47 protein-coding genes, 1 rRNA gene and 2 pseudogenes (1 of these 50 only partly in view) are annotated in these 56,685 nt (G+C 73.1%); 19 read left to right on the top strand and 31 right to left on the bottom strand.

Annotated elements, in window-relative coordinates:
* The 3 genes and pseudogenes from FH609_RS29045 to FH609_RS29040 all read right to left on the bottom strand — a co-directional run.
* A protein-coding gene (locus tag FH609_RS29045) for a hypothetical protein (protein WP_139675132.1) crosses the window boundary here: on the bottom strand, positions 1-591 show its 5' portion. Its footprint begins 300 nt before the window's first position; the window shows 591 of its 891 coding nt (coding positions 1-591); it begins with the start codon at positions 589-591; its stop codon lies beyond the left edge, outside the window.
* A 145-nt stretch (positions 592-736) separates the two neighbouring features.
* A pseudogene (locus FH609_RS32510) lies at positions 737-1,186 on the bottom strand (GGDEF domain-containing protein); the annotation flags it as partial.
* Between the two features lie 98 nt (positions 1,187-1,284).
* Positions 1,285-2,362: pseudogene (locus tag FH609_RS29040) on the bottom strand (PAS domain S-box protein); the annotation flags it as partial.
* A gap of 310 nt (positions 2,363-2,672) precedes the next feature.
* On the opposite strand from FH609_RS29040, the gene FH609_RS29035 reads away from it, so the two are divergent.
* Positions 2,673-3,146 carry a flavin reductase family protein gene (locus tag FH609_RS29035; RefSeq protein WP_139675190.1) on the top strand — a complete coding sequence of 158 codons (474 nt, stop codon included), beginning with the start codon at positions 2,673-2,675 and terminating at the stop codon, positions 3,144-3,146.
* A 66-nt stretch (positions 3,147-3,212) separates the two neighbouring features.
* On the opposite strand, the gene arfB is transcribed toward FH609_RS29035, so the two are convergent.
* Positions 3,213-3,656, bottom strand: coding sequence for an alternative ribosome rescue aminoacyl-tRNA hydrolase ArfB (gene arfB / locus FH609_RS29030; protein WP_139675126.1), 444 nt, complete (start codon positions 3,654-3,656; stop codon positions 3,213-3,215).
* A 204-nt stretch (positions 3,657-3,860) separates the two neighbouring features.
* Here arfB and FH609_RS29025 point away from each other — a divergent pair, with 204 nt between their 5' ends.
* Positions 3,861-4,436 carry a TerD family protein gene (locus FH609_RS29025; RefSeq protein WP_139675123.1) on the top strand — a complete coding sequence of 192 codons (576 nt, stop codon included), beginning with the start codon at positions 3,861-3,863 and terminating at the stop codon, positions 4,434-4,436.
* A gap of 121 nt (positions 4,437-4,557) precedes the next feature.
* Here the strand turns inward: FH609_RS29025 and FH609_RS29020 are convergent, their stop codons facing one another.
* Positions 4,558-7,092, bottom strand: coding sequence for a beta-glucosidase (locus FH609_RS29020; protein ID WP_139675120.1), 2,535 nt, complete (start codon positions 7,090-7,092; stop codon positions 4,558-4,560).
* Between the two features lie 446 nt (positions 7,093-7,538).
* On the opposite strand from FH609_RS29020, the gene FH609_RS29015 reads away from it, so the two are divergent.
* Positions 7,539-8,732 carry a hypothetical protein gene (locus tag FH609_RS29015; protein WP_139675117.1) on the top strand — a complete coding sequence of 398 codons (1,194 nt, stop codon included), beginning with the start codon at positions 7,539-7,541 and terminating at the stop codon, positions 8,730-8,732.
* A 322-nt stretch (positions 8,733-9,054) separates the two neighbouring features.
* Positions 9,055-11,742 carry an alanine--tRNA ligase gene (gene alaS / locus FH609_RS29010; RefSeq protein ID WP_139675115.1) on the top strand — a complete coding sequence of 896 codons (2,688 nt, stop codon included), beginning with the start codon at positions 9,055-9,057 and terminating at the stop codon, positions 11,740-11,742.
* A gap of 19 nt (positions 11,743-11,761) precedes the next feature.
* Here the strand turns inward: alaS and FH609_RS29005 are convergent, their stop codons facing one another.
* On the bottom strand, positions 11,762-12,496 hold the full coding sequence (locus FH609_RS29005; protein WP_139675112.1) for a dienelactone hydrolase family protein: 735 nt from the start codon (positions 12,494-12,496) through the stop codon (positions 11,762-11,764).
* Between the two features lie 340 nt (positions 12,497-12,836).
* On the opposite strand from FH609_RS29005, the gene FH609_RS28995 reads away from it, so the two are divergent.
* Positions 12,837-13,361: a UTRA domain-containing protein gene (locus FH609_RS28995; RefSeq protein ID WP_264372793.1), complete on the top strand. Its 525-nt coding sequence runs from the start codon at positions 12,837-12,839 to the stop codon at positions 13,359-13,361.
* Here FH609_RS28995 and FH609_RS28990 read toward each other — a convergent pair.
* The 9 genes from FH609_RS28990 to FH609_RS28950 all read right to left on the bottom strand — a co-directional run bounded on the left by FH609_RS28990 (position 13,331) and on the right by FH609_RS28950 (position 25,558).
* Positions 13,331-14,437, bottom strand: a complete 1,107-nt coding sequence (locus FH609_RS28990; RefSeq protein WP_139675107.1) for a glycosyltransferase — start codon at positions 14,435-14,437, stop codon at positions 13,331-13,333. The genes FH609_RS28995 and FH609_RS28990 overlap by 31 nt on opposite strands.
* 39 nt (positions 14,438-14,476) lie before the next feature.
* A complete protein-coding gene (locus FH609_RS28985; protein WP_226962027.1) occupies positions 14,477-16,357 on the bottom strand; it encodes a threonine--tRNA ligase in 1,881 nt (626 codons plus the stop codon).
* A 240-nt stretch (positions 16,358-16,597) separates the two neighbouring features.
* Entirely contained in the window at positions 16,598-17,977 is a 1,380-nt protein-coding gene (locus tag FH609_RS28980) for a B12-binding domain-containing radical SAM protein (RefSeq protein WP_139675102.1), read from the bottom strand.
* Between the two features lie 60 nt (positions 17,978-18,037).
* Positions 18,038-19,426, bottom strand: a complete 1,389-nt coding sequence (locus tag FH609_RS28975) for a coproporphyrinogen-III oxidase family protein (RefSeq protein ID WP_139675099.1) — start codon at positions 19,424-19,426, stop codon at positions 18,038-18,040.
* 78 nt (positions 19,427-19,504) lie between these two features.
* On the bottom strand, positions 19,505-20,284 hold the full coding sequence (locus FH609_RS28970) for a TauD/TfdA family dioxygenase (protein WP_139675096.1): 780 nt from the start codon (positions 20,282-20,284) through the stop codon (positions 19,505-19,507).
* Positions 20,268-21,800 (bottom strand): His/Gly/Thr/Pro-type tRNA ligase C-terminal domain-containing protein, encoded by a 1,533-nt coding sequence (locus FH609_RS28965; RefSeq protein WP_139675092.1) that lies wholly within the window; start codon positions 21,798-21,800, stop codon positions 20,268-20,270. Before FH609_RS28965 ends, FH609_RS28970 begins: the two co-directional genes overlap by 17 nt.
* A complete protein-coding gene (locus FH609_RS28960) occupies positions 21,797-23,161 on the bottom strand; it encodes a 2-hydroxyacid dehydrogenase (RefSeq protein WP_139675090.1) in 1,365 nt (454 codons plus the stop codon). The genes FH609_RS28965 and FH609_RS28960 overlap by 4 nt, the downstream gene beginning before the upstream one ends.
* Before the next feature lie 97 nt (positions 23,162-23,258).
* Positions 23,259-24,065 (bottom strand): SDR family NAD(P)-dependent oxidoreductase, encoded by an 807-nt coding sequence (locus FH609_RS28955; RefSeq protein ID WP_139675086.1) that lies wholly within the window; start codon positions 24,063-24,065, stop codon positions 23,259-23,261.
* Positions 24,062-25,558 (bottom strand): B12-binding domain-containing radical SAM protein, encoded by a 1,497-nt coding sequence (locus FH609_RS28950; protein WP_139675083.1) that lies wholly within the window; start codon positions 25,556-25,558, stop codon positions 24,062-24,064. The genes FH609_RS28955 and FH609_RS28950 overlap by 4 nt, the downstream gene beginning before the upstream one ends.
* 532 nt (positions 25,559-26,090) lie before the next feature.
* On the opposite strand from FH609_RS28950, the gene FH609_RS28945 reads away from it, so the two are divergent.
* From FH609_RS28945 to FH609_RS28930, 4 genes are all read left to right on the top strand, one after another.
* Complete coding sequence (locus tag FH609_RS28945; RefSeq protein ID WP_139675080.1) at positions 26,091-27,116, top strand: ATP-binding cassette domain-containing protein; 1,026 nt, start codon at positions 26,091-26,093, stop codon at positions 27,114-27,116.
* Between the two features lie 13 nt (positions 27,117-27,129).
* Positions 27,130-27,930 (top strand): ABC transporter permease, encoded by an 801-nt coding sequence (locus FH609_RS28940; protein ID WP_226962026.1) that lies wholly within the window; start codon positions 27,130-27,132, stop codon positions 27,928-27,930.
* 2 nt (positions 27,931-27,932) lie between these two features.
* A complete protein-coding gene (locus tag FH609_RS28935; RefSeq protein ID WP_226962034.1) occupies positions 27,933-28,724 on the top strand; it encodes an ABC transporter permease in 792 nt (263 codons plus the stop codon).
* Positions 28,725-28,820: 96 nt separating this feature from the next.
* Positions 28,821-29,309 carry a hypothetical protein gene (locus FH609_RS28930; RefSeq protein WP_139675077.1) on the top strand — a complete coding sequence of 163 codons (489 nt, stop codon included), beginning with the start codon at positions 28,821-28,823 and terminating at the stop codon, positions 29,307-29,309.
* A gap of 27 nt (positions 29,310-29,336) precedes the next feature.
* Here the strand turns inward: FH609_RS28930 and mqnC are convergent, their stop codons facing one another.
* The 3 genes from mqnC to FH609_RS28915 form a co-directional block, all read right to left on the bottom strand.
* The gene (mqnC, locus tag FH609_RS28925) at positions 29,337-30,527 is read right to left on the bottom strand and encodes a cyclic dehypoxanthinyl futalosine synthase (protein ID WP_139675074.1); all 1,191 of its coding nucleotides are present in this window, start codon (positions 30,525-30,527) and stop codon (positions 29,337-29,339) included.
* A gap of 84 nt (positions 30,528-30,611) precedes the next feature.
* The gene (locus tag FH609_RS28920; protein WP_193318161.1) at positions 30,612-32,543 is read right to left on the bottom strand and encodes a serine/threonine-protein kinase; all 1,932 of its coding nucleotides are present in this window, start codon (positions 32,541-32,543) and stop codon (positions 30,612-30,614) included.
* Entirely contained in the window at positions 32,543-33,403 is an 861-nt protein-coding gene (locus FH609_RS28915) for a menaquinone biosynthetic enzyme MqnA/MqnD family protein (protein WP_193318141.1), read from the bottom strand. Before FH609_RS28915 ends, FH609_RS28920 begins: the two co-directional genes overlap by 1 nt.
* Positions 33,404-33,635: 232 nt before the next feature.
* Here FH609_RS28915 and FH609_RS28910 point away from each other — a divergent pair, with 232 nt between their 5' ends.
* Positions 33,636-33,839, top strand: coding sequence for a cold-shock protein (locus FH609_RS28910; protein WP_097233593.1), 204 nt, complete (start codon positions 33,636-33,638; stop codon positions 33,837-33,839).
* 75 nt (positions 33,840-33,914) lie between these two features.
* Here the strand turns inward: FH609_RS28910 and FH609_RS28905 are convergent, their stop codons facing one another.
* From FH609_RS28905 to FH609_RS28870, 8 genes are all read right to left on the bottom strand, one after another.
* On the bottom strand, positions 33,915-35,909 hold the full coding sequence (locus FH609_RS28905) for an AMP-dependent synthetase/ligase (RefSeq protein WP_139675699.1): 1,995 nt from the start codon (positions 35,907-35,909) through the stop codon (positions 33,915-33,917).
* A 328-nt stretch (positions 35,910-36,237) separates the two neighbouring features.
* Complete coding sequence (locus FH609_RS28900; protein ID WP_139675697.1) at positions 36,238-36,810, bottom strand: ATP-binding protein; 573 nt, start codon at positions 36,808-36,810, stop codon at positions 36,238-36,240.
* Positions 36,811-37,146: 336 nt separating this feature from the next.
* Complete coding sequence (locus tag FH609_RS28895; RefSeq protein WP_139675695.1) at positions 37,147-38,529, bottom strand: dicarboxylate/amino acid:cation symporter; 1,383 nt, start codon at positions 38,527-38,529, stop codon at positions 37,147-37,149.
* A gap of 405 nt (positions 38,530-38,934) precedes the next feature.
* Positions 38,935-39,438, bottom strand: a complete 504-nt coding sequence (locus FH609_RS32340) for a DUF4229 domain-containing protein (protein ID WP_319789629.1) — start codon at positions 39,436-39,438, stop codon at positions 38,935-38,937.
* 16 nt (positions 39,439-39,454) lie between these two features.
* Complete coding sequence (locus FH609_RS28885; RefSeq protein WP_139675692.1) at positions 39,455-40,039, bottom strand: GNAT family N-acetyltransferase; 585 nt, start codon at positions 40,037-40,039, stop codon at positions 39,455-39,457.
* 4 nt (positions 40,040-40,043) lie between these two features.
* Positions 40,044-41,210: an aminofutalosine synthase MqnE gene (gene mqnE / locus FH609_RS28880; RefSeq protein WP_139675690.1), complete on the bottom strand. Its 1,167-nt coding sequence runs from the start codon at positions 41,208-41,210 to the stop codon at positions 40,044-40,046.
* Positions 41,211-41,258: 48 nt separating this feature from the next.
* Positions 41,259-41,720, bottom strand: a complete 462-nt coding sequence (locus tag FH609_RS28875) for an Lrp/AsnC family transcriptional regulator (RefSeq protein ID WP_139675703.1) — start codon at positions 41,718-41,720, stop codon at positions 41,259-41,261.
* Between the two features lie 107 nt (positions 41,721-41,827).
* Positions 41,828-42,541: a UbiX family flavin prenyltransferase gene (locus tag FH609_RS28870; RefSeq protein ID WP_139675688.1), complete on the bottom strand. Its 714-nt coding sequence runs from the start codon at positions 42,539-42,541 to the stop codon at positions 41,828-41,830.
* Between the two features lie 150 nt (positions 42,542-42,691).
* Here FH609_RS28870 and FH609_RS28865 point away from each other — a divergent pair, with 150 nt between their 5' ends.
* From FH609_RS28865 to FH609_RS28855, 3 genes are all read left to right on the top strand, one after another.
* Positions 42,692-43,990, top strand: a complete 1,299-nt coding sequence (locus FH609_RS28865; protein WP_139675687.1) for a hypothetical protein — start codon at positions 42,692-42,694, stop codon at positions 43,988-43,990.
* A gap of 35 nt (positions 43,991-44,025) precedes the next feature.
* Complete coding sequence (locus tag FH609_RS28860) at positions 44,026-44,679, top strand: O-methyltransferase (RefSeq protein ID WP_139675685.1); 654 nt, start codon at positions 44,026-44,028, stop codon at positions 44,677-44,679.
* Positions 44,680-44,828: 149 nt separating this feature from the next.
* On the top strand, positions 44,829-45,692 hold the full coding sequence (locus FH609_RS28855; RefSeq protein WP_139675683.1) for an Fpg/Nei family DNA glycosylase: 864 nt from the start codon (positions 44,829-44,831) through the stop codon (positions 45,690-45,692).
* A gap of 19 nt (positions 45,693-45,711) precedes the next feature.
* Here FH609_RS28855 and FH609_RS28850 read toward each other — a convergent pair whose 3' ends face one another.
* Positions 45,712-47,238: a protein kinase domain-containing protein gene (locus tag FH609_RS28850; RefSeq protein ID WP_139675681.1), complete on the bottom strand. Its 1,527-nt coding sequence runs from the start codon at positions 47,236-47,238 to the stop codon at positions 45,712-45,714.
* A gap of 315 nt (positions 47,239-47,553) precedes the next feature.
* On the opposite strand from FH609_RS28850, the gene FH609_RS28845 reads away from it, so the two are divergent.
* A complete protein-coding gene (locus FH609_RS28845) occupies positions 47,554-48,582 on the top strand; it encodes a sigma-70 family RNA polymerase sigma factor (RefSeq protein WP_139675679.1) in 1,029 nt (342 codons plus the stop codon).
* On the opposite strand, the gene FH609_RS28840 is transcribed toward FH609_RS28845, so the two are convergent.
* Together FH609_RS28840 and FH609_RS28835 are read right to left on the bottom strand one after the other, a co-directional pair.
* Positions 48,469-48,810 (bottom strand): STAS domain-containing protein, encoded by a 342-nt coding sequence (locus FH609_RS28840; RefSeq protein ID WP_193318140.1) that lies wholly within the window; start codon positions 48,808-48,810, stop codon positions 48,469-48,471. The genes FH609_RS28845 and FH609_RS28840 overlap by 114 nt on opposite strands.
* A 67-nt stretch (positions 48,811-48,877) precedes the next feature.
* Positions 48,878-49,303, bottom strand: coding sequence for a GNAT family N-acetyltransferase (locus tag FH609_RS28835; RefSeq protein WP_139675675.1), 426 nt, complete (start codon positions 49,301-49,303; stop codon positions 48,878-48,880).
* A gap of 250 nt (positions 49,304-49,553) precedes the next feature.
* Here FH609_RS28835 and FH609_RS28830 point away from each other — a divergent pair, with 250 nt between their 5' ends.
* From FH609_RS28830 to FH609_RS32235, 5 genes are all read left to right on the top strand, one after another.
* Positions 49,554-50,378: a hypothetical protein gene (locus tag FH609_RS28830; protein ID WP_139675673.1), complete on the top strand. Its 825-nt coding sequence runs from the start codon at positions 49,554-49,556 to the stop codon at positions 50,376-50,378.
* Positions 50,368-51,645 (top strand): hypothetical protein, encoded by a 1,278-nt coding sequence (locus FH609_RS28825; RefSeq protein ID WP_226962024.1) that lies wholly within the window; start codon positions 50,368-50,370, stop codon positions 51,643-51,645. The genes FH609_RS28830 and FH609_RS28825 overlap by 11 nt, the downstream gene beginning before the upstream one ends.
* On the top strand, positions 51,642-53,210 hold the full coding sequence (locus FH609_RS28820) for an SCO6880 family protein (RefSeq protein WP_139675670.1): 1,569 nt from the start codon (positions 51,642-51,644) through the stop codon (positions 53,208-53,210). Before FH609_RS28825 ends, FH609_RS28820 begins: the two co-directional genes overlap by 4 nt.
* 156 nt (positions 53,211-53,366) lie before the next feature.
* Complete coding sequence (locus FH609_RS28815) at positions 53,367-54,776, top strand: ATP-binding protein (RefSeq protein WP_139675668.1); 1,410 nt, start codon at positions 53,367-53,369, stop codon at positions 54,774-54,776.
* 8 nt (positions 54,777-54,784) lie between these two features.
* The gene (locus FH609_RS32235) at positions 54,785-56,005 is read left to right on the top strand and encodes a hypothetical protein (protein WP_139675666.1); all 1,221 of its coding nucleotides are present in this window, start codon (positions 54,785-54,787) and stop codon (positions 56,003-56,005) included.
* On the opposite strand, the gene FH609_RS28805 is transcribed toward FH609_RS32235, so the two are convergent.
* Both FH609_RS28805 and rrf read right to left on the bottom strand, forming a co-directional pair.
* Entirely contained in the window at positions 55,990-56,472 is a 483-nt protein-coding gene (locus FH609_RS28805; RefSeq protein WP_139675664.1) for a GNAT family N-acetyltransferase, read from the bottom strand. The genes FH609_RS32235 and FH609_RS28805 overlap by 16 nt on opposite strands.
* Before the next feature lie 95 nt (positions 56,473-56,567).
* Positions 56,568-56,684: ribosomal RNA gene (rrf, locus tag FH609_RS28800) — 5S ribosomal RNA — on the bottom strand.
* Between the last annotated feature and the right edge of the window lies 1 nt (position 56,685).

Here is a 56,685-nt window from a genome sequence, read left to right as displayed (position 1 = left end):
CTGCCGGTTGAGCAGCGCGATATAGGAGCCGGCCTCGGACCTGGACCCCTGGAAGGTGGCCTCAAGGGCCGCCCCGCCGGTCAACGGGAGCTGGGTGATGTCGGCGGCCGGCAGCTCGTCGGGCTCGGGCTCCTCGGACGGCTCCTCGTCGCCCGACGCGCCCTCGTCCTCGCCCTCGCCGTCGTCCGTCGGCTCGGCGGTCTCCTCGCCGCTCGCCTCGTCGCCCTCCCCGTCGCCGCTGAAGAGGATCGCCGCGCCCACGCCGATCACCACGGCCAGCACCACGGCGATGGCGCCGATCAGCAGCCCGTTGCGCCGGTTGTCCTGGTCGCCGCGGCGCCGGTCGGAGGGCGGGCCGCCGTAGCCGCCGGGCTGGGTCTCGGGCGCCGCGTACCTGGCGTCGGGCGAGTGCTGCTGCCGGTACCCCTGCTGGCCCCCGAAGGTGCGCTCCCCCACCGGGCGCACCTGGTTGTACGAGGGCTGCCGGGGCGCCGCCGGAGGTGGGGCCTGCCCGGCCTCGGGTCGATAGAGGTAAGCGAACGGGTCGTCGCCCCCGTCAGGCGTGCCCTGGCCGCTGTTCCCCGCGCTCATCGACTGCCGCTCCTTCGTTGCGGTACCACATGTCCCACCCCACCTGTCTGGGCGCGAGCCTACCCCGTTCGAGCGAACGCCCGAGCCAGCCGGCGCACCGCCTCCGGCGGCCGTCGAAGCGGGGCAGGTCAGACCGCGTGGGCGGTCAGCCGGCGCGGCGGCGGCCCTGGGCGCGGGACCGCTTCTCGATGTACATCCGCTGGTCCGCCGACTCCAGGATCTCCTCGGTGGTCATCCCGCAGGACGCCCAGCCGATGCCGAAGCTGGCGCCGACCCGCACCGAGCGCCCCTCCACCCGGATCGGCGGGATGATCGCGCTGCGCAGCCGGACGGCCAGGTCGTTGGCGTCCTTGGGGCCGAGCCCCTCGGCCAGCACCACGAACTCGTCGCCGCCGAGCCGGGCCACGGTGTCGTTGTCCCGCACCCCCTGCTCCAGCCGGCGGGCCACCTCCACCAGGACGGCGTCGCCGCAGACGTGGCCGAAGCGGTCGTTGATCGACTTGAAGCCGTCCAGGTCGCAGAAGAGCACCGCGAGCCCCTTGCCGTCGCCGCCGGCGGCGTCGGGCTGCCACACGTGTTCGTGGTGGTCGAAGGAGTGCGGGCGGCCCAGGCCGTAGCCGTCGAACGCGGCGACACCCACCACCTCGGGCGCTGGCGCCGGGTAGGGGCGGGACTCGGGCGGGTTGGCGCAGATCCGGCCGCCGAGCCGGGCGCGCAGCTCGGCGCTGTTGGGCAGGCCGGTGAGCGAGTCGTGGCTGGCGCGGTGCGCCAGGGCCAGCTCGTGGCGCTTGCGCTCCTCGATGTCCTCGACGTGGGTCAGCTGCACCTGGGGCCCGGCGGCCGGGTCGGCGACCACCGAGTTGCGCAGGCTGACCCAGACGTAGGAGCCGTCCTTGCGGGCCAGCCGCAGCTCGGCCCGGCCGCCGTCGTTGGCGGTGCGCAGCAGCGTTCCCATGTCCTCGGGGTGCACGAGGTCGGCGAAGCTGTAGCGGCGCAGCACGGCGACGGTGCGGCCGAGCAGCCGGCAGAGCGCGTCGTTGACCCGCAGCAGCCGGCCGTCGCTGTCGCCGCCGACCTCGGCGATGGCCATCCCGCTGGGCGCGTACTCGAACGCCTGCCGGAAGCTCTCCTCGCTGGCGCGCAGCGCCTCCTGCTCGCGCTCCAGGCGCACCAGCGCGCGCTGCATGTTGCCGCGCAGCCGGGCGTTGCTGATGGCGATGGCGGCCTGGGAGGCGTAGAGCTGGAGCGCCTCGCAGCCCCAGGGGCCCGGGCGGCGACCGTTGCGCGGCTTGTCGACCTCCAGCACGGCGAGCAGCTCGCCGTCCGAGGCGTACATGGGCGCGAAGAGCCGGTCCATCGGGTGCCACTCGTCCGGATAGCGCGGCGCCGGGCCCGTGGTGTGCCACTGGGGAACGTCGTCGTGGTCCAGCACCCAGCCGTCGGTGTAGGGGATGAAGCGCAGTTCCCCCCAGCGCTCCCCCATGCTCAGCCGGCGCTCCCAGGAGGCGCGCGAGCCGGTGCGGCCGGCGATGGCGGCCTCGGCCTTGTCCACCTCGACCCGGTCGGCGCCGGCCACGGCCGCGACCAGCAGGTCTCCGTCGGGCCTGACCACGTTGACCGCGGCCAGCTCGAAGCCGAGCGCGGTCACGGTGCCGTCGGCGACGGTCTGAAGGGTGTCCGCCATGCTGCGAGCGGTGTTCAGCTGCGCGACGACCTGGTGCAACTCCCGCAGCGAAGCGAGGCGCACATAGGGCTCCGTCTCCGTTTCCATCACTCCCCCGGGTGAAATGCACGTGCAGATACAGAGGCCACTGAATCACAGGGAGCTGCCCACTAGGTACACAGGGTCAGCGATAAGTAGCCTACTGTGACTCATGTCACACTGCGAGCAGGCTCGGTCGCGGGACGTAGGACGAGTCGGGACAAAGCCCTGGTTCCGGGGTCCGATGCGATTCCCCCGACCGGGGCGTTAGCGTGCCGGAGTGTCCCTTCCAGCTCGACAGCCCACGGCGCCCCACGATGTCGCCGCCCCCTCGCTGCCTCATCCTGAGGGGGTGAGCGAGGAGGAGTTCCGGAGCGCGATGGCGCGGCTGGCCGGCGGGGTGGTGCTGGTCACCGCGCACGACGAGGACGACGGCCCGGCCGGCGCGCCCGCCGGGATGACGGCGACGGCGTTCCTCTCCGTCTCGCTCAGCCCGCCGCTGGTGCTGGTCAGCGTGCGCTCAGGCTCCCGGATGGACGACGTGCTGGAACGCGCCCCCCGGTGGGCGGCCTCGCTGCTGAGCCAGGAACAGCGGGTGCTCGCCGGCCGGTTCGCGATGAGCGGGCGGCTCAGCGACCGGCTCCTCTTCCGTGAGGTTCCGCACACCCTGGGGGAACGTTCCGGCGCGCCGCTGGTCAAGGGCGCGCTGGCGACCCTGGAGTGCGAGACCGAGAGCCGGGTGGCCGCCGGCGACCACACGCTGGTGATCGGGCGGGTGTTGGACACCACGCTCGACGGCGAGGCCGGGGAGCCGCTGCTCTACTACCGGGGCGCCTACCGGCGCATGGGCTGACCACCGGCTGACCACCGGCGCACGGGCCGGGGCGGGCGCCCCGCCGCGCTTCAACCCGCCCGGGGCTCAGTCCCAACCGCCCCGGCCCGAGCGGCCCTTCTTCACCTCGGAGCGGTGCCGCTTCTCCCGCAGCCGGCGCTCCTTGAGCGCGCGCGGCGGCTTCTTCGGGCGCCGGGGCCTGGGCGGCGGCGCGGTCGCCTCGGCCAGCAGCTCGGCCAGCCGGCGGGCCGCCGTCTCCCGGTTCCGCCACTGCGAACGGTGCTCGCTGGCGCGGACCACCAGCACGCCCTCGTCGGTCAGCCGGCCGGCGAGCCGGGTCAGCGCGCGCTCCTTCCACACCTCGGGCAGCGCGGTGCTGGCGGCCAGGTCGAAGCGCAACTCGGCCTGGCTGTCGGAGGTGTTGACATGCTGGCCGCCCGGCCCGGAGGAACGCGAGAACCGCCAGCGCAGCTCCGACTCGGGCAGGCTGACCGCACCACGGATGGGCAGGGGACCGGACATGTGTGCCATGGTCCCGCCTCCGCCGGCCGCGCGCACCACCGTTTCGGCGCGAGCGTCTCGCAAGGCGTCCGCCGGGTGCGGGGTTCCCGGACTTTCCCCGGAGTTTTCCGCGAGCCCGCCGTGGAACCGGTGCTCGGCTGACATCGTTGGGGACAGTGAGAGTAACGTCTTCGCAAAGAAGACCAGAACGATCCGGACTAAGGGGATTTCTCCATGGGTGTGAGCCTGTCCAAGGGCGGCAACGTCTCGCTGAGCAAGGAGGCTCCAGGACTGACCGCGGTCACCGTCGGCCTGGGCTGGGACGTCCGCACCACCACCGGTACCGACTTCGACCTGGACGCCAGCGCCCTCGCGGTCAACAGCGGCGGCAAGATCGTCTCGGACCAGCACTTCATCTTCTACAACAACCTCGCCACCCCCGACGGCACCATCCAGCACACCGGTGACAACCTCACCGGTGAGGGCGAGGGCGACGACGAGCAGATCAAGGTCGGCCTGTCGGGCCTGCCGCCGGAGGTCGACAAGATCGTCTTCCCGGTCTCGATCCACGACGCGGACAACCGCGGGCAGAACTTCGGCCAGGTGCGGAACGCCTTCATCCGCGTCATCAACCAGGCCGACGGGAACGAGCTGGCCCGCTACGACCTGACCGAGGACGCCTCCACCGAGACCGCCATGGTCTTCGGCGAGCTGTACCGGAACGGCGCCGAGTGGAAGTTCCGCGCGGTCGGCCAGGGTTACGCCTCCGGCCTGGCCGGCATCGCCCAGGACTTCGGCGTCAACATCTGAGGTTCGAAGACGCTCGTCCCTCGGTGGGCGGGCCGGCCCGGCACTCCGTCATCGCCGGGTCGTCGCCCGCCCGCGCCGACGCGCGCCCCCGGGCGGCTCCGGCCGTCCGGGGGCGGCCGCCTCAGCCGATCCCGACCACGGCCCGCAGGGCGGCGTCGCGGCTGTGCGCGCCGACCACCAGGCCGTAACGGCCCGGCGGCGTCGCCCAGTCGCCGGCCGCCACATCCCAGACGGCGAACGCCCGGGCCGGCACGGTCAGCGTGATCTCGCCAGCCTCGCCCGGGTCCAGCTCCGTGCCCTCGAACGCGGCCAACCACCGCGCCGGGCGCTCCGGTTGGGCGCCGGCGGGCGGCTCCAGATATGCCTGCGCCAGGCATCTGCCGCGCCGCTGCCCGGTGTTGCGCACGGCGACGGTCACCGTGACCGGCTCGCCTGGCGTCGCGCGCTCGGGCGCGGTCAGCTTGTCGAAGGCCCAGGAGGTCCAGCCCAGGCCGAAGCCGAACGGCCGGGCCGGCTCGACGCCCGCCGCGTCCCAGGCGCGGTGGCCGACGAACACCCCCTCGGCGTAGTTCAGCACGCCGTCCACCGGGGTCAACGGCCGCTTGGGGACGTCCCGTTCGGCCGCCGGCAGCGTCCACGGCAGCCGGCCCGCCGGCTCGGTCACCCCCAGCAGCACGTCCGCCAGCGCGGCCCCGCACTCCTGGCCGGGGAACCACGCCCACAGCACGGCGTCCACGGCGCCCGTTCCGTTGCCCGTTCCGCTCCCGTTCCCGTTCCTCGCGTCGTCCGGCTCGTCTAGCCAGGGCAGCAGCACCGGGGCGCCGGCGTTGACCACCACCACGGTGGGCGTGCCGGTCGCCGCCACCGCGCGCACCAGCCGGTCCTGGGCGCCGGGCAGCGCGAGCGACGTCCGGTCGAAACCCTCGCTCTCCACCTCGTCGTTGGTGCCCACGACCACCACCGCCACGTCCGCGCCGGCCGCCGCCTCGGCCGCCGCCGCGATCCGCCGCTCCAGCGAGGGGCGCGGCGGCTGGTGGCGGAGGACGACCACGCCCCAGTGGCCGAAACCGCCCAGGTCCGGGATCTCCAGCTCCACCCGCACCTCGACCACCCGCCGGCCGACCACCCCGACCTCGGTCCTGCCGCCGAGCGGGTTGTTGTTGACCGAGGCCAGCACGTCGTCCGCGGTCGCGTGGCGCGGCTCGTGGTGGATCAACCCGCCGTCCACCCAGGTGCGGTGGGCGCCCAGCACGCCGGCCTCCAGCAGGTGCGTGCCGTCGCCGACCAGCTCCACCTCGGCGGTGACCCGGGCCCGCGTCTGCCCGGGCTCGCGGCGGCTGACGCTCGTCCAGGGCCGCTCCAGCGGCTGCTCGGCCACCACCGCGCCGGCGTCGTCCAGCCACTCGACCGTCGCCCGGCGCAGCGCCTCCCCGGCCAGCGGCGGCAGCAGGCCCCGGGCGTCGCAGCCCTGCTCGACGACCAGTTCCACGCCGTCGCCGAGCGCCGCCCGCAGCCCCTCGGCCGGCGACACCACCCGCTCGGGATAGGTCCGGCCGCTGCCGCCGCCCTGGGTGAACGCGTCCACGGCGTTGGGCCCCAGCAGCGCGACGCGCCGCAGCCGCGCGCGGTCCAGCGGGAACGCGCGGCCTTCGGCGCGCAGCACCACCATCGAACGGGCCGCCAACTCCCGCAGCTCGGACCGGACATCGACCTCGGGCGCCGAGCGCGGTGCCGCCTCGTCCAGCGCGCCGACCCGGTGCGCCAGCCGCAGCACCCGCGCCGCCTTGTCGTCCACCAGCGCCTCGGGGACCTCGCCGGACTCGACGGCGGCCAGCAACGCGCCGCCGCTCCACGGCCCTTCGGGCCCCGGCATCACCAGGTCGAGCCCGGCCAGCGCGGTGGGCGCGCAGCTCTGCGCGGCCATCCAGTCGCTGACCACCACCCCGTCGAAGCCCCAGCGTCGCTTCAGGGTGTCGGTCAGCAGCCGCCGGTGCTCGCACGCCGGGGCGTGCTCGTGGCCGTCGTCCAGGCCGTTGTAGGTGGCCATCACCAGCCACACGCCGGCCTCGACGGCGGCCTCGAACGGCGCGAAGTAGACCTCGTGCAGGGTGCGTTCGTCGACCCGCGAGACATAGGTGGTGCGCTCGGTCTCGCTCTCGTTGGCGACGAAGTGCTTGACGCAGGCCGCGACGCCGTGGCGCTGGATGGCGGTGACCAGCTCGGCGACCACGGCGGAGGTGAGCGCGGGGTCCTCGGAGAGGTACTCGAAGTGCCGTCCCTCGTAAGGGCTTCGGTGCAGGTTGGCGGTGGGGGCCAGCACCCCGTGCACGTCCTGGCGGCGGGCCTCCGCCGCGAAGAGCGCGCCGAGGCGGCGGAGCGCGCCCCGGTCCCAGGTGGCGGCGGCGGCCGTCGGGCTGGGGAAGCTCGCCGAGGACAGGCCCTGCCCGCCGTGGATGCCCCGGACGCCGGCCGGCCCGTCGGAGAGCCGCACGGTGCGCAGCCCGACGCGCGGCTCGGCGCGCAGGTCGCACAGGGCGGCGCCGGTCAGCAGGTCGATCCTGGCCGGCAGCGGCAACGAGCGGACGCGGCGCAGCAGTTCCGCGTGGCCCGGTGAATCGGCCCCGTGGCCCGTTGTCCCGCTCGGTCTCGACGTCACGCGGAACGCCTCCTGAAGTCCCGGACCGCACGCCCCCGTTCGGGCGCGACCGGCCAGTTTCGGCCTTGTTCGGTCAGCTGGGCGCAACGTACCAGTGGACAACCGGCGTGATTCCGGCCACGGGCGAGCAACTTCCGCGTATCGGGCGGGAACCGGGAACGCGGCGGTGCGGGCGTCCGGGTCCCGGGAACGCGGACGGGAGGCCCGGACGGGGCGCTTCCGCGACGGGGCGGGTTATCCTCGCGCCAGTCCCCGGTGCGGCGCCTCGCGCGCCAGGTGAACGGGGCTCCCCTCGGGGGAGGCCGGGGGCGATCCGACCACGCGCGGCGTGCCTGCGGCGCGGGCGGCGTACGCGGGCGCGCGGTGCGGCCCGGCGTGCGCTCGCGCGCCAACGGCGTGTGCGACCAGGCGCGGCGTGCGCGACCAGGCGCGAAGGAGCGACCGGCATGACCCTTCCCGGAGAAGTGCGTCTCTCGACCGTGGTGATGGCCCATCCGCGACGGCGAGAACACGCCACCCGGCTCCAACGGGAGTACCCGGAGCTGGACATCCGGATCGCCTACGACCCGGAGCCCGAGGGGCCGCCCGCCACCCTGCGGACCGCGCGCCGCGCCTGGGACGCGGTCGCCGAGGGCGCCACCCACCATCTGGTCCTCCAGGACGACGTGTTGCTCTGCCGGGACTTCCCCCGGGTCGTGGAACGGGCGCTACGGGCCGCGCCCGAGGGGCCGGTGTCGCTCTTCGCCAGCTGGTCGATGGGAACCAGCCAGGCGATGCGCCTCGCCGCGCTGCTGGGCGCGTCCTGGACCCGGCTGACCGACGACTGGACGCCGACCCAGGCGCTGGTGCTGCCGGCCGACTGGGCGCGGGAGTTCGCCGCGTACGCCGAGCGGTTCCCGGCGTGGAAGCCCGACAACCGGGCGATGTACGACTTCCTGAAGGAGAAGGGGCGCGACACCCATGTGTCGATCCCCAGCCTGGTCGAGCACGCCCCGCAGAAGAGCCTGCTCTTCAACGACCTGCTGCACGGGGTGCGGGACGCGACGGCGTTCGCCGGGGACGCCGGGCTGGCGGGCACCGCGTTCGACGACCGGGTGGTGTCGCCGCCGGCGCTGGCGTACATGTGGGTGGGCGCCGGGGAGTTCTACGCCCACTACGACCCGCTGGACCGCACCGGGCGGTCGATGGTGACCCCCGCCCACGAGGTGCTGGCCGACTTCGGGCTGCCGCACGACGAGCTGTCCGAACGGTTCGCGGCGGATCTGGCCGCGCACCGGGCCGAGTTGGCGAAGGTGCCGCTGCTGGGCGAGGTCTTCGCGTTCTCGCTGTGGCTGACGTGCTTCACGTCCGGGGTGATCGCGGGCGCGCTGTTCGACAAGCCGGACCCTGGGCTGCTGGACGACGCGTTCCAACAGCCGTGGGCGGACGCGACGTTGGCGACCCTGCCGGCCTCCTCACTGCGGAAGATGGCGGCGCACGGGGGGTTGCGCGCGGTGGCGCGGCACTATGTGCCGCTGTGCCGGGCCGCGCTGCGCTCCGGCTTGGCGGCCGTGGCCGCCTACCCGGACCTGACGGCCCTGTGGGAGCCGGACCAGCACGAGATCCGCCCGCGCTGGGCGAAGTCCCTGCCGGCCGGGTAGGGCGACGACGGCCCCGGCGCTGGTTGCCCCGGCCTGCCGCCACCGGCGTACGCGCACCGCCGGAACGGCACGACAAAGTCAAGCGATCATGGTCGCCGGTCCTCTAGAGTCGGTGGTGCGGCAGATCCTCCGGGTCACGGACGGATCGCCGCACCGTCGCTGATGATCAACGGATCGGGAGTCCTGGTGTATCCCGTGGGGGCGCGAGCTATCCGCGTCGAGCCGGAGAACTGAGAACACCTCTCAGTCCCGTTCTCGGCCCGGCTCGGCGTGTGCTCACCCCACCCACCTCTTCGCGACTCCTCCGTGAGGTCACCCAGCCATGCGCTCGACGCAGATCCGCCGTACCTTCATCGACTTCTTCACCGCCCGGGGCCACCAACGGGTTCCCTCCAGCCCGCTCGTCCCGGACGACCCCACCCTGCTACTGACGAACGCCGGGATGAACCAGTTCAAGCCGTTCTACCTCGGCGAGACCCGGTCCCCGTTCCCCCGGGCGACGTCCGTCCAGAAGTGCGCCCGCACCTCCGACATCGACAACGTCGGCCGCACCAACCGGCACGCGACGTTCTTCGAGATGATGGGCAACTTCTCCTTCGGCGACTACTTCAAGGAAGACGCCATCGCCTACGCCTGGGAACTCCTCACCCAGGGCTACCAGTTGGAGAAGGACCGGCTCTGGATCACCGTCTTCGAGGACGACGACGAGGCCGAACGCCTCTGGCGCCGCATCGGCGTCCCCGCCTCCCGCATCCAGCGGCTCGGGATGGCGGACAACTACTGGTCCATGGGCGTTCCCGGCCCCTGCGGCCCCTGCTCGGAGGTCTACTACGACCGTGGCCCCGCCTTCGGCAGAGAGGGCGGCCCGGCCGTCGACGACGAGCGCTATGTCGAGATCTGGAACCTGGTCTTCACGCAGTTCCAGCGGGGCGAGGGCGACAAGAAGGGCACCTTTCCCATCCTCGGCGAACTCGCCCACCGGAGCATCGACACCGGCCTGGGTCTTGACCGGCTCGCCGCGATCCTCCAGGACGTGCCCAACGTCTGCACCACCGACCTGCTCGCGCCCACCCTGAACACGGTCCAGAACCTGGCCGGACGCCAGAGCCCGTCCGAGGGCGAGGAGAGGGTGTCCTTCCAGGTCGTCGCCGAACACGCCCGCTCCGTCGCGTTCCTCGTCGCCGACGGTGTGCTGCCCGCCAAGGACGGCCGGGGCTACGTGCTGCGCCGGCTGATGCGCCGGGCGATCCGCCACGCGCGGCTGCTCGGCATCGACGGCCCCGCCCTGCCAACCACGACCGCCAGTGTCATCACCAACCTCGGCGACGTCTGGCCCGAACTCGCCAGCCAGGCGGCCCTGATCGAGCAGGTCGTCACCGCCGAGGAGGAGTCCTTCTCCCGCACCCTCACCCAGGGCACCCGCCTGCTGAACGCCGCGATCAGCCGCACCCGCGCGACGCGTCTGGCCACCCTGCCCGGGGAGACCGCCTTCGAACTCGCCGACACCTACGGCTTCCCCCTGGAACTGACCGTCGAGGCCGCCCGCGACGCGGGACTGACCGTTGACGAGGACCGCTTCGCCGCCCTGCTGGACGAGCAGAGGAAGCGCGCGAAGACCCGCGGCAAGGCCAAGACCGCCCAGGCTCTGCGGGCGATGGACACCTACCGCGAGCTGGCCGCCCGCCTGCCACGGACCGAGTTCCTCGGCTACCAGCATCTGACCGCCGAGGCCACCGTCACCGGCCTGATCTCCGGCGGCCTCGTCACCACCAGCGCGCCCGAGGGCAGCGAGGTCGAACTGGTCCTGGACCGCTCTCCGTTCTACGCCGAGGCCGGCGGCCAGATCGGCGACACCGGCACCCTGACCCTGGGCGACGGGACCCGTCTGCGGGTCACTACCACCCGCTACGGCCTGGAAGGCTTCCGCGTCCACACCGCCCGCGTCATCGAGGGCGAACTCCGCACCGGCTCCGCCGGCGAAGCCCAGGTGGACGCCGAGCGCCGAGCGGGCCTGATGCGCTCGCACTCCGCCACCCACATCCTGCACGCCGTCGTCCTGGCCACCCTCGGCAGCCACGCCCGCCAACAGGGCTCCCTCGTCGAACCCGACCGACTCCGCTTCGACTTCGCCCACGTCACCGCTCTCACCCCCGACCAGCTCACCGTCATCGAGAACGCCGTCAACGGCCACGTCCTCGACGACCCCGAGGTGCGCGCCTGGCACGCCGACCGGGCCGAGGCCGAAGCCGCCGGAGCCATCGCCCTGTTCGGGGAGAAGTACGGCGACACCGTCCGCATCATCGACATCGGCGACTTCTCCCGCGAACTCTGCGGCGGCACCCACGTCGCCCACGGCGCACAGGTCGGCACCTTCCGCCTGCTCTCCGAGTCCTCCGTCGGCGCCAACCTCCGCCGCGTCGAGGCCCTCACCGGCCACGGCACCCTCACCCACCTGGACACCGAACGACGCCTGCTCAACGAACTCGCCCGGCTCCTCGGCACCCGCCCCACCGACGCCCCCGACGCCCTCCGCAGGCGCCTGACCGCCCTCGCCACCGCGCAGGAAGAGGTCACCCGGCTCCGGACCGCCGAGCTACGCGAACGGGCCGCCCAACTGGCCAGCACCGCCCAGCCGTCCGGGACCGGGCACGTCGTCGCCCGGCGGGTCACCGACACCACGGCCGACGAACTGCGCACCCTCGCCCGGGAGACGGCCGCCCTTCTCGAAGACCCCGCCATCGTCATCCTCGGCACCGAAAGGGACGGCAAGGCCCTCCTCGCCGCCGCCGTCACCCAGGGCGCGCACCGCGACGGCATTGAAGCCAGCCGGGTCCTCGCCGCCGCCGCCCGCGTCGTCGGCGGCGGAGCCGGCGGCCGGGGCGCGGTCGCCAGCGCCGGCGGCCGCCGGGTCGAGGCGCTCCGCGAGGCCCTGACCACGGCCGCCGAGGACGCCGGCGGCATCCTCGGCGGCGGCGGGTTCGGCGACTTCGGGTTCGGCGACTTCGGGTGAGGGGTGGTGCGGCCCGGGCCTACCTCAGGTGGCGGTCGAAGAACCGGTGCGCGTCGTCCAGTTCGAAACGGGGGGTGCCGGTGTGGCCGCCCAGGTTGGCGTGCAGGGTCTTCTCCTTCGTGCCGAAGGCGTCGAACAGGTCCAGGGCCCGCTGCCGGGGGTTGCCCTCGTCGTCCCACTGCACCAGCATCAGCAGCGGAACGGTGACCAGCCGGGCCTCCGCGCGCTGGGCGCGCGGCACGAAGCCGCCGGCGAAGAAGCCGGCGGCCACGATGCGCGGCTCGACGGCCGCCAGCCGGACGCCGAGGGCCATCCAGCCCGAGTAGCCCACCGGACCAGCGACTTCGGGCAGCGAGAGGAGGGCGTCCAGGGTGGTCCGCCACTCGGGCGCCGCCCGCTCGACGAGCCGGCCGACGAGGGACTCCAGGATCTCGTCGGCCGGCTCGCCGGCCCGCGCCGCACGGCGAAGCTCGGCGCGGGCCCGCTCGTCGTCGGCGGAGAGCGGCCGGTCGCCGCACCCGGCGGCGTCGATGGTGGCCACCGCGTAACCGCGCGCGGCGCTGATCCTGGCCCGCGCCACCAGCCGGTCGGCCGTCCTGGGCAGGCCGTTGTTGTGGGCCGTCAGGATCAGGGGAACGGGCGCGGGAACGGGCCCGGCGGAGTCGGGCAGCCACAGGGTGCCGGGAACCTCGCCGAGGAGGAAGTCGCGTTCGACGACGCCGTCGTCGAGGCGGCGTTCGGAAGTGAACCGCATGGTCGTGTGTCCTTCGGGAGTGCGATGAACGGCGCTCCCGGACGACGACCTATCGCCCGACCGTGACCCCGAGGGGGAGCACCCATGTCGTTACCGCGTTCACGGGTACCACCTCCTCGTTCTGCCGCACGGCCTCCGGAACCGTAGCAGCGGTTCCCGTGGCGCGCGACTGCTTAGGGCGCTGCGGACAGGGCAAGCCGACGGTGGACGTGGGCACGTGGGGACGGAGGATGATCACGGCCGAGGAGACTCGGGCGCTGGCGCCTTACCGACGCATCGCCGCGAAGATCCGACGGCGGATCGAGCGGGTGAGCTGCGTCCAGGGGACCGGATTCCGTCGGTGCGGGAGATCGAGCGCACCGAGGGCGTGTCCACCGCCACGGCGACGCGCGTCGCGGCCGTGCTGAGGGGCGAGGGGCTGGCGGAGTCGATCCCCGGTATCGGGACGGTCGTGGCGGCGAGGCCGATCCAGACGACGGGCCCGGATCGGCTGGCCATGCTGCGGGCGGGCGGCGACGGGTTTCGGGCGGGCGAGGAAGTCCGCGTCCTCATCTCCGAGTTGGTCCCGGCGCCGGACACCATCGCCCACGCCCTCGGCGTGCCGGAGGGCGCGGACGTGGTGCAGCGCCAGCGGTTGTACCGCGACGACCTGGGCGTGGTCGCCCTCTCGACGTCGTGGCTGCCGGGTCGGTTCGCCGAGGCCCCGCAGGGGCCCACCGCCCCGCCCCGCCCGGGGCGCCCCGCCCGGGCCGCCAAGGCCCGGGCTCCGGTCAGCCCCCGGCAGGGGCGCCCGGGCCGCCAGGGCCCGGGCTCCGCCCAGCCCCCGGCCAGGGCTCAGCCCCCGGCAGGGACCCGGTGGAAGTAGTCCAGTTCGTGCGGGGTGGCCAGGCACTGGACGGGGCCCGCGAGGGCCCCGGCCCTCGTCTCGTCGACGACGACCGTGTCGGCCTCGGCGACCGCCTCCGCTATCTGGGCGACGGCCTTCTCCGGCCCCGCCGCCACGTCGTTCTCGCCGAAGGTCAGCGGCCGGGGCGCAGGCCGGCCCGGCAGGCGGCCGGCCAGCGCGCGGGCCGCGTACTCGAAGCGTTCCATCGCGTCGACCCAACGCAGCCCGCGATCCGCCGGGTTGAGGGCGCGGCCCACGACCGCCTGGGCGGCGACCTCGGGCGCGCCGTCGAACTTGCGGATCATATAGGCCAGGTTGCGCGACCACTGCGCGTACATCTCCGCGCTGACCCGGCGGCCCCGCTGGTGGTAGGCGACCGCCGCCGGGTTGAGCGCGAAGCGCAGCCCGTGCGCCCGGAGGCGGTAGCCCAGGTCGGTGTCCTCAAGTCCCCAGTCCAGGTACGCCTCGTCGAAGCCGCCCACCGCCGTCAGGTGCTCCCGGCGCACCGAGACGTCGCAGGTGAACATGAGGTGCCAGCAGGTCTGGAGGTTGTTGAGGTTCTCGGAGAAGAAGTCCTTCAGCAGCCACTGGCGCGGGTCGCCCCAGGCCACCGCCGGCATCGCGTCGAGGCTGAACTCCCGGGCGACCCGCTCCCGGTCGATCTCCCCCTCGCCCAGGTCGGGGCGCGGGCCGAGCACCACCAGGCGCGGGTGGTGCCGGTGGTAGGCGATGTGCTCGGCGACGAAGCGAGGGCCGACGACCTGGTCCGCGTCGACCATCAGCACCAGTTCGCCCCCGGCCGCCTCGATGGCGGCGTTCCGGGCGGCGGCCCGCGAGGAGCGGGCCGTCCTCGGCAGGTGGCGGCAGGTCAACGGGTAGGGCACGGAAGCGGCGAGGGAACGGACCATCCGCTCCGTTCCGTCGCCCGACCCGTCGTCGGCGACCACGACCTCGAAGGAGTCCCCCGGGTCGAGGACGTTCTGCCCGAGCGTGGCCAGCAGCAGCCACAGGTCGTCCCGCGCGTTGTACGCCGGAACGATCACCGACACCCGCATGGCCCGCCCCCCGTTCCCCTCGACTCCGGAGCCCCGGCCTCAGCCCACGAAGATCGGGCGTCGGGAGAGCGCGCGCGGGGTGTTGAGCGCCCGCCTCGGCTTGCCCGCCGTCTCCTGGGCCAGCAGCTCCAGGAACGCCTCCAGCGTCATCTGCCGCTGCTCGCCCAGCCGTTGGCGGACCGTCAGGTCCTCGCCCGACAGCTCCTTGGCGCCGACGACCAGGATGAACGGCACCCACTCGCGCTCGGCCTCGCGGATCTTCTTGCCGAGCTTGAGGTCGCGGTCGTCGACGTCCACCCGGAACGGGATCTGGTCGGCGAGCCGCATGGCGCCCTCGACATGGTCGTCGGAGACGGGCAGCAGCCGCACCTGGGTGGGCGCGAGCCACACCGGCCAGTGCGCCTTCTCGCCGCGCGCGACGCGCATCGCCTGGTTCTCCAGCATGGCGTAGACGTTGCGGTCCAGCGATCCGGAGACGGAGGTGTGCATCAGCAGCGGGTGCTGCTTGGAGCCGTCCTCGGCCACGTAGTTGATGTCGAAGCGCTCGGTGTTCTCGACGTCGATCTGGACGGTGGAGAGGCAGGCGGCCTTCTTCGCCGTGTCGATGAAGTTCATCTCGAACTTGGCCACGAAGTAGAAGAACCGCTCGTCCCACACCTCGACCAGCGCGGGCCGGCCGAGGACGGCCATCAGCTCCTCGACGAAGCCGGGGTGCTCGTCCAGCCAGGAGCGGACGAAGCGGATCGCCGGCACGCAGTCGAGGCCGATGTCGTCGAGCCACTCGACGCACAGCTTCACCTGCTTGACGAACTCCTGCTTGGCCATGTCCATGTCCTGGACGAGGCTGTGCATGTCCGGCATGGTGAACGACCGCAGCCGGCGCAGCCCGGCCACCTCGCCGCCCTGCTCCCTGCGGAACGAGAAGTGCGTCAACTCGTAGAGCCGGACGGGCAGGTCGTGGTGGGAGGCCACCATGTCGTGCTGGATCATGTACTGGCCGAAGCAGGCGGCGAAGCGGAGGAAGTACTCCTTCTCGTCGCTGCGCACCACGTACTGCCGCGCCGGGAAGCGGTGCAGGTACTTGGAGAGCGCCGGGTGCGCGTAGTCGTACATGATCGGGGTCTCGACCTCCATGGCGCCGTAGTCGACGACCATCTCGGTCACCCGCTGCTCCAACAGCCGCTTCATCAGCAGGCCCTTGGGGTACCAGCGGAGGTTGCCGGTGTCGGAGGCGGACTCGTAGTCCACCAGCTCCTGTTCGCGCATCAGCTTGATGTGCGGCGGGGCGTCCTCGGCGGTGCGGTTGCCCTCCCGCTCGTAGGCGAAGAGGTCGGACAGGCCCTGGTGCGAGGCGAGGTCGAAGTCGTCGGCGAGCACGAAGCTGCCGTCCGGCTGGTAGATCCGCCACTCGGAGCGCAGCTGCCGCTCGGCGGCGAGCGCCTTGGACTCGGCGACCGGGTTGCCCCTGGCCAGCTCGTCGGCGTGCGAGGCGTCGGTGGGCGACAGGGTCATCGACAGTTCGGAGAGCGGGTGGCCCTTGCAGGCGACCTCGTACGACTTGTAGTAGCCGAACGGGGCGCGGAAGACCTCAAGCCCGTTGTCGGCGCGCAGCTGTTCGGCCATCCGCTCGATCACGTCGGCCGCCGTCTGGGGCCGGGAGAGGTTCGATGAGAGGTGCGCGTACGGATACACCATGATCCGCGTCGCGCCCACCTTCTCGGCGGTGGCGCGGATCTCGGCGACGGCCAGGTCGGCCACCCCGTCCGCGTCGGCCTCGTCGGGCTTCTCGACGGCCGTGAACGCGACGAGCACCTCCTCGACGCTCGCCTGGGAGTCGTCAGGGGCGAGTTCCCCCACGACGTCTGCGACGCTCGTTCGGTCGGTGACCCGGAACGAGAAGCGATCGGCGTGGACCAACATCAACCGCAAGGGAACCCCCTGCCTCCGGGGCGGGGCGACCGACGGTGGGGCACCACCCGGAGTAGCGAAACGAGCGAGTACGTGAAGTACGTCGCGGAGATGGACAGTTCGGGATGCGCTGGGCGGTGACGGCCGCCGTGCCGGGCGGCGCGTCGGGGCGCCAGTTTTTCGGCCACATCATACGCGGCGGCCGTCCCGGGACGACTCGGCATTTCGGGAGGGGCCCGGGTGGTGGCCGTTTCAGGAGGGGGCGCGTTCGGCGAGGCGGCGGCGCATCACGTTGGCCACCCGGGTGGGGCTGGTGTCGTGGAACGCGAAGAACGCGCCCAGGTCGGCGCGGCGCAGCTCGGACTCGCCGAGGTGGTCGGTGCGGTGGTCGAGGTAGCCCCAGCCGTTCTCCGGGGTGACGTCGATGCCGCGTTCGGCGGCGAGCGGGGTGCCCAGCCGGCGTTGGAAGGTGGAGAGCGAGTAGTAGACCCGGGACTCGCTCAGCCAGGAGTTGAGGCTGGCCAGGCTGGCCTCGGTCTCGTTGGGCAGGCCGACCATCACGAAGGCGAGGACGTTGATGTCGTGGGAGCGGATCAGCTCCACGGCCCGCTGGATGTCCTCGAAGCCGATGCGGCCCTTGCCCAGGTAGCGGCGCTGCTCGATGTCGGGGGACTCCACGCCGAGCCAGATCCCGGCGCAGCCGGCCCGCCGCATCCGGGCCAGGGTGGCGTCGTCGAGGCAGTCGACGCGGGTCTGGCAGATCCAGCTGATGTCCAGGCCGAGTTCGAGGATGCCGTCGCTGAGCGCGGCGGCCCACTCGTTGTCGACGGTGAAGGTGTAGTCGAGGAAGAAGAAGTGCCGGATGCCGTACTCCTCGCGCAGGGTGCGGAGTTCGGCGAGGGTGGCGGCGACGGGGCGGCGGCGCAGCCGGCGGCCGAAGAAGAGATAGCAGAAGTCGCAGCCGAACGGGCAGCCCCGGTTGGCCAGCACCAGGCCGCTGTTGACGCGGTCGAGTTGGCCGTCGACAAAGCCCTCGCTGAAGTAGCGGCGCATGGGCGCCAGGTCGTAGGCGGGCGGGCCGAGCGCGGCCAGCTCGTCCTCGTCGGCGAGCCGGCTGCCGGTCAACGGCCAGCGTTCGGGCGCCGGTTCACGGGCGGCGAGCCGGGCGGCCAGCTCGGCGGCCAGGTCGGGGACGGCGAACTCGAACTCGCCGACGACCACCGTGTCGCAGCCGGTGTGGCGGCGGGTCAGCTCCGGGTCGGCGGTGGCGTGCGAGCCGGCGCACGCGATCCGGCGCGCGCCGGCCGCGCGCAACAGGCGCACGCATTCGACGGTGGGGCCCAACGACGGGTAGCACTGGGCCAGGTCGTAGTCGGCGGAGAAGACCACCACCAGGTCGGCGGCGGCGATCTCGCGGTATGTCTCGGCGCCCTCGGGCCCCTCGGGGCGGTTCAGCCGCAGGTCGTGGAAGGCGACCGCCATGCCCCGGTCGCGCAGCCGGCCGGCGGTGTAGAGGCTGCCGATCGGCACCTGGTGGAAGTTGTTGGTGCCCGGCGGCTCGGCGGGGAGGACCAGGGCGACGGTCAGGGGGGTCGGGGGGCTCGGGGGGCTCGCGGCGGTCTCGGCGTTCATGAGGGGTGCTGTCTCCTTCGTGGGTCACGGGCGCGGGTGCGGGCTCCTGTGCGGCCGGGCTCAGCTCCGCATGAGGTCGATCGCCTGCGGGTGCCGGGTGCGCGCCGCCGTGTCGGTGGAGAGGATGGTGGCGATGTCGTTGTTGAACGCCTCGCCGGCGAGGGTGCACTCCAGGCGGCCCTCGCGCCGGACGACCAGCCCGGCCCGTTCCAGCAGCGCCAGTTCCTCGGCGTAGTACTCCTCCATCCGCACCCCGCTGACGCGGTGGAACTCGTCCATGTCGAGGGAGAGGAACTTGACGCCCAGCACCGCGAGTCGGGTGATCCGCTCGGTCTCGGTGAGCCGCTTGGCCTTCTGCACGGGCGCCCGGCCGGCGGCCACGGCGGCGGCGTAGCGGGCGGGGCTGTGCTCGTTGGCGTAGATGTGCCCGTTGAAGAACGAGAACGCGCCGGGTCCGATGCCCAGCGTCTCGCGCTGCGGCATCCGCCAGCGGTCCACGTGGTACTCGCAGGGCCGCCCGTCGAGGCCGAAGTGGTAGGGCGTGTAGCCGTGGTAGCCGGACGCGGCCAGCCGCTCGCGGACGGCCGAGTACATGGCGAAGTACTCGGCGCGGGTGCCGGGCCGCGCCACCCGGCCCCGGTCGATCCGGCGGGCCAGGCTGGTGCCCTCGTGCGGCACGTAGGGGAACCACGACATGTGCTCGATGCCGCGCCCGCGCATCGCGTCGAGGTCGGCCTCGACCTCGGCCAGCGTCTCGCCGGGCAGCCGGTAGATCATGTCCACGTTGACCGGGAAGCCGAGGCCCCGGACCAGGTCGATGACCTGGTACGCCTCCTCGGCGGTGTGGCCGCGCCCGAGGGTGCGCAGCTGGTGCGGGTGGACGGACTGCACGCCCATGCTGATCCGGGTGACGCCGTGGTCGCGCAGCACGGCGAACTTGGCCTCCGTCAGGTCCTTCAGCTGTGGCTTGATCTCGACGGTGACTTCGGTGGCGGCGGCGAGGTCGAAGTGCCCGGCGAGCATCCCCATCAGCCGCTCCAGGGCGGCCTCGTCGAGCGTCGAGGGGGTGCCGCCGCCGATCCAGACCGTCCGGAGCCGGGTGGAGCGCAGGTCGTACAGCCCGGCGAGGATCGCCACCTCCTGGCCGAGCGCGGTGAGATAGGCGTTGGCCTCGCTCTCCTCGTACGGGTAGACGTTGAACGGGCAGAAGCCGCATATGGTGCCGCAGTAGGGCACGTCGACGAAGAGGTCGATCTCGCGGCCGGGCGGCAGCGCGGGGTCGGGCGCGAAGACGGCGGCGGGGTCGGGGACCTCCGCCAGGTTGGGCGGGTAGTACCGCACGCACTCCTCGACGCCGAGGATGCTTTGGATGTCCTCCAGCTCGTGCCGGCTGTCGTCCTCGGCATCCGCTTCGGTCAGGGGGATCAGGGGCAGTTCGACTTCGGCCATGGGTGTCACCCGTTTCTCGCGGGGCTGGTCGGGCGGGTCTCCGGCGGTGCCGGGCGGGTCTCCGGCGGTGCGGGGCGGTCAGCGGCCGTCCACCCAGACCCGCAGCAGCTCGCGCGGCGAGCCGGGGGTCAGCGCGGTACGGCCGTGCAGCATCAGGGTGTTGGGGATCAGCAGGGTCTCCCCCGGCCTGGCGGCGTAGGTCAACGGCGGGGTCTCCGCGAGGAACGCGTGCAGCCAGTCGACGGCGCCGGCCGCGTCGGTGCCCCGGTCCGCCATGACGCGGGGCCGCCACAGGTCGTCCGAGCGCCACCGGATGCGCAGCCCGTCCCGTTCCCGGTACAGCACCGGGCCGACGAACGCGTCGCTGAGGTCGTCGTAGCCGCGCGGGAAGAGGAAGTCCGCCGTCAGCAGCGCCTCGATGACCGGGTCGGGGGCCTCGGCGAGAACCCGGGCCAACGGCATCAGGGTGCTCACCCCGCCGCCGCCCTCGTCCACCTCGACGAAGGAGAGCATGAACCGGTCCGGCGGGCGCGGCAGAAAGGTCCCGTCGGTGTGCATCGGCAGCGCGGCCAGGGACATCGCGGTGCTGTGCGGGATGGTGGGGTCGTTGCGTACGGTGCGGATCTCGGCCGCCGCCTCGAAGGCCAGCACGCCGCCGAGCGCCAGGCAGTAGCGGCGCAGCTCGGCCGGGCTCACCGGGCGTTCGCCGCGCAGCACCAGCAGGCGGCGCGGCAGCCGGCCGGCGGCCTCGACGAACTCCGCCGGGTCGTGGACGACGACGGGGGCGAAGTCGCCGGCCTCCTCGGCCGGTTCGCCGATCGGTTCCCTGGTCGGGGCGCTCTCACGCGGGCTCGCCATGGCGCGTTCCCTTCTGTTGGTCGTCCCGTTGTTCGTCCCGTTGGTGTTCGCCCCAGTTCTCCCGGCGGTCACCGGGCCGGCCCAGCGGGTGGCGGGTCAGCCGGGGCGCGGTGCGGTCGGGTGGCGGCAGCGCCTCGCGCCGCACCTCGGCGGCCAGTTGGGCGAGCGCGGCGTCCGGCGGGCACGCCCGGAACGTCTCGTGCGGCCGGGAGCGCAGCTCCACCGAGCCGTCCGCGCCGACCCGGAGCACATGCGGCACCAGCAGCGCGTCCGCCTCGGCCAGGGCCCGCGCCAACGGCTGGTCCCGGTCGTCGAGTTCGGTGCGGACCCCGGCCGCCGCCAGCCGGTCGGCCAGCCCGCCGGCCGCCCCCAGCGCCGCCGCGTCGGCCGGCACCACGCGGGCCACCACGGGCGTCAACCACAGCGGCAGCCGGGGCCGTTCGCCGGCGGCCTCGCGGCGCGCGATCCGGTCCAGGGCGAGGAAGACATACCGCTCGACGCCGCCGGTCAGCACGGTGTGCACGGTCGCCGGCCGGCCGCCCTCGTCGCCGCGCAGCCCGAACGAGGCGGTGATCCGGTGGTCGATCTGCCAGGTGCTCAACTCCCGTGGGCAGCCCAGCGCGTCCACCACCTTGTACTCGACGTCCACCTCGACGCCGTCCATGCAGAGCGCGCCGGGCGCGCCGATCCGCACCAGCGCCGGCGCGTCGGCCCGCGCCACCAGCTCGGTGAAGAACCCCGGCCGGGCGGCCGCGAACTCGTGCGTGGCGTTGACCAACAGCACCAGCTTGGCGTCGAGTTCGCCCAGCACCCGCAGCACCCGGCGGTGCAGCGGCAGCGCCAGCTCGGCGGCGCCGGCCACGTCGGCGGTGTGCAGGTGCGCCTCCGGCAGATGGAACCGGCGCTGGCGGAACGCGAGCCGCAGCGCCTCGGCCGGCTCGCGGCGGAAGCTGTCGGAGATCTCGAAGAGCGCCACCGGCAGCGCCCGGTCGGCCAGGGTCCGCTCGGTCAGCAGCGCGTACTTCTGGAAGCAGGCGGTCTGCCGCAGCACCCAGGAGCCGCCGTCGATCCGGTAGGGCTCGTCCCCGTACAGGTCCACCTCCCCGTCGCCCCTGGTCAGTTCGGTGTAGGCGCGCATCCTGGGGTGGTCGGCGTCCACCAGGCGCACCCCGTCGAGCGTGATCCGGGGCAGGCCCAGCGCGTCGAGGGCGGCCCCGGCCTCGGCCGCCGCGTGGCGCTTCGCCTGGCCGAGCATCAGCGCGGCATGGCCGAAGGCGCGCATGTGCCCGGGCTCGGTGAGCGGTTCCCAGCCGAAGCCGAACGCGGCCAGCAGCTCGGCCACCCGGGGCGGCGTGGGCTCCACCCGTCGCCCGGCGATCTCCTGCTCGACGAGGCGGTCCAGCGCGGCGGGCCGCCCGGCGGCCGGCACCTCGGCGAGGGCGGCCACCCCCTCGGGGGTGACCACCCAGTCGCCGGGGCCGCCCGGCGCCTCGACGGCGAGGGGCGCGGGGCTCAACGCGCCGCGCTTTCGGGCGGGTTGGCGATCTTGCTGAGCAGCTTGTGGGTCTTGAGCCCGACCGTGGACTTGGTGCGCCAGCCCAGCCGGTAGGTGGCGGCCAACGACTCCCGGCAGGCGCGGAGTTCGGCGCGCGGCGGCAGGGTGCGGTAGACGTCGAGGAAGCCGGACAGCTCGCCGGCGCCGAACCGCTTCAGCAGCAGCGCCTCGTCCTCGATCACATTGCCCACGCTGGCGTTGATGACCGTGGTCCCGTTGGGGATGCGGCGGATCATGTCGGCGGTGACGAAGTCCTCGGCGCCGTGGTGCGGCAGGTGGAAGCTGACGATGTCGGAGCCGGTCAGCACCTCGTCGAGCGGGGCGGCGCGCAGGCCGAGCGCGGCGTCCAGCTCGGGCTTCGGCGTGCGGGTGGCGTAGTTGACGTCCATCCCGAAGCCGTCGCGGGCGAGCTGGGCCACCCGGCTGCCGATCCGCCCCAGGCCGACGATGCCGAGGCGCCGGCCGGCCAACGACCGGCGCCGGGCGGCGGGTTCGGCGCCTTCTTCCGGTCCGTCAAGCTCCGCGAGGTCGACCCGGGACAGCCAGCGCCCGTCGGCGACGGCCGCGCGGTGCTCCTCGGGCAGGGTGCGGCTGTCGTAGACCAGGATGTCGGCCTCCTTCAGCAGCTCGTCCACCGGGCGGAACGCCACGTCCAGGCCGTGCGGGTGGTCGAAGAGGCTGTACACGACGTTGGTGCGGAAGCCGCCGACCATCGCGCGGACGAACGACTCGTCGAGCGCGGCGCGGTCCAGCACGCCGACGGTCAGCCCCTTGAGGGTCTCCTCGGGGATCGCGTCCGGGTGGGTGATCAGCCGCTGCCCGGTCTTGATGTACTCGTGGAACCAGCGGCCGTAGAGGCAGTCCTTGAAGTTGCGGGAGAAGCGCCGCACGTCGTCGGTGACCCGGGCGACGACGCTCTCGCCGAGCGGCGCGGCCGAACCCCCGTCGCCCGCCGCCGCGTTGAGGTGGAGCAGCGCGATGATGACGAGTTCGGCGACGGAGTCGGTGCCGTAGTCGGGAATCGCCGGCACGTGAATTCCGCGTTCCCTGGCGAAGGCGGCGTCTATCCGGTGCTCGTAGTCGTGGGTCCAGAACGCGATGGTGCGCAGCTGCGGATTCTCCTCCATCACGCGGTGCGGGATGTCCACCCAGCAGCTGATGACGCAGTCGGCGCCCTGACATCGCTCCAGGACCTCCTCCTCGCTGGTGCAGGTGTTGTACTCGACGATCTCGTCCGCCAACGCCTCCAGGCGCCGCCGGTGTTCGGGAAAGAAGATCACCGAGTCGAGCACGACGATCTTGCGGTAGAGCTTCTGCGTCATCTCTGTTGACCGCCTTGGGGAGGAGGAGGAACCCGAAAGGGGAACGGAACGGGGGAAGTTGGCCGGCAGGGGGAACGGGGCGGGGGCGGCGCCGGGCTCAGGTGCGGCCAGCCGACATTCCGCCGTCCACGGGCAGCGCCACCCCGGTGACCCAGCGCGCCTCGTCGCTGGCCAGGAAGAGGCTCGCGTGGGCCACGTCGTCGGGGGTGCCGAGTAAGCCGAGTGGCAGCCGGGCGAGCACCGCGTCGAAGGCGCCGCGCTCCCGCAGCTCGGCGAGCATGGCGCGGTTCAGGTCGGTCTCCACATAGGCGGGGAGGACGGCGTTGACCCGCACCCCGCGCGGCGCCCAGTCGACGGCCATGGCGCGGGTCAGGCTGACCAGGCCGCCCTTGGCCGCCGTGTAGGCGGCGGCGTTGGCCATGCCGACCTCGGCGAAGACGGAGGCGATGTGCACGACGCAGCCCCGGCGTTCGGCGAGCGCCGGGAACAGCGCGCGCGAACAGCGGTAGGCGCCGGAGAGGTTGACGTCGAGCGTGGCGGCCCAGTCCTCCTCGGCGCAGGCGTCGACGGGGGTGCGGGAGACCACCGCGCCGGCGTTGTTGACCAGCACGTCCACGCCGCCGAGCGCCTCGGTGGCGGCGTCGGCCAGGGCGGCGACCTGCGTCGGCGAGGTGACGTCGGCGACCGTGGCGAGCGCGGTGCCGCCGGCGCGTCGCACGGCGGTCACGGTCTCGGCCAGCGGCTCCGGGCGGCGCCCGGCCACCAGCACGCGCGCCCCCTCGGCGGCGAACCGTTCGGCGATGGCGCGGCCCAGGCCGGTGCCGCCGCCGGTGACCACGACGGCCCGGCCGGCCAGGCGCGTTCCCGGCGTTCCCTGGCCGCCGCCCGCCGCGTGGCCGCTCACGGCTGACCGGCCGTCGTCGGGGCGGCCGCCGTCGTCGAGGCGACGGGGAGGTGCTGGTGTGCGAGGCCCCGGTCCGGCTCGGCGGCCTCCCACTCCGCGACCCGCTCCAGGAAGAATCGCTCGGCCGCCGCGAAGTCCGCCTCGTCCTGGCCGGTGACAAACGCTTTGACCTCGGCGAAGACCCGTTCCGCGTGCGGGCTGGCGAACTCCCACTCGCCGATGGGCCAGTCGTTGGTCAGCAGCCCCTTGGCGCCGTACTCGTGGTAGAGCGGGGTGCCGGCGTAGGCGGTGATCCGGTCGAACAGCTTGTACGGCGTCCGGTATCCGGTGGCCTTCAACAGCCGCAGGGTCTGGCGCAGTTCGGCGGGCCGCACGGTCGGGTGGAACATGATGGTGCCGGGGATCACCTCGACGCCCAGCTCGTTGACGGCGTTGATCCGGGCCGCCGGGTCCTGGTCGGCGGTGACATGCCGCTTGCGGTAGGCGACCAACTGCTCGTAGGAGCCGGTCTCCAGACCGACGAAGATCCGCCGCAGCCCGGCGCGGCGCAGGTGCGCCAGCAGCTTCAGGTCGCCGATGGCGTCCACCCTGGCGTCGAACATGAAGGAGATCTCCAGGCCGCGCCGCAGCACCTCGTCGGCGAACCGGCCGGCCCGCTCCTGCATCCCGGGGTGCTTGGCCAGGAACAGGTCGTCCGAGATGGCGACGAAGTCGAGGCCGAAGTCCCGGTGCAGATACTCGATCTCGTCGACCACCGCCTCGACCGAGCGGAACCGGTAGCGGTCCCGCCCCAGCAGGTCGCCGACGGCGCCGGTGCCGCAGAACGTGCAGCGGTAGAGGCAGCCCCTGGTGGTGTAGACGGCGCCGGCGAAGCCCTCCCGCAGCACGGTCGGCAGCTCGTCGCGGGCCGGCCAGGGCAGTTCGTCGAGGTTCACCACCGTCTGCGGGGTCGCGGTGACCGAGCCGTCGTCGGCGCGCCGGGCCACGCCCGGCACCTCGTCGACGGGGCGGTCGTTGAGCACCGCCTCGGCGAGCAGCGTGAAGCTGACCTCGCCCTCGCCCATCATCACGTAGTCGATGGCGTCCCAACCGCGCAGGATGCGCTGGTGGTTGAGGGTGGCGAAGTTGTGCCCGAGGGCGATCCGCGCGTCGTCCCAGGTGGCGCGGCACCGCTCGACCAGCCAGGACAGCTCGTCGAAGGTGTCGATGTTGGTGAAGCCGATCAGCCGGGGCCGCCCGCGCCGCCGTGCGACGTCCTGGATGGCGCGCCAGGTCTCGGCCACCGAGGAGTGGCCCTCGACCATGCCGTTGACGACGTCGACCTCGATGCCGCGCGACCGCGCGTGGGCGGCGATCGACGCCAGCCCCAGATGCTCGATCGGCAGCGAGTAGTACTGCTGCGGAGTAAGTCGGCGTTTCTGCCCGGAGATAAAGGACTCACGGGCGCCCGGAGGCCCCGAAAGCGAGGGAGGATTCACCAGAAGGACGGTCATGAACGGACCCCGTTGGCACTCAGTTCGATGAGAAATTCCGTCTGCGCACACCCACCATCGGCTGACGAATGGCCAGCCCTTTGTTGCCGTGTTCTCCCGACGCGTCTGTGAACGCCGGGCGACAGGCACACTAGCCGCGCACCACCGGTACGTACAGAGGATGAACACAACCGCGCCCAGTTCCGGAACCCTGTGTGGAATGCGTGACCGAACCGAAAAGGGGCAAGCCGGGTAAGGCCCCGGCAACCCCGCCGAAAGCGGGGCGTTCACCGGTCCCGGGAACCATTCCCCGAAGGGGAATTGGGGATTCCGCCGACCGACGCGACTTCCGCCGCCGAGTTCCGGAACGGGAAAGGCGCGACGCCGACCGGTGAACGGCCGGAAACGCTGCTAGCATCCCGTCGCACCGACCGTCCTCGGCGCCCGAAGGACCCGACGGATCGCCGCCGACCACGGTGAACTCCCGGTCAGCCCAACGTTGTTGGGCCCCGCCCGCGCCGAGGGGACTTCGACGCGAGCCCAGGGGGACGCCGTGGCGTTGATCGAGGCACACGGGCTGACCAAGGTCTTCCGCCGGCCCGACCGGGCCCCCGGCCTCGCCGGCGCCGCCCGGCACCTGCTGCGCCGCCGCTACACCCCGCACACCGCCGTCGACCACGTCGACCTGGCGGTCGAGCCGGGCGAGGCGGTGGCCTACATCGGGCCCAACGGGGCGGGCAAGTCCACCACGGTGAAGCTGCTCAGCGGCATCATCCACCCCACCGAGGGCGAGGTCAGGATCGACGGGCGGGCGCCGCACCAGGACCGGCAGGCGCTCGCCCGCCGGATCGGCGTGCTCTTCGGGCAGCGGACCCAGCTGTGGTGGGACCTGCCGGTGGCCGACTCGCTGGCCGTGCTGCGCGACCTGTACGGCGTGGAGAAGTCCGTCTATCGCAGGCGACTTGACCGCTTCGACGAGGTGCTGGGCCTCGGCGAGCTGATGGACGTGCCCACCCGCAAGCTCTCGCTGGGCCAGCGGATGCGCGCCGACCTGGCCGCGACCCTGCTGCACGGGCCCCGGGTGGTCTACCTCGACGAGCCGACGATCGGCCTGGACCTGTCCGCCAAGGAACGGGTGCGGGAGTTCCTGCGGGAGCAGCGGGACGAGGGCACCACCATCCTGCTGACCAGCCACGACCTCGCCGACGTCGAGGGCGTCTGCCGGCGGCTGGTGATCATCGACGCGGGCCGGATCGTGTTCGACGGCCCGCTGGAGGCGGCGAAGGACACCTTCGCCAGGGAACGGGTGCTGCGGGTGCGCACCGAACGCCCCGTCGACCCTGACGCGGTGGCCGACGCGCTGCCCCGCGCCACGGTGACGCGCGGGGACCAACCGGAGTGGCTCACCGTCAGGTTCGACCGCGCCGCGCTGACGGCTGGCGAGGTGGTGGGCGTGCTGAGCCGGCTGGCCGAGGTGATCGACTTCGAGGTGGACGAGCCCGGCATCGAGGATGTGATCCGCCGGATGTACTCCGGCGAGCTGCGGCCCGCCGGTACCGGTGCCGGCCGGGTCGGCTAGGCGCGGCGATTCCATGACGACGGGCCTCCCGCTGCGCGGCTACCGCGCGCTCTCCCGCGCCTCGGCCCGGGGCGTGCTGACCTACCGGCTGTCGTTCACGCTCAGCATGTTGGGCGTCTTCTTCCAGTTCGTGGCGATGCTCGCGGTGTGGCGGGTGCTGGCGGCCGAGGGCCGGACCGGCCTCGACTGGCCGCAGATGCGGACCTACCTCTTCGTCGCCTTCGCGTGTGGCGCGCTGGTCGGCCTCTACGCCGACCTGACCATGGCGTTCCGCATCCGCAGCGGTCTGGTCGCCGTCGACATCGTCCGGCCGGTGCGCTACCAGGAGGCGCGCTTCGCCGAGGTGCTGGGCGCGCTGTGGCTGGAGGCGCTGATCGTGGCCGGCGTCGGCGTCGCGCTCGCCGCGTCCGGGCTGGGCCCGCTGTGGCCAGGCCCGGCCGGGGCAGTGCTGTTCACGGCGTCGATGCTGCTGATGATCGTGCTGAAGTTCCTGGTCCTCTACCTGTGCGGGCTCGCCTGCTTCTGGACGCAGAACTACATGGGCATCCAGTGGGCCAGGATCGCGGTGGTCAACCTGCTCTCCGGCGCGCTGGTGCCGCTGGCCCTGATGCCGGACTGGCTGGGCACGCTGGCGGGTTGGTCGCCGTTCGCCGGGATGGCCTCCACGCCCGGTCTGATCGCGGCCGGTGACGCCACCGGCGGCCGCGCGCTGGGCCTGCTCGCCGCGCAGGCGTGCTGGGCGGTCGCCCTGTGGCTGCTGGCCAAGGGGCTGTGGCGGGTGGCCCTCCGCTCGATGACGGTGAACGGCGGTTGAACGTGCGACGCGTGGTCAGGCTCTACCTCCGGCTGCTGGCGGCCCATCTGCGGGCCATGCTGGTCCACGAGTCGGACTTCTGGGTGATGGTTCTGGCCACCGTGCTGGCCCAGTTGGTGAACCTGGTCTTCCTGGCCAGCGTCTTCGCCCGGGTCCCGACGCTCAACGGCTGGTCGTTCTGGGCGGTGTTGGCGCTCTTCGGCATCATCGCGCTCTCCGAGGGCATCGCCTCGCTGCTCTTCGAGGGCACCTGGCGGCTGGCGGCCAACGTCAACCTGGGCTCCCTCGACTACATGGTGGTGCGGCCCTTCCCCGTCCCGCTCCAGGTGACCAGCCAGGCGCTGGGCATCAACGGGCTGACCAACGTGGTCAACGGCGGGCTGATGCTGGGCGTCGCGCTCGCCAGGGGCGACGTGGGCTGGTCGGTGTGGCACGTGCCGCTGGCGGCGGTGGTGCTGGCCTCGGCCGTCGCCGTCCGGGTCGCGATCAACCTGGCGGCCAACGCGGTGGCGTTCTGGCTGACCAGCCCCACCTCGATGTTCGCCGTCGCGGTCCACCAGGCCGGCGACCTGGCGAAGTTCCCGCTGAGCGTCTACCCGGCGGGGCTGCGGCTGGCGCTCGGCGTCCTGCTGCCGTTCGCCTTCGTGGGCACCTTCCCGATGGGCTTTGTGCTGGCCGTCGGGGACCACGCGTGGCTGGGGCTGCTGACGCCGCTGGTCGCCGTGTACTGCTGGGCGGTGGCGCTGTTCGTCTTCCGCCTCGGGCTGCGCCGCTACGAGAGCGCCGGCAGTTAGCGCGCGCCTGCGGCTCGGCGCGCCTGCGGCCCGGCCTTTGGCCCGCACGGCATGGGGACTTGCCTTAGCCCACCCCGTACTGAAGGGTATGGGCCCATGCAGATCGTCATCACCTCGCGAAAGGCGGCGACGCTCGACACCTGGCGGCGGGCGGGCGCCGACGGCCCCGAGGTGATCCTCCACCTGGGGCCGCGTTCGCCGCTGCCGGTGGACGCGATGGTGGTGGCCGGGGTGCACGCCTTCCCCCGGCTCGGCGGCCGACCGCGCTGGGACCGCGCGCAGATCATCGAGAACACCCACGAGGACGACTGGCCCAAGTACCTGGTGGTGCCGCCGACTCGGCCGATGGTGCTGGGCGAGGACCGGGTCGCCCGCATCCATCCCGACTACCGGCGGATCAGCCCCGCCGGCTACGCCGCCTCCCGCGCGCTGGCCGAGATCATCCGCTGGAACGCCAGCCAGGACGACATCATCTCGGCCGCCGAAGTGAACCTGCCGCTGCTGGAGTTCGACAACCCGGCCGACGCGGCCAGCGCCCGCGCCTTCCACCGGGCGCTGGGCGAGGTGCTGGCGACGACGGGCTGACGCCCGGGCCGACCGGGCGCCGCCCGGTCAGTTCGCCTCGACCAGCCGCAGTTCGGGGTGGGCGGTGCCGCCCTCGATGGCGGTGGAGGACAGGTGCGAGACCACCCGGTCGTCCACCGGGTCGTTGGCCGGGTCCTCGTGCACCACCAGGTGCTCGTAGGTCGTCGCCCGCTGCGCGGGAACGCGGCCCGCGTCCCTGATCAGCCGGATCAACTCCAGCCGGTTGGAACGGTGCTTGGCCCCGGCCGAGGAGACCACGTTCTCCTCCAGCATCACCGAGCCCAGGTCGTCCGCCCCGTAGTGCAGGGAGAGTTGGCCGACCTCCTTGCCGGTGGTCAGCCAGGAGCCCTGGATGTGCGCCACGTTGTCGAGGAAGAGCCGCGCCACCGCGATCAGCCGCAGGTACTCGAAGAGCGTCGCCTGGGTTTGGCCGCGCAGGTGGTTGTTCTCCGGCTGGTAGGTGTAGGGGATGAACGCGCGGAAGCCGCCCGTGCGGTCCTGCACGTCCCGCACCATCCGCAGGTGCTCGATCCGTTCCGCGTTGGTCTCCCCGGTGCCCATCAGCATGGTGCAGGTGGACTCGACGCCCAGGTGGTGCGCCGTCTCCATGATCGACAGCCACTCCTCGCCCGACTCCTTGAGCGGGGCGATCGCGGTGCGCGGCCGGGCCGGCAGCAGCTCGGCGCCGGCGCCGGCGAACGAGTCGAGCCCGGCGGCGTGGATGCGGCGGATGGCCTCCTCGACGCTGACGTCCGAGATCCGCGCCATGTGCGCCACCTCGGACGCGCCCAGCGAGTGGATCACCAGCTGGGGGAACGCCTCCTTGATCGCCGCGAAGTGCCGCTCGTAGTACTCGACGCCGTAGTCCGGGTGGTGGCCGCCCTGGAACATGATCTGGGTGCCGCCCAGCTCGACGGTCTCGGCGCAGCGCCGCAGGATGTCGTCGAGGTCCCTGGTCCACACCTTCTCGCTCTTGGGCGGGGCGTAGAACGCGCAGAACTTGCAGGCCGTGACGCAGGCGTTGGTGTAGTTGATGTTGCGCTCGATGATGTAGGTCGCGATGTGCTCCACGCCCGCGTAGCGCCGCCGGCGCGCGGCGTCGGCCGCCCGCCCCAGCGCGTGCAGCGGCGCGGAGCGGTAGAGGTCCAGCGCCTCCTCGGGGCTGATCCGCCCGCCCTCGGCGGCCCGGTCCAACACTCGGGTGAACTCGGCGCCCATCACGTTCCCTCCGACGGTTGCGGTGACCTCACGGCTGCTCCAGCGTACGTCAGGGCCCTCCGCGCCGGCCGGCCGGTCGGCCCGCTAGCCCTCGTCCTCCTCCAGGGAGAGGGAGCCCTCGGTCTGGTTGCCCTCGGCGTAGCCGTTGAACGTCATCTCGCCCTCGCCCGCCGGGCGGAGCACGAACTCGAACGGCTCGGGGACGCAGGTGGCGGACAACGTCGAGTGCTCGGAGTCGAGTTCGGCCTGGAAGGTCAGCTCGTCCTCGGCGACGGCCTTGAGGGTGAGCTGGTCCACGCAGGTGGCCAGGCCGATCGCGTCCGTGGAGGAGGCGGTGCCCACCCGCTCGCCGACCCGCCCCTCGGAGACCTCGACGATCATGGTGCCGACCGAGAGCCCGCTCATCCGGATGTCGCCGGTCCACTTGCCGACGTACTGCTGCGGCACGGCCTGGGGGTCCGGCTCGTCCTCGCCGCCGCGCAGCAGGAACGCGGCCGTGCCGGCGCCGGCCAGCAGCAGCACCGCGAGCACCACGGCGAGCACGGCGCCGCGCGAGCGCCGCCGGCGCGGGGGCGGCTCCGCCTCGCCGGAGCCGTTCCGCGGCGCGGGGACCGGCGCGCCGAACGTGCCGGCCTGCGGCACGGCCGGACCGGCCGTGTCGGCCGGTCCGGACGTGCCGGATGTTCCGGGCGGGGCGGACGCACCGAAGGGCGCGGATGGCCCGGACGTGCCGAAGGGTGCGGAAATCCTGGATGTTTCGGACAGTTCGGATGTCCCCGATGACCCGGACGGCCCCGACGTTCCGAAGGGTGCGGGCGTTCCAGGCGTTCCCGACGGCCCAAGGGGTCCGGATGTCCCCGACGGGCCCGACGTTCCGGCTGGCCCGAACGTCCCCGACGGCCCGGACGTTTCCGACGGCGCGCCGAACGTTCCCGACGGCGTCGCGTGCGCCCCCGGCGCGGGAGGCGTCGCCGGCCCGGCCGGCGCGTGGGGCGCCGGCGGGGTCTGGTCCCCGCCGTCCCGCCCCGCGCCGCCCCGGCGCGGGGCGTCCGTGGCCACCCGGGGATCGGGGAACGCGTCCCGGGGACCGGCCCGGCCGGCGGCCGGGCCGCCCGCGTCGAGGTCGAGCAGCCCCACCGCCAGCCGGCTGACCTCCTCCACCAGCGGCCCCGGCAGCCACCCCGGGCCCACCAGGCTGGCCGCGTTCGCCTCCCCCGCGCAGGCCCGCGCGACCTCGACCGGCCGCGGCCGGTCGTCGGGACGCTTCGCCAGGCAGGCCGCGACCAGCGGGCGCAACGCCTCGGGCACCGCGTCGAGTTCGGGCGGCTCGTGCACCACCCGGTACAGCAGCTGGGCCACCCCGCTGCCGGGGAACGGCGGCCGGCCGCCGGCGGCGAAGGCCAGCACCGCGCCGAACGAGAACACGTCGGTCGCCGGCCCCAGCTCCTCGCCGAGCGCCTGCTCGGGCGACATGTAGCCGGGCGAGCCCACCGAGACGCCGGTGGTGGTCAGCTGGGTGGTGGCGCCGGCCTCGGTGGCCCTGGCTATGCCGAAGTCGATCAGCCGGGGCCCGTCCAGCGCCAGCAGCACGTTCGACGGCTTGACGTCCCGGTGCACCAGGCCCCGCGCGTGGACCGCCGCGAGCCCCTCGGCCAGCCCGGCGCCCAGGGCACGCGCCGCGCGCTCCGGCAGCGGGCCGTGCGCGGCCACCGCGCGCGCCAGGTCGGGGCCGGCCACATAGCCGGTGGCCACCCACGGCACCTCGGCCTCCGGGTCGGCGTCCAGCACCGGCGCCGTCCACTCGCCGCCGACCAGCCGGGCGGCGGCCACCTCCCGCGCGAACCTGGTCCGAAACCGCTGCTCGGCCGCGATGTGCGAATGCACCAGCTTGACCGCCACGGTCCGCCCGCCGGCGCTGCGCCCCAGGTAGACCCGGCCCATCCCGCCGCGCCCCAGCCGCCCCAGCAGCCGGTAGGCGCCGACCGAGGTCGGGTCGTCCGGCGTCAACGGCTCCATCAGCGCGGCTCCGGGGCGGGCAGCGGCTCCAGCGGAGCCAGGTCCAGGGCGTCCTCGGCGCCGACCCGGCGCGCGAACTCGGCGACCCCGGCCAACTGCCGTTCGCCCAGCCGGAAGTCGAGGGTGGTGAAGTACCGTTCCAGCACCGAGGCGTCGAAGTCCTCCCATCGCGCGGCCTGCTCGGCGACCTTGGCGACCTCGGTCAGCGACAGGTCACGGGAGGAGAGGAAGGCGCGGTGCACCTCGCGCACCATCTCCGGGTGCTCGGCGAGATAGGCGCGCCGCACGCACCAGACGGCGAAGACGAACGGCAGCCCGGTCCACGCGTGCCACATCGCGCCCAGATCGTGGACCTCAAGGCCCAGCCGGGGTGCGTCGTGCAGCGAGGCCCGCAGCGCGGCGTCGCCGATCAGCACGCCGGCGTCCGCCTCCCGCATCATCAGGCCCAGGTCGGGCGGGCAGGTGTAGTAGTCGGGCGCGACGCCGTACGCGTCGGACAGCAGCAGCCGGGCCAGCCGCACCGAGGTGCGGGAGGTGGAGCCCAGCGCGACGCGGGCGCCGTCGAGCCGGTCCAGCGGCACCTGGGAGACGATCACGCAGGACATCACCGGGCCGTCGCAGCCCACCGCGATGTCGGAGAGCGGGACCAGCTCGTCGGCGTGCCTGAGGTAGTCCATGAGGGAGACGGGCCCGAGGTCCAGCTCCCCGGCGACCAGCCGCTCACCCAGCCGCTCCGGCGTGTCCTTGGCCAGCTCCAGGTCCAGCAGACTGCCCGTCCTGGCGAGCCCCCAGTAGAGGGGGAGGCAGTTGAGGAACTGGATGTGTCCGACACGAGGGCGACCTGGGTGGTGTGTAGTCACCTTAGGGAGGGTACGCCTGAGACCGTGCGAGCCAACGTTCAGGGACAGGACCACCCGATGGGTGATCTCTGCCCTTCCGGGCGTGCACACCCCGTGCTAGGCTCGCGCCGAGTTGCAGTTTGGTTTCCCTTGCAGTACGAGCCTGCGGAGCATGTGACCGCGGGCTTTCGTCGTTTTCAGGCTTCATGCAGGTTCTGGAGCAGGGCGACCCTTTTAGGCCCAGGGAGGGCTTATGGCTACCGGGACCGTCAAGTGGTTCAACGCCGAGAAGGGCTTTGGTTTCATCGCCCAGGATGGCGGCGGCCCTGATGTCTTCGTCCACTACTCCGCTATCAACGCCACCGGTTTCCGTTCTCTTGAGGAGAGCCAGACCGTGACTTTCGATGTCACCCAGGGTCCGAAGGGTCCTCAGGCTGAGAACGTCAGCGTGGTCTGAACGCCCGATTCTTCGGCGTACAACACGAGAAGCCCCTGTCCGCTGGCAGGGGCTTCTTAGCTTTTTCCGGGTTCCTCACTCCCTGGCGATGTCCCCGGCGATCTCCCCCGCCGCCTCCCCGGCCGGGTACAGCTCGTCGAGGACGTCCGCGTAGTCGTGGAGGACCGCCGAGCGGCGGACCTTGAGGGACGGGGTCAGCTGTCCCGCGTCGACGGTGAAGTCCTGCGGCAGCACCCGGAAGCGCCGGATGGGCCCGCCCTCGGGGACGGCCCGCTCGGCGGCGGCCACCGCCTCGCCGATGTCGGCCAGCAGCGCGGGGTCGTCCACCAGCCGGGAGACCGGGGTCCTGGGCCGGTCGTGGAGGGTGCGCCAGTGCGCCAGCCCTTCGGGATCGAGGGTGATCAGGGCGGTCAGGTACGGGAGTTGGTCGCCGACCACCAGGCAGTGCCCGACCAGCGGGTGGGCCCGCAGAGCCTCCTCGACGGGCTCGGGCGGCACGGTCCTGCCGTCCGCCGTGATGATCAGGTCCTTCTGCCGCCCGATCACCGTCAGATGCCCGTCCTCGTCCAGGGCGCCCAGGTCGCCGGTGGCGAACCAGCCCTCGGCGTCGGTGCCGGGCACCACCCGCCCGTACTCGCCGTCCCAGTAGCCGGCGAAGACCTGGGGCCCGCGCACCAGCACCTCGCCGCTCCTGGCGATCCGCACGGCGGTGCCGGGCAGCGGCAGGCCGACGGTGCCGAGCCGGCCGGCGCCCGGCGCGTTGACGGTGGCGGCGGCCGAGGTCTCGGTGAGGCCGTAGCCCTCGTGGACGCCGACCCCGATGCCCTCGAAGAAGGTCGCCAGCCGGCGGCTCAACGGCGCGCCCCCGCACACCACATGGCGCAGCCGGCCGCCGAGCCGCTCCCTGATCCCGCGGTAGACCAGCGGCTCGTAGAGCGAGCGCGCGGCCCGCAGCCCCATGCCCGGCCGGCCGTCGTCCTCGGCGGCCCGTTCGCCGCCGGCCCGGTCGCCGGCGGCGCCGAAGCGGCGGGCGATCCGCGCCGCCCGATCGAAGGCGCTGCCCCGTCCCGCGGTCTCCGCGCTGGCCCGGGCGGCGTTGAAAACCTTTTCCAGCAGATGCGGCACCGCGAAGAGGAACGAGGGGCGGAACGCGGCGAGGTCGGCCGTCAGCTCGGCGGCGGCCGGGTTCGAGGCGTGCCCCAGTCGCACCCGGGCCCGCACGCAGGCCAACGCGGCGACCCGGCCCAGCACATGGGCCATCGGGAGGAACAACAGGGTGCTGGGCGGCTCCTGTTCGGGCTGCTCCGGGTCGGGTTCGGGGTGGAAGACCGGGGCGAACAGCTCGATGGCGGCGTCGAGTTCGGCCATCAGGTTGCCGTGGGTGAGCACGCAGCCCTTGATCAGCCCGGTGGTGCCCGAGGTGTAGACGAGGGTGGCGGCGTGGTGCGGGGCGAGGCGTTCCCGGTTCTCGATCACGACCCGGTCGGGCAACTGCCGCCCTGCGGTGGCGATCTGGCCGAGCACGCCGCCCTGGCCGGCGCCCAGCGCGGTCAGCTGCCAGACGTGTTCGACGCCGGCCAGTTCCTGGCGGACGGCGCTCAGCCGGCGCGCCTCCTCGGCGCCCTCCACGACGCAGGCCCGCGCGCCCGAGTCGTGCAGCATCCAACTCAGTTGCTCCGCCGACGACTCGGGGTAGATCGGCACGGTGACCAGTCCGGCGGCCCAGGCGGCGAAGTCCAGCAGGGTCCACTCGTAGCGGGTGCGGGACATCACGGCCAGCCGGTCGCCGGGGCGCAGTCCGTGCGCGACCAGGCCCTTGGCGAGCGAGGTCACCTCCTCGGCGAACGCGGCGGCGGTGACATCCCGCCAACTCCCGTCCGTGGCACGGCGGCTGAGAAGCGGCCGGTCCGGGGTGGCCAGCGCGTTGACATAGGGGATGTCGGCCAGGCTGCCCCGCTCCGGCGGGGGCCCCAGGGGCGGGGTGGCCACGGCCACCACCCTCCCGTTCACCCGGTGCAACTCTGGCGTGAATCTGCGCGTCGCTGTGGTCTCCAGCGGGGCGTGCGGCATCGCGGTCCTCCCGTCACCGCCCTGGGCAGGGCGGAGTGGGTGCATTCTGCCGCGCCTTCGGACGCGCTGACCGGGGGTTTCACCGATCCGCCACGGGCGGGGGCGGGTTCGCCCGGTTCGTTCCCCCGGATGTCAACTCCCCACGGTGCGACGGGCGTCACATCCGGAACGCCGGTTGTCCTCTTGCGAGTCGGGGCGTGCTCACGTCAGAGTTCTGACCATACGGCACTCCCGCCGTCGAGCCGCTCCGGCGGGTGTGCCGTCTCACCCCGGGTGCTACTGTCCGTCACCGCACGGGAGTTGGGCGCGGCCTGTTTCCGACGGAGCGTCAACTTCCGCTTGTGAAGCGAGTTTCGGCCGACCTCTCCCGTTCCTCCGCGAGATCGAAACGGCAGAAGACGCTCTTGCCGCCCTGGTCGGCCGGCGCCCACCAGGTGGCGTCGGCCAGGCTCTGCACGATGAACAGGCCCCGGCCGCCCTCGGCCAGCAGGGCGTCCTCGGAGCCGGTCGAGGGGTCGACGGGGTCGCCGGCCGGGAGGGTCGGCGGCGTGGAGTCCTCGTCCGAGACCTCGACGAACAGCGAGCGCGGCCAGTAGCGGAACGCGACCACCACCCGCCGCTCGCCCGCGAGTTGGACCCGGCGTCCGTCGGGAGTCGCGTGGTGGATCGCGTTGCCCACCAGCTCGGAGACGCACAGCTCCACGTCGTCGGCGAGGCCGGCCAGCCCCCACTCGCCCAGCACATGGCGCGCGGTGTGCCGGGCCGCCGCCGGGGTGTCGGGGTAGTCGGCGACCAGGGCGATCGAACGGAAGCGGTAGCTGCCGGACAGCACGGCCGGCTCGCGGACCGCGGGGGGCGGCGCGACCAGGCGCGGCGTTCCTCTCATCTCCGGCGACGTCATGGTCTCCCCCCTCGATCGGCCGGCTCGATGACGTGCGGGCGACGGACGCCCATCGGAACCAGTTCGGTTATCAACCAGTCAAGAGGGGACAGACCCCTTGAGGGAACGAGCACAAGGGGGTTCACACACACATCGGGGGGGTTCACGTGATGCATGGGATGGCCGGGCGTGCTCCCCCGGGGCGCACGCCGCGCGACGCCCGCGCCGGGCGGTACAACCAGCGAACCGGCCCGCGCGACAACCTGCGGACCAGCCCGCGAAACGGCCCGCGAAACGGCCCCGGCCGGCACAACGAGCGTGCCGGCCGGGGCCGTTGGGGTCGCGGGGCCGGGCCGGTCAGGCGGTGGCCTCCCTGGCCCGGGGCGGCTGCGGCGGGTTCCGCCGGCCGGCCTCCGCGGGCTCGACATCCGCGTCGTTGATCTCGAAGCTGGTCGCCGAGTCGTACGCCTCCCGGTCCAGGATGCCCTCGCGGGCGGCCACGATCACCGGCACGGTGGCCTGGCCGGCGACGTTGGTCGCGGTGCGGATCATGTCCAGGATCGGGTCGATGGCCAGCAGCAGACCCACGCCCTCCAGGGGCAGGCCCAGCGTGGAGAGGGTCAGCGTGGTCATCACCGTGGCGCCGGTGAGCCCGGCCGTGGCCGCCGAGCCGATCACCGAGACGAAGGCGATCAGCACGTAGTCCTGCGCGCCCAGGCTGACGCCGAAGATCTCCGCCACGAAGATCGCCGCCAGCGCCGGGTAGATCGCGGCGCAGCCGTCCATCTTGGTGGTGGCGCCGAACGGGACGGCGAAGGACGTGTACTCCTTGGGCACGCCCAGGCGCTCGGTGACCTTCTGGGTGACCGGCAGCGTGCCGACCGAGGAGCGGGAGACGAACGCCAGCTGGATCGCCGGCCAGGCGCCCCGGAAGAACTGGAGCGGGTTGGCCTTGGCGACCAGCCACAGCAGCAGCGGGTAGACGCCGAACAGCACCAGCAGCGAGCCGACGTAGACGTCGATGGTGAACGTCGCGTAGTCGCTCAGCAGGTCCCAGCCGTACTGGTCGATGGCCCGGCCGATCAGGCCCACCGTGCCCAGCGGCGCGAGCCGGATGATCCACCACAGCACCTTCTGGAGCAGGGTCAGCGTGGTCTCGCCGAAGGTGATCAGCGGCAGCGCCCGCTCGCCCAGCTTCAGCGCGGCCACGCCCACGGCGGCGGCGATGAACACGATCTGGAGCACGTTGAGTTCGGTGAACGGGGTGATCACGTCGGTCGGGACGATCCCGGTCAGGAAGTCCAGCCAGGAGCCCTTGCTGTCCGGCACGAACCCGTCGGCCGGCGTCAGGTCGGAGCCCGAGCCGGGGTTGGTGACCAGCCCGATGGTCAGGCCGATGGCCACCGCGATCAGCGAGGTGATCAGGAACCAGAGCAGGGTCTGGGCCGCGAGCCTGGCGGCGTTGGAGACCTTGCGGAGGTTGGTGATCGAGACCGCGATGGCGAAGAACACCAGCGGCCCGACCGCCAGCCGCAGCAGCTGGACGAAGATGCCGCCGATCTCGTCGAGGGTCCGGCTCAGCCAGTCGACGGACCACTCACGGGCCACCCAGCCGAGCACCACGCCGAGGACGAGGCCGGCCAGGATCTGCGCCCAGAACGGCGGCAGGGATATGCGTCGCCGCTGCGGCGGCGCGGGGGAAGCGGAGGGCGAGGGCTCCGCAGGGGACGAGGAGGACACAGGAACACTCCGGTCGGGAATGAAGGGGGGATCGGGACGACGAACGGGCCCGGATCGGGCCGCGCACAGCAGCCGCCCCCCACCGGGGGCGGGCTCGGGTCGTGCCGGGGCGCCGAACTCTCGGGGGTACGAAGGTGTCAGCGACAGGCCGCGGTGAGGCAGCGGCAGAGATCGATGTGCAGGCGCGCGACAAGCGGAACGCTCACCAGAGGAGCGGGCGCGGCTGCGGTCTTCATGCGGTGCACGGTAGCACCCCTCCCTCGACGCGTCATGGCCGTGGACAGCGTTCGACGGCCCGCCGGCCTCGCTCGGGTCCGCCGCCCCACGTCAACGCCCCACCGGGGAACGGGATTCCACGGCGGGGCGTCGGTTCGGTCACAGTCGGGGCGAGGCCCTGATCGCCGCTCAGGCGACGTCGTCCTCCATGCCCTGGTTGGCGGTCAGCTTCGCCTTGGCCCGCTCCACGCGGGGCGCGAGCTGCTGGGACATCTGGTCCCGCTGGCCGCGCAGCAGCACCAGGCTGATGGGGGCCGAGACCACCAGCGAGAGCATCACCAGCCACAGCGGGTTGGCGGTGCCGAAGGACTCGGGCACGACGCCGACATAGGCGAGCACCGCGATGACCACGAAGCAGCCGGCGAAGACCGCGAAGCGGAGGGCGGTGTAGCGCAGCGTCGCCGTCCGGGTGGAGACGGCTGCGGCGCTGCCGGTGTCGGCGGTCATCGGTGCCTCCCTGTCGTCGTGCTCGTCCTGGTCGTGCCGGCTGTCCCGGTCGTTCCGGCCGTGCTCGTCGGGGCCCGCGTCCGGGCGCCGCTGCTCCGGCACCTCGTCCGCGCGCTCGTCCGCGCGCTCGGCCTGGGGTTCGGCCGCGCGGCCGGCCCGTTTCTCGCGCTGGTCGCCCTTGGGCATCTCGGTCTCCTCCGCCTCAACCCAGGGGAAGCCACAGGGTGATGTCGTCCCGGAACTCGTTCTCCCCGACCCGGATCGCGTTCGGCACCCGGCCCACCTCCTGGTAGCCGCAGGAGGCGTAGAAGCGCTCCAGGCCGAGCCCGCCACGGCAGGTCAGCCGCAGCCCGGTGACCTCGGGGTCGATGGCGCGGGCCGCCGAGGCGGCCGCCGCCATCAGCTCGCGGCCGGCGCCGCGCCCCTGCCAGTCGGGGTGCACCATCACGGTGCTCAGCCACAGCCAGTGCCGCATCAGCCGGTGCGTGTTGCGGCGCAGGAACGCGGTGGCGATGGGCTGGCCCCGGTCGTTGGCGCCGATCAGCAGCCGGGTGGTGCCCTCGGCCATGCCGACCAGGTGCTGGCGCAGCGCGGGGCGCACCTCCTCCGGGGTGACCGTGGGCACGAAGCCCACGGCGCCGCCGGCGTTGGTCACGTCGGCCCACAGCACGGCGATCGCCTCGGACAGCTCGACGGTGGGCGCCGGGTCGAGCACGAAGTGCGGCCAGCCCTCGCGGGGGCCGCGCGGCGCCGGCGTGGTGGGGGGTGCGGTCGCGGTCTCGCTCATGGCCTCACGCCCGCATCGGCTGGGGGGACTCGCGGCGGGCCGGGTCCGGGCCCTCGTACTCGGTGACCACCTCGTAGCGGGTGTTGCGCTCGACGGGCCGGAACCCGGCGTCCCTGATCAGCTCCAGCAGGTCGTCCCTGGTGAGCTTGTCGGGGGTGCCGAAGGCGTCCGCGTCGTGCGTGATCTTGTACTCGACGACCGAGCCGTCCATGTCGTCGGCGCCGTGCTGGAGCGCGAGCTGGGCGGTCTGCACGCCGTGCATCACCCAGAAGACCTTGACGTGCGGCACGTTGTCGAACAGCAGCCGGGAGACGGCGAAGGTGCGCAGCGCCTCGGCGCCGGAGGCCATGGTCGTCCTGGCCTGGAGCCGGTTGCGGATCTTGCCGTCCTTCATGTCCACGAAGTCGTGCTGGTAGCGCAGCGGGATGAAGACCTGGAACCCGCCGGTCTCGTCCTGGAGTTCGCGCAGCCGCAGCACGTGGTCGACCCGGTGCCGGCGCTCCTCGATGTGGCCGTAGAGCATGGTGCAGGGCGTCTTCAGGCCCTTGGCGTGCGCCAGCCGGTGGATGCGGGACCAGTCCTCCCAGTGGGTGGCGTGGTCGACGATGTGCTGCCTGACCTCCCAGTCGAAGATCTCCGCGCCGCCGCCGGTGAGCGACTCCAGGCCGGCATCGATCAACTCGTCGAGGATCTCGGACGCGGACAGCCCCGAGATGGTCTCGAAGTGGTGGATCTCGGTCGCGGTGAACGCCTTGAGCGAGACCTGCTCCGGCAGCGCCTCCTTGAGCGCCCGCAGCGACCTCGGGTAGTAGCGCCACGGCAGCGTCGGGTGGAGCCCGTTGACGATGTGCAGCTCGGTGAGGCCGTCGCCCTCCATCGCGCGGGCGAGCCGGACCGCCTCCTCGATGCGCATCGTGTAGGCGTCCTTCTCGCCCGGCTTGCGCTGGAACGAGCAGTAGGCGCACGAGGCCGTGCACACGTTGGTCATGTTCAGATGGCGGTTGACGTTGAAGTAGACGACGTCGCCGTTCTTCCGGGTCCGCACCTCGTGGGCGAGGCCGCCCAGCCAGGCCAGGTCGTCCGACTCGTAGAGGGCGATGCCGTCCTCCCGGGAGAGTCGCTCCCCGGAGAGCGCCTTCTCCTCCAGCTCCCGCTTGAGCCCCGCGTCCATAGCCCTGCCTCCCGGGTGCGGTCGTCCGTCTGTGCGCCTCCTCAGAGGCTACGCCTCCTCGTCCTGCGGCAGCTGACCGACCCTGTTCTCCCACTTCGTGGAGAGCACGAGGCTCGAACGCGTCCTGGAGACGCCCCTGGTGCGGGAGAGCCGGCGGATGGTCCGCTCCAGGCCGTCCACGTCGGTGGCCCTGACCTTGAGCATGTAGGAGTCGTCGCCCGCGATGAACCAGCAGTCCTCGATCTCCGCCAGCTCCCGCAGCCGGTCGGCGACCTCCTCGTGGTCCACGGCGTCCGACAGCTGCACCCCGATCAGCGCGGTGACGCCCAGGCCCAGCTTCTTCGCGTCCACGGTGGCGCGGTAGCCGGTGATCACCCCGGCCGCCTCCAGGCGGTTGATCCGGTCGGTGACGCTCGGCCCCGACAGCCCGACCAGACGGCCCAACTCGGCATACGAGGCGCGGCCGTTCTCCCGCAGCGCCTGGATGAGCTGCCTGTCCGTCGCGTCCATCGTCGCGAAGCCCTCCTCGTTGCCCGACACGTGCCGCGCGTTCCCGGTGATCCCCGGAGTTACCGGTCGATCGCACAGACGAATCTAAGGCATGGGCCCCCCGTCACCTACGAGTGCCCGGCCGAACGGGCGGCGTCCCCCAACTCCCCGCGCCAGCGCCGGTAGAGCGCGTGCTCCACGCCGAGGGCGTCCAGCGCCCGCCCGGCGACGAAGTCCACCAGCCCCTGAATGTCGCCGGCCCCCGCGTAGAACGCGGGCGAGGCCGGCAGCACCACGGCGCCCGCCTCGTCCAGCGCCACCAGCTGCCGCAGCGTCGGCCCGTTCAGCGGGGTCTCCCGCACCACCACCACCAGCGGGCGACGCTCCTTGAGCGTCACGGCGGCCGCTCGCTGCAACAGGTCCTTCGACAGGCCCAGCGCGACCCCGGCCACCGAGGCCGTGGACGCCGGCACGATCACCATCCCGCGCGCCGGATACGAGCCCGACGAGGGGCCGGCCGCCAGGTCGCCCGCCGACCAGTACCGCACCCGGGACAGCTCCGGCGCGAACGCCCCCGGCGTCCCGTCGGCGCCGCGCGTCAACCACGCGGCCAGGTCCGCCTCCCAGTGCCCGTCCCGGAACGACACCCCCGTCTCGTCCCGCAACGTCAGCCGCGCCGCCCGGCTCACCACCAGGTCGACGGACTCCCCCGCCGCCAGCAGCCCCCGCAGCACCGCCGCCGCGTACGGCGTCCCCGAGGCGCCCGAGACGCCCACCACCCAGGGCCGGCGCCCTCGTTCGTCGCCCGGCCGTCCCGGGGCCCCCGGTCTCGCTCGCTCCATGGCGTCGAGGCTAGCCGCCGCCTCCGACAGCCGCCCCGGCCGAGCCGCCTCACCACGGTCGGCATCTTGTCCTACAGGCAACGAGCTGCTTACCGGACGGTGACGCGTCGGCCACAGACGGCGCCCCGGCGAACGTTCCACCACGCGGCCATGGACACTGGACGCCGAGGCCACCGCCGGCTGGTGCCTCCCGCCCTTGCCCCCTCGGACAGGAGTGCCGACATCAACGACCGCACCCGCACCCGCACCCGCCTGCGGCGGATCGCCGCGCTGGGCGGCGTCGCGCTGCTCGCCACCGGCAGCGCCGCCTGCCAGGTCGCCGAGAGCGCGGGCGCGGGGTTCGCCGTCTCCGACGCCATCGACGAGCTGCTGTCCCGCGAGGCCCTGACCGTCGGCGCCACCCTGGACGCCGGGCCCGACGAGATCTACGCCTATCTGACCCGGGCGGCCGAGTCCCGCGCGGCCGAGGCCTCCTCGGCCGAGGAGGGCGGCGGCGACGCGGAGGCCGAGCCGCCCACCCTGGACGAGGCGCGGCTGCTGTCCGACCTGGAGCTGACCTTCTCGGTGGGCGACCCCGAGGAGGAGACCCTGATGCGGGACCTCGCCCCCGAGGACCCGCGCAACAGCTCGCTGACGGTCAACTTCGGCGGCCGGGACGTCCTGGGCCTCAAGCAGGTCGAGGACACCACCTATCTGCGGGTCGGCGCCGAGGCCATCGTCGAGGACGTCTACGGCGGCGACGAGGCGACCGTGGCCAGGGCCGAGCGCTTCGCCCAGGACGCGGGACAGCTCCCCGAGTCCCTGGCGGACACCGCGACCGGCCTGGCCGGCGACTGGGTCGAGGTCGACCCGTACCAGTACCCGGCCTACGCCGACGCGCTCGCCGAGCACGGCGGCGTCGCCCCGGAGACCGCCCACGACCTCGCCGCCACCGTCGAGGACGGCGACGCGCTGCTCCAGCCGCAGCGCCAGTGGGACGTGGTCGGGCAGCTGCGGAACGCCCTGGAGGACGGTGCCACCACCCACCACGAGGGCGAGTCGCGCGGCGCGGAACGCGTCGCCCTGCGCATGACCGCCGACCAGGCGCGGTCCGCGCTCGGCCCGCTGCTCAACCTCCTCGACGAGCAGGTCACCCGCTACGACCTGCCGCCGGTCATCGGCGAGCCGGCGCCGGCGGACGCCGAGGTCGAGGCCGAACTGGCCATCCGCAACGGCGTGCTGGCCGAGGCCACCTTCGACCTGGGCCAGCTCGACGGCGGCGACGCCGGCTCCCTCCCGCTGCGGCTCTCGCTGGCCGGCGGCGCCGCGCTCTCGCTGAGCGCCCCGGAGTCCGCCGGGCCCGTCAGCCCCGAGGACCTCACCGTGGCGCTGCTCTACCTGCGGGTCCGCGAGGAGCAGCGGATCGAGGACGAGGACCGCGCCGACCTGCCGGGGCCGATGCAGCCCTGACGCTCCCGGGAGCGGCCCGGCGTAGGGTGCGGACCATGAGCCTCGACATAGTCAACCCGGCGTTGAACGACTACCTGTTGGCCCACGCCACCCCGGCCGACGAGGTGCTGCGCGACCTGGCCGCCGAGACCGCCGCCGCCCTGCCCGAGCACCTGAGTATGCAGATCAGCCAGGACGAGGGCGCCCTGCTGACGCTGCTGACCCGGCTGGTGGGCGCCCGGCGCGCGCTGGAGGTCGGCACGTTCACCGGCTACTCGTCGATCTCCATCGCCCGGGGCCTGGCCCCCGGCGGCACCCTGCTGGCCTGCGACGTCAGCGAGGAGTGGACGTCGATCGCGCGCCGCTACTGGGAGCGCGCCGGGCTGGCCGACCGCATCGAGCTGCGGCTCGGCCCGGCCGTCGACACCCTCAAGGCGCTGCCCGACGAGGAGGCGTTCGACCTCGCCTTCATCGACGCGGATAAGGTCAGCTACCCGGTCTACTACGAGGAGACGCTGCGCCGGCTGCGCCCCGGCGGGCTGATCCTGCTGGACAACACGCTGCGCTCGGGCCGGGTCGTCGACCCCGAGGCGCAGGAGCCGGCCGACCGCGCGATCCGGGAGATCAACGACATCGTCGCCGCCGACCCGCGCGTGGAGTCCGTGCTGCTGCCGCTCCGCGACGGCCTCACCCTGGCTCGCAAGGTCTGAGTTCGCCGAACTCGCCCGGACCCGACCGTTCCAGCACGGTCTCGACCGTTCCAGCACGGTCTCGACCGTTCCAGCACGGTCTCGACCGTTCCGGGACGGCCCCGACCGTTCCGGGACCGTTTCCGGTGACCGGTCCTATCCTGGAGGTCATGCCCGAGCTTCCCGAGGTCGCCGCCCTGCGGGGCTTCCTCACCGAACACCTGGTGGGGCGGACGGTCGCCGGCGTCGTGCCCGTCGCGTTCCACGTGCTGAAGACCTACGACCCGCCGCTCGGCGCGGCCGTCGGCCGGCCCGTGACCGCCGTCGCCCGGCACGGCAAGTTCCTCGACCTCGTCATCGACGAGGAGCTGCACCTGGTGATCCACCTCGCCCGCGCCGGCTGGCTGCGCTGGCAGGACACCCAGCCGACCGCGCCGCCCCGCCCCGGCAAGGGCCCGCTGGCGCTGCGCCTCACCCTGGCCGACGGGTCGGGATTCGACCTCACCGAGGCCGGCACCCAGAAGCGGCTGGCCGTCTACTGCGTTCGCGACCCCGCCGAGGTCCCCGGCGTCGCCCGCCTCGGCCCCGACCCGCTCGCTGACTCGTTCACCGAGGCCGACCTCGCCGCCGTGCTGCGCGGCGAGAACCGGCAGCTCAAGGGCGTGCTGCGGGACCAGAGCGTGCTCGCCGGCATCGGCAACGCCTACTCCGACGAGATCCTGCACGCCGCCCGGATGTCCCCGTTCCAGCTCGCCAACCGGCTCGACGCGGACGACGCCGCGCGCCTCCACCGCGCGCTGCGCGCCACCCTCACCGAGGCCGTGGAGCGCGCCGGCGGGCTGGCCGCCGGCCGGCTCAAGGCCGAGAAGAAGAACGGCCTGCGGGTGCACGGCAGAACCGGCGAGCCCTGCCCGGTCTGCGGCGACACCATCCGGCAGGTCGCCTACCGCGACTCCTCGCTCCAGTACTGCCCGACCTGCCAGACCGGCGGCCGCCCGCTGGCCGACCGGCGCCTCTCCCGCCTGCTGAAGTGACCCCGGCCCGGACGCGCCCTCAGGCCTCGGCCTCCACCAGCACCCCGTGCGACTCGGCGATCTCCGCCAGCCCGCCGGGGAACCCCACGCTGCTCGCCGAGAACAGCCAGCCGTCGTCGTCCCGCACCAGCTCGCCCACCGTCAGGCCGGTCACCCCGGCCGGGCCGCTCGGGAAGCCGTAACAGAGCAGCTCGGTGCCGTTCGCCGCGTCCAGCAGCCGCAGATGCGGCTGGTTGACCGAGGCCAGATCCCGACCGCCGGCCGACTCCTCGTGCAGCGACAGCGCGAACACCACCCGCCGCGCCCCCTCGGCCAGCGCCGGCAGCCGCACCGTGAACAGCGCCTCCGGGTCCTCCCCGGCCAGCGTCACCCCGACCCCGGCCGGCTCCGGGTTGTTGTAGAAGACGAAGTGCTCGTCCGACAGCACCCGCCCCTCGCCGTCCACCACCAGCGCGCTGGCGTCCACGTCCATCCCGTCCACCACCCGCCAGTCCACGCCCACGGTGAACGTCTCCGCCTCCGGCAGCACGTCGCTCAGCCGCATCCGCTGCCCGGTCGCCAACGGCAACCGCCCGCCGTCCGGATGCGGGCAGCTGGCCAGCAGCACCGACCGGGGATCGACCCGCGTCGGCTCGTACCCCATCGCCGCCGCCACCGGCCGCTCCGGCAGCGCGACCGTCGCCGCCGCCGCGCTCAACGACAGCTCCCGCAGCCGGTCAGCGACCTCGCTCGCCGACCCGGGCCGCGCCTCGGGCCGCTTCTCCAACAGCGACAGGATCAGCCGGTCCCACGCCGCCGGCACCCCCGCCCTGCGCTCGCTCGGCGGCAGCGGCTCGCTCTCCATCTGCTGCCGCAGCAACTGGTACAACGAGGGGCCGCTGAACGGCGGCTGCCCCGTGACCAGCGCGTACAGCACACAGCCCGTCGAGTACAGGTCGCTGCGGAACCCCACGGCCCCGCCCTCGATCTGCTCAGGCGACATATAGGAAGGGGTGCCCACCACCACCCCGGTCGACGTCAGCCGCGCGTGGTCCGTGGAGTCCGCCAGCACCGCCGCGATCCCGAAGTCCAGCACCCGCGCCAGCCCGTCGGGGCCCACCATCACGTTGGCCGGCTTCAGATCCCGGTGCACCACGCCCGAGTCGTGCGCCACCGCCAGCGCCCGGCACATCTGCTCACCCCACCGCGCCACCTCCATCAGCGGCGGCAGCTCCGAGGCCAGCACGGCCTCCAACGACCGCCCGTGCAGCCGCTCCATCACCAGATAGAGCACCGACTGCCCCAACTCCTCGTCGCCGAACGTCGTCTCGCCCACGTCGTGCACGGTCACGATGAACGGGCTGGACAGCCCGGCCAGCAGCTTCGCCTCCCGCTCGAACCGCTCCCTGGCCCGCGGATCGCGCCCCACCGCCGAACTCCCCACCACCTTGACCGCGACATGCCGCTCCAGCCGCAGGTCCAACGCCTCCCAGACGGTCCCCATGGCGCCCTCGCCCAGCTGCCGCCCCAGCCGGTACCGCCCGTCGATGATCCGCTCCCGCGCCACCACGCACCCCCTGCCAGTTCCCCGGCCTCATCCCGGTCAGCCTGCCGAAAGCACCACTACCGCTACTGTATTCGGCGGTCACCGCCCCGGCCCACGGCCGACGGGCCCCACGTCCGGCTCCCACGGCGGCCCGGTGCGGAACGCGGGCGACGACCCGCCTGGACGTCCGCTCCGCCGCAGGTCACCGGCCTGCCGCCGCGACAAACCCGCCGTTGTCAGTGCCCCTGGCTACGCTGACCCCAGATTGAGCGGCGTCGGCCCGCACACCGCGCGAGCGGCGGCCGGAGCCGGGACCCGAGCAGCCAGGAGCCCGACATGAGCACACCCGAGCAGACCCAGGACAGCCCCGGCGGCCTCGCCACGGCGCCCCGGCCCACCGAACGCGAACTGGAGCAGTACCGCCGCGAGTTGACCGGCTACTGCTACCGGATGCTCGGCTCCGCCTTCGAGGCCGAGGACGCCGTGCAGGACACCATGGTCCGCGCCTGGCGCTCCCTGGACCGCTTCGAGGGCCGCTCCTCGCTGCGCTCCTGGCTCTACCGCATCGCCACCAACGTCTGCCTCACCATGCTCAGCGGCGCCGGCCGCCGTGCCCGCCCCATGGACCTCACCGAGTCCCAGCCCACCGCCTCGGCGCGGCTGGGCGCCCCCCTTCCCGAGACCGCCTGGATCGAACCCATGCCAGACGCCAGCGCCGTCCCCGGCCCCGACGAGCACGCCGAGACCCGCGAGTCCATCCGGCTCGCCTTCGTCGCCGCGCTCCAGCACCTGGCGCCCCGCCAGCGCGCCGTGCTGATCCTCCGAGAGGTCCTCAGCTGGCGCGCCGCCGAGGTCGCCGAGCTGCTCGACACCACCGTCGCCTCGGTCAACAGCGCCCTCCAGCGCGCCCGCGCCACCCTCGCCAACACCGGGGTCACCGAGACCGGCCCCAGCGAGCCGCTCTCCGACGAGCACAAGGCGCTGCTGACGCGCTATCTGGACGCCTTCGAGCGCTACGACATGGACGCCCTCACGACCCTCCTCGCCGAGGACGCCACGCTCTCCATGCCGCCCTACGACCTGTGGATGCGCGGCCCGTCCGACATAGCCGACTGGATGCTCGGCCACGGCAGGGACTGCCGGGGCTCCCGCCTGGTGCCCACCCAGGCCAACGGCTGCGGCGCCTTCGGCCAGTACCGGATCGACCCCGAGGGCGGCTGGCGGCCCTGGGCCCTCCAGGTCATCGAGATCTCAGACGGGCGGGTCACGGGAATCAACTCGTTCCTTGACACCGAGCGCCTCTTCCCGCTCTTCGGCCTCCCCGACCACCTGCCCCAGACCGAGCCAGCCGAGGAGGCCGAGTAGTCGCTCGTCCAGGCCCTCGAACCGCAGCTCGCAGTCGAGCCGCCGCGCGGTCAACCGCAGCCGGGTCACCGCCTGCAACGCGTCGGCGCCCGGGCCACCCAACCGCCTCGCGTCCACGGTGACCACCCGGGCGCCCCGCTCACGCACCAGCGCCGCCAACCGCTCGCACAACCCCGGCACCTCCGCGCGCCGCACCGGGCCCTCGACCACGAACTCCACATCGCCCATCTCCGGTCTCCCTTCACACCAACAAGGACCGGCCCCACAGGCGGAACTCATCGTGCCCCGGCCACCCTCAGCCCGACAGCGGCTTCACCCACCGCTCCCAATCGGCCTGCGGGCCATAGCCGTTGGCCGCCCACGCCCGGTGCGCCAGCGCGTTCCGCCGCAGCACCATCGCGTCGGCGCGCCGCCCGCCCAGCGCCAGGAAGCGCCGCTCCGCCGCGTCCAGCAGCAGCGTCGCCACCCCCCGCCGCCGCCACTCCGGCGCCACCGCCAGCCGGTACAGATGGCAGCGCCACCCGTCGAATCCGGCGATCACCGTACCCACCAACTCCCCCTCGCACTCGGCCAGAAGCAGCGCCTCGGGGTCCCGAGCCACCAGACCTGCCACCCCCGCCACGTCGTCGCTGACGCTCGCCCCCTCCGCCGCCAGCCGCCAGAACGCCAGCACCCGTTCCACATCGCCCGGCCCCGCGGGCCGCACACGCGTCTCGTCCATGCCCCCATCCCAACAACCCCGCGCGGCCCCGACCAGCGCATTCCACCCCGTGCGCCGCTCGCTCCCCGGCCACCCCACCGCCCGACCGCCGGCGCCCCACCCCGCGCCCCGACGCCCCATCAGCCGCCGGCGGCCCACGACTTGCCCTCCCCGGGAGATCAACTCCGCTGTGAGGGGGCGGAACGTCAGTGGAGGGCGCTAACGTCATGTGAGGAGGGAATAGACTCGCTGCTGTTGAGGGGGCGCGAACATGAGTTACGGCGACGACTACGACGACGCACGCGCCGGCAACGTCCCCGCCCAGACGAGAACGCACCTGCCCGAGGACCCCTCCACCCGCCCCCGCCGGCCCCCGGCCTCCCCGGGGCGCAGCATGGTCACCATCGTCGCCGTCGTCGTCCTCCTCGTGGCCGCCATCGTCTTCGCCAACCAGGCCCGCGACGACGACGGCGAGTCCTCCGGCGACGACGCGCCCCAGGCCCAGGCCGACCCCACCTCCCCCACCGGCGAACTCCCCGTCGACGGCGCCACCAACGGCATCCCCTCCGGCTTCCCCCAGACCGAACAGGGCGCCCAGAGCGCCGCCGCCAACTACGCGGTCGCCCTCGGCGGCACGGGCATGTTCAACCCGACCCAGCGGGCGGAGATCGTGGCGACGGTCAGCTCCGCCGAGACCCGCGACGACCTGCTCGCCTCCTACGACGCCGACTACGGCCCCCAGCTGAACGAGACCATCGGCCTGGACGCCAACGGCGTCGCCCCCGAGGGCAGCACCTTCGTGAACCGCACCCTCCCCGTCGGCAGCACCGTCGGGTCCTACTCCGACACCACCGCCGAGGTGTCCGTCTGGTGCGCCGGCCTTTTCGGCGTCGCCGGCCTCGACTCGCGGAACCCGGTGCGCACCAGCTGGTTCACCATGCACCTGACCCTGACCTGGGAGGGCTCGGACTGGAAGGTGGTCACCACCGAACAGTCCGAGGGCCCGACCCCGGTCAACGGCGACAACCGGATCTCCGGCGCCGAGGAGATCGCCGAAGCGGTCGAGGAATTCGGGGGGTTCACCTATGCGCGCTGACCCACGGCGGTATCTGACCGCACTGCTCCTGGGCCCCGCCGCCCTGTTCGCCGCCGGCCTCGCGACCGCGCCCCGCGCCCGGGCCGCCGAGGACGACAACCCCGACTGCGAGCTGATCTCCGGCCCCGCCAGGGACTACTGCGAGGGCGAGGGCGGCACCGGCGAGAACTCCGAAGGCGGCGGCGGCACCAACCTCAACGACTCGCTCGACCCCCTCTCCTCCCTCGCCCGGGGCTGCGCCGACGCCGCCGCCTGGATCGTCAACGAGCTGTCCGACCTGGTCTCCGCCACCACCAACGTCGACTTCGCCAACGCCGCGTTCCTCCGCCAGTACGCCGTCGTCTTCGCCGCCTCCACCGTCCTCACCCTGGTGCTGTGGCTGCTCGCCATCGTCAAGCGCGCCATCCGGGGCGTCCCCCTGACCACCGCGCTCTCCGAGGCCATCGGCTTCCTCTGGCTCACCGTGATGGCCTCCGCCTTCACCCCCCTCATCCTCTACGTCGTGGTCTCCGCGACCGACGGCGTCACCGACGCCATCGTCGCCGGCACCGGCGACAACTCCGACGCGTTCTTCGGGGACTTCGCCGCCGCGCTGGAGTCCGGCGAGGAGATCGGCGGCGGCCCCATCATGCTGATCGTGGTCTCCCTGATCTCCATCCTGGCCGCCGGCGTCCTCGCCATCGAACTGGTCATCAGGGCCGCCATGCTCTACGTCGGCGCCCTGCTCGGCACCGCCGTCTACGCGGGCCTCGTCGACAAGAACCTCTGGAGCCACGTCCGCCGCTGGGCCGGCATCATGATCGCGATCATCCTCATCAAGCCGGTCATCGTGATCGTTCTCGGCCTCGCCGCCGCCCTCACCACAGCCGACGGCCCAACCGCCACCTCCGCGATCATCTCCGGCCTCGCCATCATCCTGCTGGCGATCTTCGCCTCCGCCATGATCTACCGCTTCGTCCCCGGCTTCGGCGACGAGATCGTCAACCACCGCGCCATGCGCCAGGACACCTCAAGCCGCGCCGCCAAGGCCGCCATCTCCAGCCCCGCCACCATGCTGCGCCAGGGCATGAGCACCCATGGCACCCGCGAGGGCGGCGGCGGAGGCGGCGGGCAGGCCACCGGCGGACAGGGCGGCGCCCGCCCCACCAACCCGCTGGCCGGCGGCGTCGCCGCGCACGGTACCCGTTCCGGCCAGACGGGGTCATCATCGTCCTCGGAAGCAGGCAACCGCCGGGCCACTCCAGGGAATCGAGGGGATAGCCGGTGACCGCCCCACCGCAGACGCTCACCCGCCGCCGCACCTACCTCATCGGCCGCGCCCGCCCGCAGGCCATCGTCGGCCGGAACCGCGAGACCGGCGAGATCGCGCTCATCGTCGTCGGCGCGTTCCTCGGCATGATGAGCGGCCTCCTCATCCCGGTGCTGAGCGTCCGCATCGTCGGCCTGGTCGGCTTCCCGATGCTCGCCCTGTCCGCCGTCTACGTCCCCTACAACGGCCGCACGTTCTACAGGTGGTTCGAGATCAACCGTTCCTTCCGCCGCCTCCAGCGCCGGGGCGCCACATACCGTTCCACCGCCCCCGAGGCGGGCACCCTGATCGACGGCCGCGAGATCGAGATCGGCACACCCCCCGGCGTCGGCCGGGTGCACTGGCTGACCGCGCCCTTCGGCCCCGACGAGCTGGCCGTGCTGCTGCACACCGACCGCCGCACCATCACCACCGCCATCGAGATCGAGGGCCCCGGCGTCGGCCTGCGGGACAGCGAGGACCAGGAGGCCCTCGTCGAACGCTTCGGCACCCTGCTCAAGCACGTCGCCAACGGCGACGGCCATGTCACCCGCCTCCAGATGCTCGCCCGCACCCTGCCCGCCGACCCGGACGCCCACGCCAACGACGTCCGCGAGCGCGGCGACCAGCGGGCCCCCGCCTGGATTCAGGACTCCTACGACCAGCTCCAGTCGATGGTCTCCACCTCCAGCGAGCAGCACCGCGCCTACCTCGTCGCCTGTATGCACCACTCGCGCGAGCTGAGCAACGAGGCCAACTCGATCGTCAAGGCAGCCAGGACGCAACGCAACCAGGGCGGCCAGGGCCGACGCCGGATGTCCCAGGACGAGGCCCTCGCGATCGTGATGGCACGCGAACTGACCGACATCTGCGCACGGTTGACCGAAGCCGACATCAGGGTCCGCCAGCCCCTCGGCGAGGCGCGGCTGTCCTCCCTGATCCACTCCATGTACGACCCCGACCACCCGATCGACCACATCCAGGCCATGTCCAAGCGCAACGCCTGGCCCGCCGAGCTGGACGCCAGGGAGCCGACCTACCTCCAGGCCAAGACCCGCGAGTCCGACACCCGCGCCCCCTGGTGCCACGCCACCGCCTGGATCAAGGAGTGGCCGCTCACGCCCGTCGGCGTCAACTTCCTCGCCCCGCTGCTCGTTCACACCCCCGACGTGATCCGCACCGTGGCCGTCTGCATGGACCTGGAGCCCACCGAACTGGCCATCGAGCGGATGCTCACCGAGAAGACCAACGACGAGGCCGAGGCGTCCCGCGCCGCCAAGATGAACCGCACCGTCGACCCCCGCGACGTCGCCGCCCACAGCCGCGTCGACCAGCGCGGCGACGACCTGGCCTCCGGCGCCGCCGGCGTCAACCTCGTCGGCTACCTCACGGTCTCCTCGCCCAGCCCCGAGGCCCTCGCCCGCGACAAGCGCACCATCCGCGCCTCGGCCGGGAAGTCCTACCTCAAGCTCGAATGGTGCGACCGCGAACACCACCGCGCCTTCGTCAACACCCTCCCCTTCGCGACCGGGATCAGGCGATGACCACGCACGCCCCCTCCGGAACACCGGCCCCGACGAGACGCACCCGATGAACGCCCCACGATGAACGCCCTCCGATGACCACCGCCGACCCCGACCACCACCCCGACGAACCCGCCGCCGACCACGGCGGGTCCGCACGGTGAAGGAGGTGCCGCCATGCCCCCCCGCGACCCCCTGACCGCCCTCACGGAGGCGTTCACCAGCCTGCTCTTCGGCAGAACGGAGAGCACCCGGCTCCCGGTGCGCACCTCGACCGGCCAGGCCCAGGCCGTCTACCTGCCCACCGCCGCCCCCGGCCTCGGCGACTCCGGCGTGATCATCGGCCGCGAGGTGTACTCCGGCAAGGGCTACATCTACGACCCCTTCCAGCTCTACGGCCAGCAGCTGCCGGCCCCCCACTGGCTGGTCCTCGGCGAGTCCGGCAACGGCAAGTCCGCCCTGGAGAAGACCTACGTCCTGCGCCAACTCCGGTTCCGCGACCGGCAGGTCGTCGTGCTCGACGCCCAGGGCGAGGACGGCGTCGGCGAGTGGAACCTGATCGCCCAACAGCTCGGCATCACCCCGATCCGGCTCGACCCGATGGCCGCCCTCGACGGCGACATCCGGCTCAACCCGCTGGACCCGGCGATCACCACCACCGGCCAACTGGCCCTGCTCCGCACCATCATCGAGGTCGCCCTCGGCCGCCCCCTCGACGAACGCTCCGGCTTCGCCCTCAAGGTCGCCCACGCCTACGTCAACCAGACGATGGTGGACCGCCAGCCCATCCTCACCGACATCGTCGAACGCCTCCGCCACCCCATGCCCGAGGCCGCCGACGCCATGAACGTCGCCCTGGAGGACGTCCGCGCCTGGGGCCTCGACGTCGCCCTGGTCCTCGACCGCCTCGTCGACGGCGACCTGCGCGGCATGTTCGACGGCCCCACCACCGTCGGCATCGACCTCGACGCCCCGCTCATCGTCTTCGACCTCTCCCACATCGACCGCAACTCCATCGCCATGCCGATCCTCATGGCCATCGTCGGCATCTGGCTGGAGCACACCTGGATCAGGCCCGACCGCCGCAAGCGGATCTTCCTCGTCGAGGAGGCCTGGCACATCATCAACTCCCCCTCGGTCGCCCAACTCTTCCAGCGGCTGCTGAAGTTCGGCCGCCGCCTCGGCCTCTCCTTCGTCGCCGTGGTCCACCACCTCTCCGACGTGGTGGACGGCGCGGCCGCCAAGGAGGCCGCCGCCATCCTCAAGATGGCCTCGACGCGCACCATCTACGCCCAGAAGACCGACGAGGCCAGAGCCACCGGACAGGTCCTCGGCCTGCCCCGCTGGGCCGTCGAGATCATCCCCACCCTCACCCCCGGCATGGCCGTCTGGGACGTCAACGGCAACGTCCAGGTCGTCAAGCACCTGGTCACCGAGGCCGAACGCCCCCTGGTCTTCACCGACCGCGCCATGACCGAGTCGGCCAGCGCCCTCGCGGAACGGGAGCCGGAGGAGGTCGACGACCTCTTCGAAGCGGAGACGGAGGCCCGGGTGATGTCCTTCGAGAAGCGACAGGGAGTCGGGTAGGCAACGCCATGTCCCAGGACCCCCAGCCCACCGGACCCCGGCCCCCGGCCGGCCCCGGCCGACGCGGCGGCGGCGTGCCCGACGCGCTGCTCCTCGGCGTGCTGGGGCTGCTCGTCGGCCTCGCCGTGCTCACCTGGACGGCCACCGGCCTCGGCGGCTGGTTCCGCCACGGCGCCTGGCCCGAGGGCGTCACCTTCCCCCGCACCGGGCCCGCCCTACGCGGCCTGCTGACCGAGCCCAGCGACATCGCCGGCGCCTGGAGCCGGGCCGACCCGGCGACCCTGCCGAGCGCGACGCTGGTCTGGACCCTGTTCTTCGCCCAACTGGTGCTGCTCTTCAGCCTCGTGCTGTGGATCGCGATCCGCGTCACCACCTGGCGCGCCCGACGCGCCGCCCGCCGGATCGTCGAGGCCACCCCGCCCGAGCCCACGCCCGAGCCCCAACCGGCCGCCGCCGAGGCCCCGTTGACACCGTTGACGCCGTCGACCCCGCTGACGCAGCCCGCCCGGGAGTCCCCGCCGCCGCCCGCCGCCGACCCGGTCGGCGAGGTCCTGGACGCCCCGGAGGGCCTGGTGGTCGTCGACCCCGACGGCAGCCTGTGGACCAAGACCGCCAGGCAACGCGGCCGGCGCGGCCCCGTCCACGTCTACGACCCCGGCCACCACACCGAGGCGCCGGTCCGCCTCCGCTGGGCCCCGCAGCGCGACTGCGCCGACATGGCGCGGGCCCGCCGCACGGCCGCGCGCCTGCTGGGGCCGGTCCGCCCGAGCGAGCCGATCTTCCAACTCGACGCCGAGACCGCCGAAACCCTGCTGCGCTGCTGCCTCCACGCCGCCGCCCTCGCCGGCGAGCCGTTCCAGCAGATCCACCGCTGGGCCCACGGCCGCTCCCTCGGCGAGCCCGGCCGCATCCTGCGCACCCACCCGCAGGCGGCGGGCGGCGCGGTGATGGAGCTGGAGAGCGCCCTCACCTCCCACCCCGGCCGCAGGGACGCGGCCCTCAAGCTGGTCGGCGACGCGCTGCGCCCCCTCGAACAGGTGCACATCCGCCAGTCCTGCTCCCCCGGCCGGGTCGACGCCCTGGCCCTGGACAACCTGACCAACGAGGGCGGCACCCTCTATGTGATCGGCGAGGCACGCGACACGGCCGGCCTGCGCGCGGCCCTGGTGGACGCGGTGACGGAGGCCCAGCCGGGCCTCGCGGTGGTCGGCGGTCAGTCGCCCCGGTAGGCCAGCTCGTAGGCGACCAGCGTGGGGTCCCTGGGGTCGGGCGCCGAGGCGCCGGTGGGCTGGAACCCGAGGTTCGCGTAGAACCGGGCGGCCCGCGCGTTGTTCTGGTGGACCCTCAGCCGCACCTCCCGGCCGCCGGCGCCCTCGATGGCCGCCCGCATCAGCCGCGCTGCCAGTCCCGTTCCCCGGTGCTCGGGGGCGATATAGACGCCCACCACCTCGACATGGGCCTCGACGGTGAGCAACCCCACCATGCCGACCCACTTTCCGTCGGCGGTCTCGCCGACGAAAATCGGACGCTCACCGTCCGAGGCCCGCCGTTGCCAGTCCTCCTGGCCGAGCCGCACGGCCTTCTCATAGGGCTCGAAGAAGGCCAGGTGCGCCACCGGATCGCTCAGCGCCGCCAGCCTCAGCTCCCGCAGCCGCTCCCAGTCCTCGCGCCCGACCCGCCGCACCCGGTACGTCATGCGGCGATGCTGCCACCCGGGGAATTCCAGCGCAACAAAAAAGAGTGGGTCCTGTCGGAATCGGAATTCCAACAGGACCCACTCTGTCAATAATTGTCCGGCGGTGTCCTACTCTCCCACACGGTCCCCCATGCAGTACCATCGGCGCTGGAAAGCTTAGCTTCCGGGTTCGGAATGTAACCGGGCGTTTCCTTCCCGCCATGACCACCGGAA

The organism is Streptomyces sp. 3MP-14 (assembly GCF_006334905.2).
Classification (GTDB): domain Bacteria; phylum Actinomycetota; class Actinomycetes; order Streptomycetales; family Streptomycetaceae; genus Streptomyces; species Streptomyces triticirhizae.
The sequence above is the reverse complement of the archived record's forward strand: the minus strand, read 5'-3'. Positions and strand labels throughout refer to the sequence as shown.

What these genes read in the sequence shown, in the direction of transcription:
- FH609_RS29035 (WP_139675190.1), top strand. Translation starts at nt 2,673, where the DNA reads ATGGCGCGGCTGGCCGGCGGGGTGGTGCTGGTCACCGCGCACGACGAG.
- arfB (WP_139675126.1), bottom strand. Translation starts at nt 3,656, where the DNA reads ATGGCACACATGTCCGGTCCCCTGCCCATCCGTGGTGCGGTCAGCCTG.
- FH609_RS29025 (WP_139675123.1), top strand. Translation starts at nt 3,861, where the DNA reads ATGGGTGTGAGCCTGTCCAAGGGCGGCAACGTCTCGCTGAGCAAGGAG.
- FH609_RS29015 (WP_139675117.1), top strand. Translation starts at nt 7,539, where the DNA reads ATGACCCTTCCCGGAGAAGTGCGTCTCTCGACCGTGGTGATGGCCCAT.
- alaS (WP_139675115.1), top strand. Translation starts at nt 9,055, where the DNA reads ATGCGCTCGACGCAGATCCGCCGTACCTTCATCGACTTCTTCACCGCC.
- FH609_RS29005 (WP_139675112.1), bottom strand. Translation starts at nt 12,496, where the DNA reads ATGCGGTTCACTTCCGAACGCCGCCTCGACGACGGCGTCGTCGAACGC.
- FH609_RS28990 (WP_139675107.1), bottom strand. Translation starts at nt 14,437, where the DNA reads ATGCGGGTGTCGGTGATCGTTCCGGCGTACAACGCGCGGGACGACCTG.
- FH609_RS28985 (WP_226962027.1), bottom strand. Translation starts at nt 16,357, where the DNA reads ATGTTGGTCCACGCCGATCGCTTCTCGTTCCGGGTCACCGACCGAACG.
- FH609_RS28980 (WP_139675102.1), bottom strand. Translation starts at nt 17,977, where the DNA reads ATGAACGCCGAGACCGCCGCGAGCCCCCCGAGCCCCCCGACCCCCCTG.
- FH609_RS28975 (WP_139675099.1), bottom strand. Translation starts at nt 19,426, where the DNA reads ATGGCCGAAGTCGAACTGCCCCTGATCCCCCTGACCGAAGCGGATGCC.
- FH609_RS28970 (WP_139675096.1), bottom strand. Translation starts at nt 20,284, where the DNA reads ATGGCGAGCCCGCGTGAGAGCGCCCCGACCAGGGAACCGATCGGCGAA.
- FH609_RS28960 (WP_139675090.1), bottom strand. Translation starts at nt 23,161, where the DNA reads ATGACGCAGAAGCTCTACCGCAAGATCGTCGTGCTCGACTCGGTGATC.
- FH609_RS28950 (WP_139675083.1), bottom strand. Translation starts at nt 25,558, where the DNA reads ATGACCGTCCTTCTGGTGAATCCTCCCTCGCTTTCGGGGCCTCCGGGC.
- FH609_RS28940 (WP_226962026.1), top strand. Translation starts at nt 27,130, where the DNA reads ATGACGACGGGCCTCCCGCTGCGCGGCTACCGCGCGCTCTCCCGCGCC.
- FH609_RS28930 (WP_139675077.1), top strand. Translation starts at nt 28,821, where the DNA reads ATGCAGATCGTCATCACCTCGCGAAAGGCGGCGACGCTCGACACCTGG.
- mqnC (WP_139675074.1), bottom strand. Translation starts at nt 30,527, where the DNA reads ATGGGCGCCGAGTTCACCCGAGTGTTGGACCGGGCCGCCGAGGGCGGG.
- FH609_RS28920 (WP_193318161.1), bottom strand. Translation starts at nt 32,543, where the DNA reads ATGGAGCCGTTGACGCCGGACGACCCGACCTCGGTCGGCGCCTACCGG.
- FH609_RS28910 (WP_097233593.1), top strand. Translation starts at nt 33,636, where the DNA reads ATGGCTACCGGGACCGTCAAGTGGTTCAACGCCGAGAAGGGCTTTGGT.
- FH609_RS28905 (WP_139675699.1), bottom strand. Translation starts at nt 35,909, where the DNA reads ATGCCGCACGCCCCGCTGGAGACCACAGCGACGCGCAGATTCACGCCA.
- FH609_RS28900 (WP_139675697.1), bottom strand. Translation starts at nt 36,810, where the DNA reads ATGACGTCGCCGGAGATGAGAGGAACGCCGCGCCTGGTCGCGCCGCCC.
- FH609_RS32340 (WP_319789629.1), bottom strand. Translation starts at nt 39,438, where the DNA reads ATGCCCAAGGGCGACCAGCGCGAGAAACGGGCCGGCCGCGCGGCCGAA.
- FH609_RS28885 (WP_139675692.1), bottom strand. Translation starts at nt 40,039, where the DNA reads ATGAGCGAGACCGCGACCGCACCCCCCACCACGCCGGCGCCGCGCGGC.
- mqnE (WP_139675690.1), bottom strand. Translation starts at nt 41,210, where the DNA reads ATGGACGCGGGGCTCAAGCGGGAGCTGGAGGAGAAGGCGCTCTCCGGG.
- FH609_RS28875 (WP_139675703.1), bottom strand. Translation starts at nt 41,720, where the DNA reads ATGGACGCGACGGACAGGCAGCTCATCCAGGCGCTGCGGGAGAACGGC.
- FH609_RS28870 (WP_139675688.1), bottom strand. Translation starts at nt 42,541, where the DNA reads ATGGAGCGAGCGAGACCGGGGGCCCCGGGACGGCCGGGCGACGAACGA.
- FH609_RS28865 (WP_139675687.1), top strand. Translation starts at nt 42,692, where the DNA reads ATGGACACTGGACGCCGAGGCCACCGCCGGCTGGTGCCTCCCGCCCTT.
- FH609_RS28860 (WP_139675685.1), top strand. Translation starts at nt 44,026, where the DNA reads ATGAGCCTCGACATAGTCAACCCGGCGTTGAACGACTACCTGTTGGCC.
- FH609_RS28855 (WP_139675683.1), top strand. Translation starts at nt 44,829, where the DNA reads ATGCCCGAGCTTCCCGAGGTCGCCGCCCTGCGGGGCTTCCTCACCGAA.
- FH609_RS28845 (WP_139675679.1), top strand. Translation starts at nt 47,554, where the DNA reads ATGAGCACACCCGAGCAGACCCAGGACAGCCCCGGCGGCCTCGCCACG.
- FH609_RS28840 (WP_193318140.1), bottom strand. Translation starts at nt 48,810, where the DNA reads ATGGGCGATGTGGAGTTCGTGGTCGAGGGCCCGGTGCGGCGCGCGGAG.
- FH609_RS28835 (WP_139675675.1), bottom strand. Translation starts at nt 49,303, where the DNA reads ATGGACGAGACGCGTGTGCGGCCCGCGGGGCCGGGCGATGTGGAACGG.
- FH609_RS28830 (WP_139675673.1), top strand. Translation starts at nt 49,554, where the DNA reads ATGAGTTACGGCGACGACTACGACGACGCACGCGCCGGCAACGTCCCC.
- FH609_RS28825 (WP_226962024.1), top strand. Translation starts at nt 50,368, where the DNA reads ATGCGCGCTGACCCACGGCGGTATCTGACCGCACTGCTCCTGGGCCCC.
- FH609_RS28815 (WP_139675668.1), top strand. Translation starts at nt 53,367, where the DNA reads ATGCCCCCCCGCGACCCCCTGACCGCCCTCACGGAGGCGTTCACCAGC.
- FH609_RS32235 (WP_139675666.1), top strand. Translation starts at nt 54,785, where the DNA reads ATGTCCCAGGACCCCCAGCCCACCGGACCCCGGCCCCCGGCCGGCCCC.
- FH609_RS28805 (WP_139675664.1), bottom strand. Translation starts at nt 56,472, where the DNA reads ATGACGTACCGGGTGCGGCGGGTCGGGCGCGAGGACTGGGAGCGGCTG.